This window comes from Nocardioides pelophilus, assembly GCF_014180685.1.
GTDB classification, from domain to species: Bacteria; Actinomycetota; Actinomycetes; order Propionibacteriales; family Nocardioidaceae; genus Nocardioides; species Nocardioides pelophilus.
In genome coordinates this window covers 1-41,960 of record NZ_JACEHF010000019.1, presented here as the reverse complement: position 1 = coordinate 41,960, position 41,960 = coordinate 1, and the positions used below count along the sequence as shown (strand labels likewise).

43 protein-coding genes and 1 pseudogene are annotated in these 41,960 nt (G+C 68.4%); 27 read left to right on the top strand and 17 right to left on the bottom strand.

What is annotated here, in order from left to right:
* The 9 genes from H0488_RS06225 to H0488_RS06185 form a co-directional block, all read right to left on the bottom strand.
* The coding region (locus tag H0488_RS06225) for a heavy metal translocating P-type ATPase (RefSeq protein ID WP_183098413.1) at nt 1–1,920 on the bottom strand (1,920 nt) is incomplete at its 3' end.
* A complete protein-coding gene (locus H0488_RS06220; protein ID WP_183098412.1) occupies nt 1,917–4,256 on the bottom strand; it encodes a heavy metal translocating P-type ATPase in 2,340 nt (779 codons plus the stop codon). The genes H0488_RS06225 and H0488_RS06220, both read right to left, overlap by 4 nt.
* A 47-nt stretch (nt 4,257–4,303) precedes the next feature.
* Nucleotides 4,304–4,519 (bottom strand): heavy-metal-associated domain-containing protein, encoded by a 216-nt coding sequence (locus tag H0488_RS06215; RefSeq protein ID WP_183098411.1) that lies wholly within the window; start codon nt 4,517–4,519, stop codon nt 4,304–4,306.
* Between the two features lie 191 nt (nt 4,520–4,710).
* Nucleotides 4,711–4,995: a metal-sensitive transcriptional regulator gene (locus tag H0488_RS06210; RefSeq protein WP_183098410.1), complete on the bottom strand. Its 285-nt coding sequence runs from the start codon at nt 4,993–4,995 to the stop codon at nt 4,711–4,713.
* Between the two features lie 131 nt (nt 4,996–5,126).
* The gene (locus H0488_RS06205) at nt 5,127–5,750 is read right to left on the bottom strand and encodes a peroxiredoxin family protein (protein ID WP_183098409.1); all 624 of its coding nucleotides are present in this window, start codon (nt 5,748–5,750) and stop codon (nt 5,127–5,129) included.
* Between the two features lie 22 nt (nt 5,751–5,772).
* Complete coding sequence (locus tag H0488_RS06200) at nt 5,773–6,717, bottom strand: cytochrome c biogenesis CcdA family protein (RefSeq protein WP_183098408.1); 945 nt, start codon at nt 6,715–6,717, stop codon at nt 5,773–5,775.
* Entirely contained in the window at nt 6,710–7,036 is a 327-nt protein-coding gene (locus H0488_RS06195; RefSeq protein WP_183098407.1) for a glutaredoxin, read from the bottom strand. Before H0488_RS06195 ends, H0488_RS06200 begins: the two co-directional genes overlap by 8 nt.
* Nucleotides 7,037–7,167: 131 nt before the next feature.
* On the bottom strand, nt 7,168–8,292 hold the full coding sequence (locus H0488_RS06190) for a sensor histidine kinase (protein ID WP_312856233.1): 1,125 nt from the start codon (nt 8,290–8,292) through the stop codon (nt 7,168–7,170).
* Nucleotides 8,289–9,056 (bottom strand): response regulator, encoded by a 768-nt coding sequence (locus H0488_RS06185; protein ID WP_446685604.1) that lies wholly within the window; start codon nt 9,054–9,056, stop codon nt 8,289–8,291. Before H0488_RS06185 ends, H0488_RS06190 begins: the two co-directional genes overlap by 4 nt.
* A 153-nt stretch (nt 9,057–9,209) precedes the next feature.
* Between H0488_RS06185 and H0488_RS06180 the strand changes: the two genes are divergently transcribed.
* The 8 genes from H0488_RS06180 to H0488_RS06145 all read left to right on the top strand — a co-directional run bounded on the left by H0488_RS06180 (nt 9,210) and on the right by H0488_RS06145 (nt 15,590).
* Nucleotides 9,210–9,455 (top strand): SHOCT domain-containing protein, encoded by a 246-nt coding sequence (locus H0488_RS06180; protein ID WP_220794251.1) that lies wholly within the window; start codon nt 9,210–9,212, stop codon nt 9,453–9,455.
* A 60-nt stretch (nt 9,456–9,515) separates the two neighbouring features.
* Complete coding sequence (locus H0488_RS06175) at nt 9,516–11,060, top strand: multicopper oxidase family protein (RefSeq protein ID WP_183098406.1); 1,545 nt, start codon at nt 9,516–9,518, stop codon at nt 11,058–11,060.
* 2 nt (nt 11,061–11,062) lie between these two features.
* Complete coding sequence (locus H0488_RS23605) at nt 11,063–11,521, top strand: hypothetical protein (RefSeq protein ID WP_220794250.1); 459 nt, start codon at nt 11,063–11,065, stop codon at nt 11,519–11,521.
* Nucleotides 11,522–11,754: 233 nt separating this feature from the next.
* Complete coding sequence (locus H0488_RS06165) at nt 11,755–12,000, top strand: YgaP family membrane protein (protein WP_183098405.1); 246 nt, start codon at nt 11,755–11,757, stop codon at nt 11,998–12,000.
* Complete coding sequence (locus H0488_RS06160; protein WP_183098422.1) at nt 11,997–12,314, top strand: hypothetical protein; 318 nt, start codon at nt 11,997–11,999, stop codon at nt 12,312–12,314. The genes H0488_RS06165 and H0488_RS06160 overlap by 4 nt, the downstream gene beginning before the upstream one ends.
* A 41-nt stretch (nt 12,315–12,355) precedes the next feature.
* Entirely contained in the window at nt 12,356–13,477 is a 1,122-nt protein-coding gene (locus H0488_RS06155) for an ABC transporter permease (RefSeq protein ID WP_183098404.1), read from the top strand.
* Nucleotides 13,478–13,548: 71 nt separating this feature from the next.
* Nucleotides 13,549–14,646 carry an ABC transporter permease gene (locus tag H0488_RS06150; RefSeq protein WP_312856232.1) on the top strand — a complete coding sequence of 366 codons (1,098 nt, stop codon included), beginning with the start codon at nt 13,549–13,551 and terminating at the stop codon, nt 14,644–14,646.
* The gene (locus tag H0488_RS06145) at nt 14,643–15,590 is read left to right on the top strand and encodes an ATP-binding cassette domain-containing protein (RefSeq protein ID WP_183098417.1); all 948 of its coding nucleotides are present in this window, start codon (nt 14,643–14,645) and stop codon (nt 15,588–15,590) included. The genes H0488_RS06150 and H0488_RS06145 overlap by 4 nt, the downstream gene beginning before the upstream one ends.
* 30 nt (nt 15,591–15,620) lie before the next feature.
* On the opposite strand, the gene H0488_RS06140 is transcribed toward H0488_RS06145, so the two are convergent.
* Nucleotides 15,621–16,178 carry a class I SAM-dependent methyltransferase gene (locus H0488_RS06140; protein ID WP_183098402.1) on the bottom strand — a complete coding sequence of 186 codons (558 nt, stop codon included), beginning with the start codon at nt 16,176–16,178 and terminating at the stop codon, nt 15,621–15,623.
* 271 nt (nt 16,179–16,449) lie between these two features.
* Between H0488_RS06140 and H0488_RS06135 the strand changes: the two genes are divergently transcribed.
* From H0488_RS06135 to H0488_RS06120, 4 genes are all read left to right on the top strand, one after another.
* Entirely contained in the window at nt 16,450–17,595 is a 1,146-nt protein-coding gene (locus H0488_RS06135; RefSeq protein WP_220794249.1) for a YVTN family beta-propeller repeat protein, read from the top strand.
* A 311-nt stretch (nt 17,596–17,906) separates the two neighbouring features.
* Nucleotides 17,907–19,172, top strand: a complete 1,266-nt coding sequence (locus tag H0488_RS06130) for an IS481 family transposase (RefSeq protein WP_246371521.1) — start codon at nt 17,907–17,909, stop codon at nt 19,170–19,172.
* A 214-nt stretch (nt 19,173–19,386) separates the two neighbouring features.
* Nucleotides 19,387–20,496, top strand: coding sequence for a tyrosine-type recombinase/integrase (locus H0488_RS06125; RefSeq protein ID WP_183098401.1), 1,110 nt, complete (start codon nt 19,387–19,389; stop codon nt 20,494–20,496).
* Nucleotides 20,497–20,743: 247 nt separating this feature from the next.
* Complete coding sequence (locus tag H0488_RS06120; RefSeq protein WP_183098400.1) at nt 20,744–20,899, top strand: hypothetical protein; 156 nt, start codon at nt 20,744–20,746, stop codon at nt 20,897–20,899.
* Nucleotides 20,900–22,079: 1,180 nt separating this feature from the next.
* Here H0488_RS06120 and H0488_RS06115 read toward each other — a convergent pair.
* On the bottom strand, nt 22,080–23,789 hold the full coding sequence (locus tag H0488_RS06115; protein ID WP_183098399.1) for a hypothetical protein: 1,710 nt from the start codon (nt 23,787–23,789) through the stop codon (nt 22,080–22,082).
* 473 nt (nt 23,790–24,262) lie between these two features.
* A complete protein-coding gene (locus H0488_RS06110; protein ID WP_183098398.1) occupies nt 24,263–24,760 on the bottom strand; it encodes a hypothetical protein in 498 nt (165 codons plus the stop codon).
* A gap of 1,035 nt (nt 24,761–25,795) precedes the next feature.
* Between H0488_RS06110 and H0488_RS06105 the strand changes: the two genes are divergently transcribed.
* A complete protein-coding gene (locus tag H0488_RS06105) occupies nt 25,796–26,329 on the top strand; it encodes a hypothetical protein (protein ID WP_183098397.1) in 534 nt (177 codons plus the stop codon).
* Nucleotides 26,330–26,663: 334 nt separating this feature from the next.
* Here H0488_RS06105 and H0488_RS06100 read toward each other — a convergent pair whose 3' ends face one another.
* Both H0488_RS06100 and H0488_RS25235 read right to left on the bottom strand, forming a co-directional pair.
* Nucleotides 26,664–26,807 carry a hypothetical protein gene (locus tag H0488_RS06100; RefSeq protein ID WP_183098421.1) on the bottom strand — a complete coding sequence of 48 codons (144 nt, stop codon included), beginning with the start codon at nt 26,805–26,807 and terminating at the stop codon, nt 26,664–26,666.
* Nucleotides 26,783–26,881, bottom strand: a complete 99-nt coding sequence (locus H0488_RS25235) for a transposase (RefSeq protein ID WP_376768457.1) — start codon at nt 26,879–26,881, stop codon at nt 26,783–26,785. Before H0488_RS25235 ends, H0488_RS06100 begins: the two co-directional genes overlap by 25 nt.
* A gap of 341 nt (nt 26,882–27,222) precedes the next feature.
* Here H0488_RS25235 and urtA point away from each other — a divergent pair, with 341 nt between their 5' ends.
* The 13 genes from urtA (at nt 27,223) to H0488_RS06030 (ending at nt 38,619) form a co-directional block, all read left to right on the top strand.
* Nucleotides 27,223–28,464 carry an urea ABC transporter substrate-binding protein gene (urtA, locus tag H0488_RS06090; RefSeq protein ID WP_183098395.1) on the top strand — a complete coding sequence of 414 codons (1,242 nt, stop codon included), beginning with the start codon at nt 27,223–27,225 and terminating at the stop codon, nt 28,462–28,464.
* 93 nt (nt 28,465–28,557) lie between these two features.
* On the top strand, nt 28,558–29,442 hold the full coding sequence (gene urtB, locus H0488_RS06085; protein ID WP_183098394.1) for an urea ABC transporter permease subunit UrtB: 885 nt from the start codon (nt 28,558–28,560) through the stop codon (nt 29,440–29,442).
* Nucleotides 29,439–30,497, top strand: a complete 1,059-nt coding sequence (urtC, locus tag H0488_RS06080) for an urea ABC transporter permease subunit UrtC (RefSeq protein WP_183098393.1) — start codon at nt 29,439–29,441, stop codon at nt 30,495–30,497. The genes urtB and urtC overlap by 4 nt, the downstream gene beginning before the upstream one ends.
* On the top strand, nt 30,494–31,276 hold the full coding sequence (gene urtD, locus H0488_RS06075) for an urea ABC transporter ATP-binding protein UrtD (protein WP_183098392.1): 783 nt from the start codon (nt 30,494–30,496) through the stop codon (nt 31,274–31,276). Before urtC ends, urtD begins: the two co-directional genes overlap by 4 nt.
* Nucleotides 31,269–31,949: an ATP-binding cassette domain-containing protein gene (locus tag H0488_RS06070; RefSeq protein WP_183098391.1), complete on the top strand. Its 681-nt coding sequence runs from the start codon at nt 31,269–31,271 to the stop codon at nt 31,947–31,949. The genes urtD and H0488_RS06070 overlap by 8 nt, the downstream gene beginning before the upstream one ends.
* A gap of 4 nt (nt 31,950–31,953) precedes the next feature.
* On the top strand, nt 31,954–32,256 hold the full coding sequence (locus H0488_RS06065) for an urease subunit gamma (RefSeq protein WP_183098390.1): 303 nt from the start codon (nt 31,954–31,956) through the stop codon (nt 32,254–32,256).
* Between the two features lie 8 nt (nt 32,257–32,264).
* On the top strand, nt 32,265–32,597 hold the full coding sequence (ureB, locus tag H0488_RS06060) for an urease subunit beta (RefSeq protein WP_183098389.1): 333 nt from the start codon (nt 32,265–32,267) through the stop codon (nt 32,595–32,597).
* Nucleotides 32,590–34,296, top strand: coding sequence for an urease subunit alpha (locus tag H0488_RS06055; RefSeq protein ID WP_183098388.1), 1,707 nt, complete (start codon nt 32,590–32,592; stop codon nt 34,294–34,296). The genes ureB and H0488_RS06055 overlap by 8 nt, the downstream gene beginning before the upstream one ends.
* On the top strand, nt 34,296–34,952 hold the full coding sequence (locus H0488_RS06050) for an urease accessory protein UreF (RefSeq protein ID WP_246371519.1): 657 nt from the start codon (nt 34,296–34,298) through the stop codon (nt 34,950–34,952). Before H0488_RS06055 ends, H0488_RS06050 begins: the two co-directional genes overlap by 1 nt.
* Nucleotides 34,945–35,682: an urease accessory protein UreG gene (ureG, locus tag H0488_RS06045; protein WP_183098387.1), complete on the top strand. Its 738-nt coding sequence runs from the start codon at nt 34,945–34,947 to the stop codon at nt 35,680–35,682. Before H0488_RS06050 ends, ureG begins: the two co-directional genes overlap by 8 nt.
* Entirely contained in the window at nt 35,666–36,412 is a 747-nt protein-coding gene (locus tag H0488_RS06040; RefSeq protein WP_183098386.1) for an urease accessory protein UreD, read from the top strand. The genes ureG and H0488_RS06040 overlap by 17 nt, the downstream gene beginning before the upstream one ends.
* A gap of 812 nt (nt 36,413–37,224) precedes the next feature.
* Nucleotides 37,225–38,322, top strand: a complete 1,098-nt coding sequence (locus H0488_RS06035) for a tyrosine-type recombinase/integrase (protein ID WP_246371518.1) — start codon at nt 37,225–37,227, stop codon at nt 38,320–38,322.
* 108 nt (nt 38,323–38,430) lie between these two features.
* Nucleotides 38,431–38,619: a hypothetical protein gene (locus H0488_RS06030; protein WP_183098384.1), complete on the top strand. Its 189-nt coding sequence runs from the start codon at nt 38,431–38,433 to the stop codon at nt 38,617–38,619.
* Between the two features lie 379 nt (nt 38,620–38,998).
* Here H0488_RS06030 and H0488_RS25230 read toward each other — a convergent pair.
* Nucleotides 38,999–39,193, bottom strand: a pseudogene (locus H0488_RS25230) (RidA family protein); the annotation flags it as partial.
* 70 nt (nt 39,194–39,263) lie between these two features.
* Entirely contained in the window at nt 39,264–39,542 is a 279-nt protein-coding gene (locus H0488_RS06020) for a hypothetical protein (protein ID WP_183098382.1), read from the bottom strand.
* 494 nt (nt 39,543–40,036) lie between these two features.
* Between H0488_RS06020 and H0488_RS06015 the strand changes: the two genes are divergently transcribed.
* Nucleotides 40,037–40,834, top strand: coding sequence for an SDR family NAD(P)-dependent oxidoreductase (locus tag H0488_RS06015; RefSeq protein WP_183098381.1), 798 nt, complete (start codon nt 40,037–40,039; stop codon nt 40,832–40,834).
* 36 nt (nt 40,835–40,870) lie between these two features.
* Here H0488_RS06015 and H0488_RS06010 read toward each other — a convergent pair whose 3' ends face one another.
* Nucleotides 40,871–41,851 carry a MaoC family dehydratase gene (locus tag H0488_RS06010; protein ID WP_220794248.1) on the bottom strand — a complete coding sequence of 327 codons (981 nt, stop codon included), beginning with the start codon at nt 41,849–41,851 and terminating at the stop codon, nt 40,871–40,873.
* Nucleotides 41,852–41,960 lie beyond the last annotated feature (109 nt).

Sequence of the window (41,960 nt, the reverse complement as noted above, 5' to 3'; positions counted from 1 at the left end):
GGCCCCCCGGATCCCGGCCTTGTGGAGAGCACGGATGGCGGCGGCGGAGGTTTCGCGGACCGCGTCGGCGATGCCGATCACCGCGACGGCTCGGCCGTCGACGGCGACGAAGACTGCCGTGCGGCCGCCGGAGGCGATCTCGTCGCGCCGCGCCCCGAGGTCGCCGATCGTGATGCGCTCCGATTCCATGAGGCGTCGGTTGCCGATGGCGACCTTGTGGCCGTCGACCTCGGCTAGGGCGCCGATGCCGGTGACGTTGCGGAAGCCGGTCGCACGTAGCCGCGGCACATCGGTGGCGTCGACGTACCGTACGACGGCTTGGGCGAGCGGATGTTCGGACTCGCGTTCGAGTGCGCCGGCGAGGGCCAGCGCCCGGTTTTGATCGAAGTCGCCGACTACTACCTCGGTGACCTCGGGCTCCCCCTTGGTCAGCGTGCCGGTCTTGTCGAACACGACGGTGTCGATGCGCGCAGAGGACTCGATCGCGGTGGCGTTCTTGAACAGGATCCCGCGCTTCGCCCCGAGACCGGAGCCCACCATGATCGCTGTCGGCGTGGCCAGACCGAGGGCGTCGGGGCAGGTGATGACGACAACGGTGATGGCGAACAGCAGCGCGGTCTGCACGCTCGCGCCGGCCGCGAGCCAGACCAGGAAGGTTCCGACTCCTCCGACCAGGGCGACCAGGACCAGCCAGAACGCGGCTTTGTCGGCAAGCCGCTGTCCGGGGGCCTTGGAGTTCTGGGCCTGCTGCACGAGGGCGACGATCTGGGCCAGGGCGGTGTCGGCACCCACCTTGGTCGCGCGTACCCGCAGAGTGCCGCTGGCGTTGACGGTGGCGCCGATGACCTGGTCGCCGGGTGCCTTGTGCACCGGGAGGCTCTCGCCGGTGACCATGGACTCGTCGACTTCGGACTCGCCCTCTTCGACGGTGCCGTCGGTGGCGATCTTCGCCCCGGGCCGTACGAGGAGCAGGTCGTCGACCTGGACCTCGGAGGTGGGCAGCTCGACGGGTTCGCCCTCGCGGAGCACGGTGGCCATCGGCGGGGCCAGGTCCAGCAAGGTGCGGATGGCGTCGTTGGCGCCGCCTCGGGCCCGCATCTCGAACCAGTGGCCGAGCAGCACGAATGCGGTGAGCATGACCGCGGCCTCGTAGAAGACCTCTCCGCCGCCGGTGAGGGTGACCCCGAGGGAGTAGAGCCAGCCGGCGCCGACTGCTACGGCTACCAGCACCATCATGTCCAGGGTCCTGGCGCGAAGTGCCCGCCAGGCACCGTCGAAGAAGATCCAGGCGGAGTAGAAGATGACCGGCAGCGACAGGATCAGGGTGAGGATGTCGTCGCGCATCCCGAACGGGGCGGCCGCGTCGAAGCCGAGCATGTCGCGCCCCATCGGGGAGTAGAGCGAGATGGGTACGGCGAGCAGCAGGGCGACCAGGAATCGGTTGCGCATGTCGCGGACCATGTCGGCCATCGACATTGAGCCGTGTCCGCCGTGGCCCATCGCGTCGTGGGGTGATGAGACCGGTGAAGCCTGACCGGTGTGGCCGCTGTGCGCGTCGTGGCCACCATGCGCGACCTGCTGAGCGTGGCCGGCGTGGTGGGCATGACCTGGTTCGAGCATCGGGTCGCACACGTGGCTGGGGACGGACTGCCCGGCGCAGTGGAAGCCGCACTCCCGGACCCAGTCCCGCAGCTCGCTGATGCTGGTGCGTTGCGGGTCGTAGGTGACGGTGGCGGTCTGGGCGACCGGGTTGGCGTCGACGGTGAGCACGCCGGGCTGGCGTGAGAGCACGGCCTCGGCGACGTTCTTGCTGGTCGCCCACTGAACCCCGGACACCTCGAGGACGGCGGTCGCGCCGTCGTCACGCCGCGCGTCGTGGCCGTGGTCGTGGTCGCCGGTGTGGTGTAGGTGCGTGGTCATCGTCGTGCCTCCACCTTGGGAAGGTTGGTCTTGGTCGGGTCGGAGTGCGGGGTCTCGGTTGATTGCGTGGAGACGGCCTGGAACCGGCGCAGCCGCAGGCTGTTGGACACCACGAACACCGAGGAGAACGCCATCGCGGCCCCGGCGATGAGAGGGTTGAGCAGGCCGAGAGCGGCCAAAGGCAGGGCTGCGACGTTGTAGGCGAAGGCCCAGAACAGGTTGCCCTTGATGGTGCCCAGGGTGCGGCGGGAGAGCCGGATCGCGTCGACGGCGGCGCGGAGGTCGCCGCGGACCAGCGTGAGGTCGGAGGCCTCGATCGCGACGTCGGTGCCGGTGCCCATGGCGATACCCAAGTCGGAGGTCGCCAGTGCGGCGGCGTCGTTGACGCCGTCCCCGACCATCGCCACCGTCCGGCCCTCACGCTGGAGACGTTCGACGACGGCGACCTTGTCGGCCGGGAGGACCTCGGCGATGACCTCGTCGATGCCTATCTGGGCGGCAACCGCCCGGGCGGCGCGTTCGTTGTCTCCGGTGAGCAGCACGGGCCTCAATCCGAGCTCCTTGAGCTCGGCGACGGCTTGGGCGCTGGTGGGCTTGATGGCGTCGGAGACCACGACGACACCACGGGCCACGCCGTCCCAGCCGGCAGCGATCACAGTCTGGCCTTGCCGCTCGGCGTCATCGACCACGTGTGCCAGGCGCGGGTCGAGGGGCTGGCTCCACTCCTGGGCGAGCCAGCCGGGCCTACCCGCCACGACCGCATGGCCCTCGACCACCCCCGCGACGCCGAGTCCCTGGGTCGAGGTGAAGTCCTGGACGTCGGGCAGCTGCGCGTCGAGTCGTTGGCTGGCGCCGGTGGCGATGGCCTGGCCGATGGGGTGTTCAGAGGCGTTCTCGAGGGCGCCGACCAGCCGGAGCAGGTCGTCGGTGTCGACACCGTCGGCGGGCTCGGCGGCGATCAGCTCCATGCGCCCGGTGGTCACGGTGCCGGTCTTGTCCAGGACGATGGTGTCGACGATCCGGGTGGACTCGAGCACCTCGGGGCCCTTGATGAGCACGCCGAGCTGGGCGCCGCGGCCGGTGCCGACGAGCAGGGCGGTGGGTGTGGCCAGCCCGAGGGCGCAGGGGCAGGCGATGATCAGGACCGCCACTGCGGCGGTGAACGCCGCGGTGACGCTGTGGCCGGTCAGCAGCCAACCGGCGAGTGTGGCCAGTGAGAGGGCGATCACGATGGGAACGAAGACCGCCGACACCCGGTCTGCGAGGCGCTGGACCTGAGCCTTCCCGTTCTGGGCATCCTCGACCAGCCGTGCCATCTGGGCCAGCTGGGTGTCGGCTCCGACGCGGGTGGCCCGGACCACCAGCCGGCCGCCGGCGTTCACGGTCGCGCCCACGACGACATCGCCAGGGCCCACCTCGACCGGGACTGGTTCTCCGGTGAGCATGGAGGCGTCGACGGCCGACGTGCCGTCCTCGACGACGCCGTCGGTGGCGATCTTCTCGCCGGGGCGCACGAGGAACCGGTCCCCGACCGCCAGCTGGGTCACCGGCACGCGCACTTCTGCGCCGTCGCGGAGTACGGCGACGTCCTTGGCGCCCATGTCGAGCAGGGCGCGCAGCGCGGCACCGGACTGGCGCTTGGCACGGGCCTCGAAGTAGCGACCGGCGATGATGAAGGTGGTGACCGCGGCCGCGACCTCGAGGTAGATGTGGACATCCGCCTCGCCGTCGGGGAAGAGGTCGAACGGCATCCGCATCCCGGTCATTCCGGCGTGGGTGAACAGCAGGGCCCACAGCGACCAGAGCCAGGCTGCGGTGACTCCGACGGAGATCAGGGTGTCCATGGTCGCAGCGCCGTGGCGGGCGTTGGTCACCGCGGCGCGGTGGAACGGCCAGGCGCCCCAGACCACGACGGGTGAGGCAAGGGTCAGGGAGATCCACTGCCAGTTGTCGAACTGCAGCGCAGGGATCATCGACATGGCCAGGACCGGAGCGGTGAGCACGGCGGAGACGATCAGGCGCTGCCGCCAGCTCGCGGCCTCGCGATCCCGGGCGTCCGATTCGGGCTCGGCCGTGGTGTGTTCATCGCCGGTCACCGGGGCGGGCACGGCGGCGGTGTAGCCGGTGGCTTCGACCACGGTGACGAGATCGGAGGGGGTGAGCGTCGTCGGGTAGCTGACCTTGGCCTTCTCGGTGGCGTAGTTGACCGTGGCGGTGACGCCGTCGAGCTTGTTCAGCTTCTTCTCGATACGGGCGGCGCAGGAGGCACAGGTCATCCCGCCGATGGCGAGCTCGACGTCGTTGAGGGCACCGGGCGTGCTGGCCTGGAGTGTCATGACTGTGCCTCCTGCAAGGGACGGTAGTTCGGTGTGGGAGTTGGGGCTCAGGCGAGCTGGTAGTCGCCGGCCTCGTCGAGGGCTGCGGACACCTGGGACTGGTCGAGGGGATGGGCGCTGGTGACCGTGACCGAGGAGGTGCCGCCGGCGACGAGGTCGACGGTGACGTCGGTGACCCCATCGAGGCTCGTGAGCTCGCTGCTGACGGCGCTGGCGCAGTGACCGCAGGTCATGCCGGTGACGGCGTAGGTGTTGGTAGTCATCTGGTTTCCCTTCGTTGCGGTGGTGGCGGTCGATTCAGTGTTGGTGCCCGTGGAACTTCTGGTCTCGGTGGTGGATCCGCAGCCGCATCCTCCGCAGCCGCACCCACCGCCGTCTGCGGAGGTGTCGAGCAGCTGGAGGTCGGGGCTGGTCTTGGTCGTGGGCATCGGTACTCCTTCGTTGGACGGGTCGATCACGAGCGGACAAGTCGTCGGATCGCTGCGGAGGCCTCGTTGAGCTTCTGCTGGGCCTCGGCAGGGTCAGCGGCGTGCGTCAAACAGTGCTCGAGGTGCTGGTCGAGGAGAACCAGCGCGACACCCTCGAGGGCCTTGGTCGCGGCCGAGACCTGGGTGAGGATGTCGATGCAGTACTGCTCCTCGTCGACCAGTCGCTGCAGGCCGCGGATCTGGCCCTCGATGCGGCGCAGCCTCGTCAGGACTGCCTGCTTCTCGGTGATGTAGCCCGGTTCGACAGACATCCCGACCTCCTCGCGCATGTACCCAATGGGGGTATTTCTGTCACTCCGGACTATACCCCGGAGGGGTACGTATGCAAGGTTGTCGGACAGACCTTCATGGAACCTTCATCAGGCAGGGCCTGCCTTCGAGGTCAGGCGCCGAGCTTGCTGCGGACCTGGTCGAGCAAGTCCTGAGGAGCCAGCCACATGGAGGGGTACTCGCCGTACCAGCGTTGCTGACCCTGCTTGTCGATGAGCACGAAGCTGTGGCCGGGCAGGCCGGCGTGCATCCCCTTGCCGAGGGTGCCGTAGGTCTCGGACACTGTGCCGTCGTCGAGCAGGAAGGGCGTGGTGACCCCGTTGGCCGCCATGTCGGCGGTGATCTGCTCACGGGTGTTCATGACGATAGGCAGCACGGTGACGTCCTCCTGTGCCAAGGCGTCGGCCTGCTTCTCGATCTCGCCCATCTGGACGATGCAGGACTGGCAGCCGGCGCCCTCGGAGAAGTACAGGAGCACGTTCTCGCCGCGGTGTTGGGCCAGGGTGTGTGGGTTTCCGGCGGTGTCGGTGAGGGTGAAGTCGGGGGCGGTGCGGATCGCGTCGGAGGACTCGGGGCGCGAGGTGAGCATCATGACCGTGACCACGGCGACCAGAGCCAGTGCTCCAACCGCACCGATGATGATGCGCAGACGGCGGCGACGACCGGATGCTCGCGCAGCCTGTTCGGCGCGCAGGCGGCGGTCATTGCGCGATTCCTCGGCGGCCTTGTGTGACATGACTATTCCTCCAGCATCCTGTTCAGCGGTGGTGTTCGGGGTGAGCGTCTGCCGCCGGGGCGTGGCAGGCGAGATGTTCGTCGGGCTCCGTGCCGGACGAGCGGTCCGGGCGGTGTCGGTCACGCAGAGTGGCAATGACGAACACTGCGGCGAGGGCCAGCACCGCGAGTCCGAGCACCGGCTCCGGGACCGGGTCGGCCCACGTCTCGATGCGGCCGAAGACCTCCGACAGTCCCTTGCCGATGGAGACCTGGAACCCCGGACCGCCGGTCATCTGGCCGGTGTTGGCCAGGTAGATGACGAAGCCGCCCATGACCGTGAACGCGACGGCGACCGCGAGGTTGATGGTGTTGGTGGCCAGCACCTTGCCGGCCACCCGCAGCCGGACCGGCTTGGCCCGCAGCATGCGCCGCTCCCCGAGCCGGAAGCGGTCCCAGAGAAGGGCCATCACGAACAGCGGGAACACCATGCCGAAGGTGTAGGCCAGTCCCAGCGTCACTCCGCCGGTGGCGGAGCCCGACAAGGCAGACAGGGTCATCACACCGGCGAGGACCGGCGCGCAGCAGGAGCTGGCGATCCCGGAGAAGACTCCGAGGGCGAAGAAGCTTGCGGAGTCCCCGCGGGCGGTGTCGGGGGCGCGCAGGAACGACGGCAGGCTGAGCATCCGGCCGGACAGGCTGAGTCCCGCCAACGCGAGCATCAGCGCTCCGCCGGCGTAGTACAGCGGTGCGTGGTAGTTCGCGATGGTGGAGGCGACCAGGCTCATACCGAGCGTGATCGGTACGAGCACGAGCGCGAGGCCGGCGGCGAACACGAAGGTGAGCGGGAGCAACCGCCAGCGGCGGTTCTTCACCGCTACCGCGAGGTAGGACGGGGCGAGGAAGACGATGCAGCACGGTGCGAACAGGGCGACGCCTCCGGCGAAGAAGGCGGCGAGCACCGAGCCCGTGGTCAGCAGGTCACCCATGGTGGGCCTCCGTCGCCGCACCGGCGGTGTTCGGTGCGTCGCCGTACCTGCTCTTGAGGAGCTTCTCGAGCTTGCGTCGTGGTAGGCGTCCGCTGCTGAAGAAGGTGTCGTCGAGGAGGACCAGTGGGCTCATCGGCGCGCGGTGGCGTGCCATCAACGCCTGTCCCACCTCGCTGCGCACATCCAGGGTGTCGAGCGCGAGAGGGTAGCTGGCTGCGAGTGCCGTGAGCGCCTGGTGCGCGTCCTCGCAGAAGTGGCAGGCCTCGCTGTGCACGACGGTGATCCGGACCGGCTCGGATGCCGGCGTGGGTGATGACATGGCTTCCCCTCAGGCGCGCTGGTTCGACATGGCCCAGCGTCGACGGGGTGCTCGGGGAAAAGCGGCGAGGTTGTGTGAAGGTTCGCTGAAGATGCCCATCGGTTGGTCCCGGATGTCCGGGCCCGAAGGCCCTACCGGAGAACGGGTAGCCGCACCGTGAACGTGGCACCGAGCCCGGGCCCGGCGCTGGTCACCGAGATCCCACCGCCATGTGCCTCGACGAGGGCGCGAGCGATGGCCAGCCCGATGCCCGAGCCGCCATGGCCACGGTCGCGGGCGGTGTCGACACGGTAGAACCGGTCGAACAGGTGCGGCAGGTGCTCCGCCGTCACCCCCTGGCCGGTGTCGACGACGCGGTACTCCACCCAGTGGTCGATCCGGCGGCAGCCCAAGGTCACCGTCCCGCCCGCGGGAGTGTGGCGCAGGGCGTTGTCGAGAAGGTTGCCGAGCACCTGTCCGAACCGGTCGACGTCGACGCGGACCTGGCCGACATCGGCGAGCTCCGTGCGCAGGTCTACCCCCTTGGCGGCGTACCGGTCCCGAGCGATCGCGGCCGCCGCAGCAGCCACGTCAGCGGCGACCACCGGCCGCAGCGTGACGTCGAGCCCCTCCTCCGCCCGGGAGACCGCTGTCATGTCCTCGGCGAGGCGGCGCAGACGGCCTGTCGAGCCGCGGATGACGCCCAGGGTGTCATCGTCCAAGGCTCGGACGCCGTCCTCGACGGCCTCGAGGTGGGCGTCGATCGTGGCCAGGGGCGTGCGCATCTCGTGGGCCAGGTCGGCCAGCATGCTGCGCCGGGTCGACTCGGTCGCCTCGAGCCTTTCCGCGAGGCGGTTGTAGGTCAGTGCAAGTGAGGCGAACTCGCCGCCCAGACCCGGGTCGGGCACCCGGGCGTCGTAGCGTCCGGCCGCGATCTGCTGTGCCGCGGCGGCCACGTCGCCGATCGACCGCTGCACCCGGCGGCTGAAGTACCACGAGACCGCCAGCGCCGCGAGGACCGAGGCGAGCAGCGCCAGAGAGACCGAAAGGACCAGCGCCGAGGCGAAGGCCTCCTCGACGTGACGGGTCTCCTCGGCGGTGTGGGTGTCGCCGGCCTGCTGGAGGTGGTCGCTGAAGATGCTGGGACCGACAACGGAGGCCACCAGCCAGGTCGTCAGCGCACCGGCCACCAGCACCAAGGCCTGAGCGACCAGGAGCCGAGCGGCGAACCGTGGCCGGGCACGGTTCGTGTCCGCCGCGAGCGCGGGGCTCGTCACTGCCCTGTGCCCATCCGGTAGCCGACGCCACGGACGGTCCGGATGTATCGGGCCCGGGTGGCGTCGTCGTCCAGTTTGCGGCGCAGGTGGCCGACGTGGACGTCGACCAGGTGCTCGTCACCGACCCACGTCGGCCCCCAGACGGCGTCGATGAGCTGGCGCCGACTGAAGGCCATCCGCGGCCGCTCGGACAGGGCGGCGAGGAGGTCGAACTCGGTGCGCGTCAGCGCCACTGGTTCCCCCTCGAGCCATACGTCGCGTCCCAACGGATCGATGACCAGGGCACCGAAGGTGCGGGCGCCTTCCAAGTCATCGGACGAGGTTCCCAGGGGACGGGGCCTGCGGAGCATGGCTTGGATCCGAGCCATCAGGATCCGGGGGCTGAACGGCTTGGTCAGGTAGTCATCAGCCCCCACCGAGAGCCCGATGAGCGTGTCGACCTCCTCGCTGCGTGCGGTCAGCATCACCACGTAGGCATCAGAGAAGGTGCGCAGCTGCCGACAGACCTCCACCCCGTCCAGGCTGGGCAGGCCCAGGTCCAGCACCACCACGTCCGGGTCGACGGCGCGGGCGGCCTCCACCGCCTCGAGCCCGTCATGAACCACCGCGACCTCGAAGCCGTCGCGTTCGAGGTAGCTGCCGATGAGTCCGGCCAGTTGCGTCTCGTCCTCGACCACCATCGCCCGGAGACCGGTTCGGGGGCGGCCACCCGCAGTCCTCGCTGCCGGTGAGCCGGCCTTCTCGTTCATGACGTCCTCGCCCATACCCGCCATGGTGGCAGTCCGCTGCCCGGCCAGCCGTAGGTCAGCACCGGCGAGGGCAGGTTCTTCAGCGAACCTTCACATGAACGCGACCGGGACACAGTGGTGCCCGGGCAATCGTGGAAGTCACCAAGCCAAGCGAAGGAGCTGAGGACGATGATGGGCTGGTATCACGACGGCATGGGTTGGGGCGGTTGGATCGTCATGACCGTGGCCATGGTCGCGTTCTGGGCGCTGGTGGTCTATGCCGTCCTCGCCCTGTTCCGCACGCAGCGCTCCGGTGAGTCCACCTCGGACCGCCGCGACCCGATGCAGATCCTCGACGAGCGGTTCGCCCGAGGCGAGATCGACGAAGACGAGTACCACGCCCGCAGCAGTGTGCTGCGCGCCTCGGTGCACTAGCCGCTCGCCCCTTCCGCTTCGCGCATCTCGGCCCCGCCGAACCTGAGTCAGGAGCCCAACTTGTCCGACATCACCCGTCGCGCCGTCCTTCGCGGGGCCGCCGGACTCGCAGGTGTGGCCGCCCTCGGAGGTCTTGCCTCCTGCAGCCGGACCACTAGCACCACGGTCGGCCCACTCGCCGACGCAGTGGCCGCGGCGGAGGCGGCACGCCGTAAGCCGGGAGGCCGGCTGGTCACCGCCCGACTCACCGCCCAGCCGGTCACCCTCGACCTTGGCGGCCGGAGCGTGAGCACGTGGGCCTACGGCGACACCTCACCAGGGCCGCTGCTCCGCGTCGACGCCGGCGACGTGCTCCGCGTCGATGTCGACAACCAGCTCCCAGTCGCCACCAGCGTGCACTGGCACGGCCTCGCACTGCGCAACGACATGGACGGCGTCCCCGGCCTGACACAGGACCCGATCCCCACCGGAGGGACCTTCCGCTACGAGTTCGCCGCCCCTCACCCGGGCACGTACTTCTACCACCCGCACTCGGGAGTCCAGCTGGACCGTGGCCTGTACGGCGTCTTGATCGTCGACGACCCGGACGAGTCGGGACGGTACGACGTCGAGTGGATCGTGGTCCTAGACGACTGGGTCGACGGGACCGGTCGTACTCCGGACCGGGTCCTCGCTGACCTCCAGCAAGCCGGCGGCGATGGCTCCATGAGCGACATGCATGACATGGAGGGTATGGAGGGGATGGACCACGGCTCGATGGGCGGGTCGATGGGTGGGATGCACGGCATCGAAGGCATGCAGTCCCCGCTCCTGGGCGGCGCCGGAGACATCGCCTACCCGCACTATTTGCTCAACGGCCGGACTCCTGCGGATCCGGCCACGCTGTCGGCGAAGCCGGGTCAACGCGTTCGGATCCGCTTCGTCAACGCCGGCTCGGACACGGCGTTCCGGGTCGCCGTCGGTGGGCATCGCATGACCGTCACGCACAGCGACGGCTTCCCCGTCGTGCCGATGCCCACCGACGCGCTGCTGATCGGGATGGGCGAGCGCTTCGATGCCACCGTCACCTTGGGCGAGGGTGTGTTCCCGCTGGTCGCCTCGGCCGAGGGCAAACAAGGACGAGCGCTGGCCGTGATCCGGTCCGGCGCCGGTCGCCCACCCACTGGCGATGTCCAGGTCAGCGAGTTGTCGGGCAAGGCACTGCTCGGGACCGGCCTGTCGACGGCCGAGTCGGTCCGTCTGGACCGGCGGTCGGCCGACCGCAGCCACAGCCTGGTTCTTGGCGGCTCCATGGCGCCCTACCGTTGGACCATCAACGGCAAAGCCTTCCCGGACGCCGACCCGTTGCCGTTGACCCGCGGTGAGCGGGTCCGGCTGCGCTTCGTCAACCAGTCGATGATGTTCCACCCCATGCATGTACACGGCCACACCTTCGCCCTGACGAGCGGCGGCGCGCGCAAGGACACCGTCATCGTGCGCCCCATGGCGACCCTCGACGTCGAGTTCGAATCCGATAACCCAGGTCAGTGGGCGACCCACTGCCACAACATCTACCACGCCGAGACCGGCATGATGACCACGCTTTCCTACCAGGCACAGGAGTGACGATGTCCGACCCTCACGCGGCCTCCGGGGAGGTAGCGAACGACCGCCTCGACGAGCCCAGCGCCGACGACACGGCCGACGAAACCCCCCAGCGTCGGGGCCTCCTGGCCACCGTCTGGAGTGCGGTGACCGCCGTGGTCGGCGGCATCATGGGCCTGCTTCCCCACCTGCTGCACCACGTCGGGCTCCTCGGCGGGGCGGTACTGGTGACCGGCGCGACCGGCAACATCCTGTTCGCCGTGCTGGGCCTGGTCCTTTCCCTGCCCCTTCTGCGGCGCCTCTATCGGCGCTTCGGCACCTGGAAGGCACCCACCCTCGCGTTGGCCGTGTTCACGCTGATGTTCTCGCTCTCGGCCTTCGTCATCGGCCCCGCCATCAGCAACGACGACCCGAGCCCAGACCGCGACCGTACCCCGGTGCGAACCCCAGGCCCCGACGAGCACGAGGGCCACCACGACTGACACTCAGCCGATACCGAGGGTACGGCGGAGGCGGCCATGGACACCGCAGTCGCCGTGGTGCAGACCTACCTGCATGTGAGCGGCTACTTGATCTCACAGCCCGGTGGCACATCCGAACACTGGCGCAGCGTTCTTCAGCGAACCTTCACAAGACGGCGCCGCTCACCTTCACTCGCGGGCGAGACCATCGAAGTGGACCTGGAATCAGCGGTCCACCGAAGTTGGAGGAAGTCATGAGTAACCGTTGGAGCATCAACATCACCCCCGCCGAACGCGTCGCTCGCGTCGCCATCGGTAGCCTCGCCGCGATCGCCGGCGTGTTCTTGCTGGGCAGTGCGGCTTCCACCTTGGTGGTCGTCCTCGAGCTGCTGCTGGTGCTGGCCGGCCTCGACCTGGTCGTCACTGGCGCGCTCGGACACTGCCCCCTCTACGGCAGGCTCGGGCACGTGCCCGCATCCCTGAAGGGAAGGACGTCATGAGCACCCCGAACGGCATGGACCGAGAACACCTCCGCGATTCTCAGCCATGGACGTACCCGCAGGAATCCTCGGCCCCCACTGAGGCCCAGCACGCCGAGCAGGAGCCCGGCGGCGGTGCTCACGGGGCGCACGGTGGTCACGGGCTGATGATGATCATCTGCTGCATCCCGATGCTGGCGATCGCAGGCCTGCTCGTCCTCACCGGCGTAGCAGGTTCCGGCATCATCGTCACCGCCCTGCTGTGCACCGCGATGATGGCGGCCATGATGTTCGCCATGCCCGGCGGCGGGCACGGCGGTCACGGCCACAAGTAGGACGAGCGTCGAGCCACGCTCAGTCAAGGATGTGAGCCGACATGAAGGGCCGCAGCGGAGCATCGGTTCCGGTCACGCGCCGGTTTCTCACGACGCGTCCGGTCCGCACCGCTGCCGGAGCCGCCGGGATCGGGCTCGCCCTGATGCTGATGCTGCTGCTGGCCGGACTCTGGGTCGGCGTCCAGGACCGCGTCACCACCTACGACGACCACCTCGGTGCCGACCTGGTCGTGGTGCCCGCCGGAACGCGCAACCTGTTCGCTGACCCCGGCGCTCTGCCCGCACCGGCCGTGGACGCCATCGCCCAGACCCCCGGCGTGACAGGAGCCGCGCCGCTGCGCACCATGTACCAGATCCTGGAGTTGTCCCACGGCAAGGCTGCCGTGGCCGCGGTCGCCTACGAACCCGGCAGCGGCCTCGGCGGTCCGTGGGCCTTCACCGACGGCCGTGCCCCTGAAGCCCCCGACGAGGTGGCCATCGATGCCTTGTGGGCCGAACAACACGACTTCGCCATCGGCGATCGGCTGCCCATCCTCGGACACCCGATGCGGGTGGTCGGCCTCACCGACGACACCGCCCTGTTCATGACCCCGCTGCTGTTCACCACCACGGCCGGGATGGACCAGATGCTGCGAGCTACCGGCACCACGGGAGCGGTGCTGGTCACTACCGCGGAACCCGATGCCGTCGCAGCGCAGTTGCGTGACGAGGGGTACACCGTGCGCACTCCTGCCGAACTGCGTGAGGCATCCCTGCGACTGGCCACCGACATCTACGGATCGCCGGTACGACTCATGGTGGGCGTGGCCTTCGCAGCCGGCACCCTGATCGTCGCGCTGGTGGCCTACACCCGGGTCACCGAACAACAGCGGGACCTGGGCGTCCTCAAGGCCCTCGGCGCCACCCCCGGCCGGCTTCGCCGAATCGCGGTGACCGAGACCGTGGCCTTGACGGTGCTCGGCACACTGGCCGCGATCGTCCTGCTGATCATCACCCGGGAACTCCTCGCCTGGTGGCGACCCGCGTTCCCGGTGCTGCTCACCCCCGGCACCATCGCTCAGACCGCCGCCGCAGCGGCCACGATGGCGCTAGTCGCCGCGTGGCTACCGGCACGCCGACTCAACCGGCTCGACGCAGCTTCCGCATTCCGGAGCGGACGATGACCACCACCACGCACCCGACTCCGCCGCGATCTGATCAGCCACGACGCGCCCTTGCGACGAGAGCCGTGCCCGTGGGGCGCCGCTTCCTGTTCGCCGACCGCCGCCGCGCCACGCTGACCGTCCTCGGCGTGGCCGCGTCCCTGCTCCTGGTCCTCGTCCTCGGCGGCATCTTCGCCGGAGCCGTCGACCGCGTCACCTACTACATCCGCACCTCCCCGGCCGACGTGTTCGTCTCCCAGGAAGGCGTACGCACCATGCACATGTCTGCCTCGTCCCTACCCGCGGACACCCCCGAGCGCGTAGCCGACATACCGGGAGTTGCCTGGGCCGCTCCCATCGCGTTCGCCTCCGGCTCGGTGGCCGGACCACATGGCCGGCAGCTGTCCTACCTCATCGGCTACGACACCCGCACCGGCCGGGGCGGCCCCACAGCCCTGGTGGCCGGCCGAGCACCCGCCGCCGGCGAAGCCATCTTGGACGAGCAGGCAGCCGACCAGCTCGGAGTCCAGCTCGGCGACCAGTTCACGGTCATGGGCACGTCCCTGCGCGCTGTCGGCTTCTCCACCGGCGGCAGCAGCATCACCAACACCACCGTCTTCGTCGAGCTCAGCGAGTTCGCCCGGATCCACGACGACCGCGTTTCGTACGTCCTCACCGGGCTGGACGCAGGCGCCGACCCAGAAGCGGTCACGGACCGGATCGAGGCCGAAGTCGGTGGCGTCACGGCGCAGACCCGCGAGCAGTTCGCCGACTCCGAAGCCCGCATCGTCACCGACATGAGCGCCGACCTGCTCCGGCTGATGTCCTCCATCGGCCTCGTCATCGCGCTCGCCGTCATCGCCCTGGGACTGATGACAGCCACCTTGAACAGGTTGCGGGAGTTCGCCGTCCTTAAGGCCCTCGGCGCCCGCACACCTCGGCTCGCGGCAGCGGTAGCGACGCAGGTGCTGCTCACCGTCGTACTCGCCTCCACAGTCGCCACCACAGCCGCGCTGGCGCTGGCCTGGTTGCTGCCACTCGCTGCGCCAGCGGTCCAGATCTCCATCACCACCGCCGCCGTCGCACAGACCACCACCACAGCGCTCCTGGTCGGCCTCATCGCCGCCCTGTGGCCGCTGCGCCGCATTGCCGCGCTCGACGCGGCAACCGCCTTCCGGGAGACACGATGAATACCAACAACGCCCCCACCACCCCCGGTACCGCCCCGGTCCCCGATCCGGTGCTTCCGTCGTCTGGCGACAACAGGCCCCACGGTGAATCGACCAGGCCCGGGGTGCTGACCGTTCGAGGGCTCACGAAGACGTACGGGTCAGGCGACACGGCCGTGGATGCCGTGCGAGCGGTCGACCTCGACCTCGCCGCCGGCGAGGTGCTCCTCGTGATGGGACCGTCCGGATCGGGCAAGACCACCCTGCTGCTGATGCTCGGCGCACTGCTGCGTCCGAGCGCAGGCTCCATCACCGTAACCAGCCGTGACGGCGTCGACGTGGACGTCGCCGCGGCGCGCGAGAAAAGGCTTCCCTCGCTGCGGTCGCGCACCTTCGGGTTCATCTTCCAGGACTACGCCCTGCTCGACGCACTCACCGCCACCGAGAACATCGCAGTTGCCGCCAATCTCGCCGGCACCACTGGTCCAGCTGCACACGAGCGCGCCCGCGAGCTGCTCGAGCGCGTCGGCCTTGCCCACCGGGCAGCGGCGCGGCCCTCCCAGATGTCCGGCGGCGAACAACAACGCGTCGCCGTCGCACGCGCGCTCGCCAACGACCCACCCGTTCTGCTCGCGGACGAACCCACCGCCAACCTCGACGCATCCCGAGGTCGAGACCTCGCCCGGCTGCTGCGCCAGCTCGCCGACGAGGACGGCCGCTCGATCGTCATCGTCAGCCACGACGATCGACTCCGGGAGATCGCCGACCGCGTGCTCTGGCTGGAGGACGGGCAATTCCAGCCCGTCGCCGCACTCGCCGTCGATCCCGTCTGCCGCATGCAGGTCGAGCCGAACGGACCCCACGCAAGCTGGCACGGCGAGCAGTGGTGGTTCTGCTCGGACGCCTGCCGACGGGAATTTGTCACCCAGCCCGAGCGATTCACCCCACGGCTGGCCTCCAACTAGGCAGTGCTGCCGCAGGGCCGGCAGTCGTCGTCAGTTGACTTGCGCCCGGAACCGGAACGCGTCCCGTCGGGTGTCGGTCTCGGCATGACCGAAGCCGCCAACTTCCAGCCGTGCCGGTAATGCTTCCGGGTCGACCAAGGTGCAGGTGTCGCCGATGTGCGCCAGCGCGAAGAGGGGACCCCAGCGGCTGTCCGAGCCCGCAAACAGGCCATTCGGGCGCAAGACCCGGGCAGCCTCGGCGTACAGGCGCTCCTGCGCCGCGAACGAGGCAAGATGATGCAACATCGTGAAGCAGACCACCGCGTCGAACGACCCGGACTCGAAGGGGAGCGCCGTCGCGTCACCACGTTGCACGACCACCCCGGGATGTCTTCGCGCGAGCGCCGAGGCATCAGCTTCGTCGTACTCCACGCACGTCAACGAGCCCACCCGCGGCACCAGCCAGTCTGTAGTCAGCCCGGGACCCGGCCCCAGCTCCAGAACGGCCGACCGCTCGAGGGAGATGCCGTCCAACGCCCATGGCAGCAGTGCCCTCACGTGGGCGCGCCAGATCCGGGATCGGCAGTAGACGCGATGGATCAGGTTCACCGTCGAGTCCTTCCTTCATGCACGCGGGCGGTCTCCCACCTCGATCTGACTATGCGGCTCGACCCCTGTCCAGTCACGTGATCGGCCTTCATCGGTCCTTCATCGAAACCACCGGCGATCCGTCCGGGTCAAGCGGCGAGGGTGATGGCGGGGTCCCCACCGGGCCGACTCCGTCTATACGAAAGGTTCGCCCATGAGCTCAACATCCTGCACCGGTCCCGATGCGGCTTCTGCGCAGTTCCCGAAGGATCGGCACGGGTGGAGCCGGCGCATGCGCGTCGTTGCTCTCTCCGCCGGTGCGTTGGCCGTGCTTGCCACCGCGGGTGGCCTGGCGGTGCTCAACGGCTATGACGACCGCGCCGACGAGGACTCGAGGGCGGCCGCTCTCGCCGGCCACCGCGGCATGGTGGAGGGCACCGTCTGGATCGCCAACGAGGGCGGCGACTCGCTCACGGCGATCGACGCCGCCACCAACCGGGTCGTGACCACCGTCGCCGGCGTCGAAGGGCCGCACAACGTCCAGGCGTCTCCCGACGGTGCTTCGGTGTGGACGGTCAGTGGCCACGACGGATACGCCGCCATGCTGTCCGCCGGGAGCCTGGATCTGCACGGCGTGGTTCCAACCGGCTCCGCGCCAGCCCATGTCGTGGTCTCCCCGGACGGGGCCACCGCGTACACCACAAACGGCGCAGACGACACCGTCTCCGTCATTGACGCGTCCACGATGAAGGCCACCGACACCATCAAGGTGGGCCAGGGCCCGCACGGCCTCCGACCCAGCCCGGACGGCCGCTGGCTTGTCGTGGCGAACGTCGCCGACACCACGCTCAGCGTCATCGACACCCGAACCAACCAGCTGGTCACAGACATCGAAGTCGGGAAGGCCCCCGCGCAAGTCGCCTTCTCCCCCGACGGCCGGTTCGTCTACGCCTCCCTGAACGGCGAGGCCACCGTCGCCAAGGTCGACATGACGACGCGCAAGCTGATCGGCACGGTCGCAGTCGGAGACGGCCCCATCCAGACGTACGTCAGCGGCGACAACCGCTACCTCCTCGTCGCCAACCAGGGCACCGAAGACTCTCCCGGGACCACGGTCTCAGTGATCGACACCAAGACGTTCACCGTGACCGCAACCGTCGAGACCGGGCAGGGCTCCCACGGCGTCGTCGTCGACCCCTCCAGCCGGCACGCCTACATCACCAACATCGACGGGGACGACGTCGCCGTCCTGGACCTCCAGGAGCTCGAGGTCGTGGCCCGGATCCCCGTGGGAGACAAGCCCAACGGCGTGAGCTTCTCCCCGCTCCCAAACGACGCCGAAGACGGCAGCGTCACGCTCGACCTTCCCAGGGATCCCGAAGTGCCCGCCGACGAGATCGAAAACGATCACGGAGACGGCCACCAGGACGGTCACTGATCCTCTGGAAGGCGACGCCGCCTCAGTGCGGCTGACTCAGACCCAGGCATCGGAGTGGACATAGCCAGCCATCACCGCGCCGTTCGCCACGCTGGGCCAGCATCCGCCGAGTTTTTGGGTCATCAATCCGCGACATAAGCAGAAACGGTTCAAAATGCGAGTGGCCTCTGACCTGCGTTTCCGCAGGCCAGAGGCCACTTCTCAGTAGCGGGGGCAGTGTTCTGGCTCAGGACATACCGGACAGATGTCTCAGGACATCCCGGACAGCATGTCTCAGGACATAGGAGACAGCGGGCCGCCAGCGTGCGGCCATGTCAAAGGCCCGTCTGGTCATCACCGCTGTCGTTGTCGAGCACCGGCCAGTCGCCGAGGTCGCCCTGGCCTACGGGGTCGCCCGGTCCTGGATCTATGAGCTCCTCGCCCGCTATCGCGACGACGGCGAGGCCGCATTCGAGCCCCGCTCCCGCCGTCCGCACACCACCCCGAACGCGACCTCGCCCGAGACCGTCGAGCTGGTGCTGCGGCTCCGCAAGGAGCTGACCGAGGCCGGCCACGACGCCGGCGCGGACACCGTGCGCTGGCACCTCGAACACCACCACCAGCTGGCGATCTCACGGGCCACGGTCCACCGGATCCTGGTCCGCAACAGCCAGGTCATCCCGGACCCCTCCAAGCGACCCAAGTCCTCCTACCTCCGCTTCGAAGCAGAGCAACCGAACGAGACCTGGCAATCCGACTTCACCCACTACCGGCTCTCACGTCCCGACGGCACGCCCGGGATCGACGTAGAGATCATCACCTGGCTCGACGACCACTCCCGCATGGCGCTCCACATCAGCGCCCACGTCCGCATCACCGCCCCGATCGTGCTGACCACCTTCACCGAAACCGCAGCCCAGCACGGCTATCCCGCCTCCACGCTGACCGACAACGGCATGGTCTACACCGTCCGGTTCGCCGGCGGCCGCGGCGGCAAGACCAAGCTCGAGGTCGAACTCCGACGCCTCGGGATCACCCAGAAGAACTCCCGCCCCAACCACCCCACCACCTGCGGCAAGGTCGAACGCTTCCAGCAGACCCTGAAGAAGTGGCTGCGCGCCCAACCCGACCAGCCCACCACCATCGCCGAGATCCAGACACTGCTGGACCGCTTCGCCATCGAGTACAACACCCAGCGCCCGCACCGCTCCCTGCCCCACCGCTCGACACCAACAGCCGCCTACGCCGCCCGCCCGAAAGCCACCCCCGGCGACCGCAGCACCGACACCCACGACCGCGTCCGCGACGACCGGGTCAGCAAGACCGGGTCCGTGACCCTGCGCCACAACGGCCGGCTGCACCACATCGGCATAGGACGGACCTACGCCGGAACCTACGTCCGGCTCCTGGTCCAAGACCTCAACATCCGCATCGTCGACACCGCCACCGGCGAACTCCTCCGCGAACTCGTCCTCGACCCAAACCGCGACTACCAACCCATCGGACGACCACCCGGACCAACCCGACCAGACCCGACCAGACCCGAAAAACAGCAACGGACCTACGTTTCCGTAGGTCCGTTGTCCGCGATGTCTTGAGACATCACATCAGTAGCGGGGGCAGGATTTGAACCTGCGACCTCTGGGTTATGAGAGACCTTGCGGCCAACAACGGACGGGTGCGTTGAGCGTTGAATCAAGGTAAAGTCCCAGGTCAGAGGCCAGTTTCGGTTCCAGGCTCGTCCGAGATCGTCCATCCAGATCCGGGCACGGTCTGCTCACAAATGGCTCACAGGCGACTCGGGAGGCTTACATGGCATGGGTGGTTGAACGACACGGCGCGAAGGGCACCCGATATCGCGGCGGCTACCGCGACCCCGACGGACGGCTCCGATCCGCGGGCACTTTCTCCACCCGCCGCGACGCGCTTCGTGCGGCGAACCGTGAGGAACAAAAAGTGCTGGCCGGGGCCTGGCACGACACCACTCTGGGTGAGGTCACCTTCCGCGACTACGTAGAGGGCGAGTGGCTGCCGAACAAGCATGTCGAGGCCTCCACCCGGGCCGCGTACATCTCGTATTTGAACAAGCACTTCTACCCCTACTTTGGCCACCGCAAGTTGAACCGCATCTCCCCCAGCCTGGTCCAGGACTGGGTCACCGAGGCCAAGGACGCCGGGCTCTCACCGAGATCGATCCGCAAGTACCACGTGATGCTGTCCTCGATCTTCGCCCGCGCCGTCAAAGACCGGGTCCTGGTGCACAACCCGTGCGACCACACCGAGCTGCCCAAGGTGATCACCCGCAAGGCCCGCACCCTCACCCCCGACGAATACACCCGCCTCCTGGGCGCGATCCCCGACCAGCACCGGCTGATGGTCGAGACCCTCATCGAGGCCGGGCTGCGGTGGGGCGAGCTCGTCGCGTTAAAGCCCCGGCACATCGACTTCCTCCGCCGATCCCTCACCGTGGAGGAGACCATCGTGGAGGTCTCCAAGACCCACTCCCCCACCGGCCAGCGCTACCTGATCAAGCCCTACCCCAAGGACAACGAGCCCCGCACGTTCGGAGTGCGTCAAGCCTGGCTCGACGCCATCGCCCAGCACATCCAGACCAACGACATCAGCCACGACGACCTGCTCTTCGCCACCCGAGCAGGTACCCCGATCTCTCGGAACACCTTCCGCACCCGCATCTGGCTCCCCGCCGTCAAAGCATCCGGGATCGACTTCGCCGTTCGGGTCCACGACCTCCGCCACGCCCACGCCTCCTGGCTGCTCGCCGGTGGCGCCGACCTGAAGTCCGTGATGGAACGCATGGGGCACTCCCAGATCCAAACCACCCAGAAGTACCTCCACACCCTCCCCGACACCGACCAACGCAACCTCGACGCCCTTACCCTCATCCAAAATCGCCAACCCTGACGACCCGCCGGACCGTCGCGCAACCTAGAAGGACCAGCCTGTCTAGGCGCATCTAGATCGGCACCTCGGTAACCCACGATCACCAGAAGTTCCGGCGTCGGAGCGCCGCCAGCCCGCCCTCTATTGCCGAGGTGAGCGTTGTCAGACGCCGACCGCCGCCCCGCGTGCACTAGTCAAGGTGTCTCACCTCGGATGTGGGTCTTCCGGTGGGGGTTGACCGTTCATCCGCCTCGCTTACAGTGCGCCGATGAGCCCTAAACAGGACCCAGCACAGCGAGCCGAGGCCATCTTCGAGGCACTCGATGCAAGTGAAGCTGCGGAGGAATCAGAAGAAGCCGTCGCGATCGAGGAGACGGCGCAGAAGATTGAGCGCGCCCGAGACAAGGTTGCGCGACAGGATTAGACGCAACCTCGAAGGGTCCGGTCGGCAGTCGCTCCGCGCCGCAGGCACTCACTGCCGCGGATTGAGCGTTGTCGGAAAGTTTACGCGAGGTAGTCCCACAGGTTGGTCGAGCAGAGCAGGCTTGTGCAGACCGCGATTCGAGTGTGAGTCAGCGCGGGGTCTTGACCACTGGGGTCCAGAGGAACGGTGAGTTCCTGGGTTGGCGCCCCGCAGACCTCGCACCCCGGGTTCGACGACTCCTTCACGTGAAACGACGCTAGGTCTCGAAGGTGAACAGCCCAAATCAGGATGACGGTCCGGACTGGGCTCGTGGTTTCGAGGGTTCCTCCCGGGGCCACATGGGCGTGGCCGAGGGGAACGCCGCCTGCCAGCCCGCAGAGCGCCGATCCGGTGGAGCTCAGCCAACTGCGCTCCTATCGTGGCTGGGTGGGATTGGACGACGACACCGACTGCATCGAGCACGTCTGGGTGTTGACCGAGTTGCACCTGTCGATCAGACGCGGAGCCGATACGGCCGAGCGCTGCCTGCGGTGCGACGCGGTGCGCTACGTTCCCGATCCAGTTCGGTCGAACCGCCGCCGGCGGCCGCTGCCACCGACTCGACGTCTACTCGACGAGTAAAGCTCTCGCAGCGGCAATAGCGGTCGCTATGACGACGAATCGGAATCCGCTGAGACATCCGCGGCCGCATACCTCCGAAGACGTTGCGCGTGCAGGAGCGTCGAGACAGACCAGTAGCCGAGGAACATGGGAATCAGGGACGAGAGCGGTTCGCGCGATTGAGTAGTAGTGACCCGCGCCGTACAGCGCGAGGCACAGCATCAGCAGCGGAATCTCCCACCACCCGGGCTTCCCGTAGCCATTCGAGGGGAATCGAATCGGGCGTACTAGGGCTGCGACCGCGCTGACAGAGAAGATCACCACCAGGCCCCCTGCGGCGGGCCACCCGATGAAGGGTCCGACCATCAGCAGCACCGCCGCGCATACGGCAGGAAAGAGGATCGCGGCGATGCCCGGTCGTCCGCGGGATCGCTGTTCCACCTGATCAACCTCTTGGTTTGAACGAACGCGGTTCGGCAGATAGCCGCACTCTCGTGCCGAACTGCGGCGGCGCGCGCACAGTTGTCGCTCGTGGTCGGGCCGACCCTCGTTCGGGCTGAAGGAAAGAGTTCCTGCGCGATTACCGCAAGTACCAGCCGCTCCGTGTCAACCGAACATGCGCTCGGCCGGCGGGGACTCTCACCTCTAGCCGCGCGTTTGCAGGCACGATGAGGAATCCGCGAGCCTTTCCGCTCTCAGACAGTTCGAACCGGGTGCCGCCGATGGTGATAGTTGCGCGCTCGCTTGCCCGGGTGATCTTCACCCGCACTAGACCGGACATGACGTTTCCCGGGTCCCGCCCCAGCCGGACGCTCTGCCGGCCCGACACTGTGCGGTCTAGGAGAACCTTGGGGTTGTTGGTCAGGCAAGAGGCCGGCGCCTCTGGGAACCGACGCAGGTTCAATGCCGTCGCGGAGTACACCGGCACAAATCCGGGAGCGCGGATGCACGAAGGGCGGCCGGTCAGTTCCCTGGCAGCCTGGATGAGTGTCCTGCGGCCGCTAGCCTCCACCTCGGCACCGTCGATGTCGATCCGCTTGGCCTTCAGCATGCCGGTCTCGTTGAGATCCACAGTGCCGTGAAGCTGCGCCGCGTCGACCAACGCCAGGCGCGTGAACGTGAGCAGCGAGCCCGGGACGCCAACTAGAAGTCCGTCATCGGCGCGGCAGCTGTGGGGGTTGACCCGGCCGCGAACGTCGAACGTTGAGCCCGACGGGACTCGGATTGTGGGCCGCTGCCGTTCGGAGGTGTCGTCGTGGATGCATAGGCGGGTTCCGGCGAACACCTTCGCGGTGGTGCCGATCGTGAGCTGGCCCACACCTTGGAAGCCCACATTTGGGGCGTGGTCGGTATCGCCAATCAAGCCGCCGTTTGACAAGAACGTGATCGCGGGATCAAGGACGGAGGTCGCTAACCATCCGCCTTCGGCCAGCTCGATGACGCCGGTGCCGTGCACATCTCCAGCGCCGACCATGATGCCTGAGTTCAAACCGCCGTCGCCGAGCCTGAGACGAGTCCCGTCGGTGATGTTGATGTCGTCGGCGAGCGACATCGTGCCCAGAAGGGTGAAGGTTCCTCGACCGCTGAAGGTGCCGGTCGCGGTCGATGACTGGCGGACAATCAGGTTGGCTTCCGGCGTGACAGAGACTTCCCCGTTCCACGCTCCGTCGGTCACGATCTGCGAGGTTCCTTCTGACGCTGAGAGACGTCCGTCAATCGTGAGCAGCGGATCGAAACAATCACAGACGCGGTAGACGTGGGCTGCGTTGAGATCGAGGTGTCCGCTGGTGCCGACGTCGACGTGGGCGCGAAGCTTGAGCGCGCCGGTGAGCTCGACCGAGCCGTCGATCGACAACGGGACGGACTCTTCGTCCGGAAAATAGAGAGGGTCGCCGTCAATGCTGCCCACGGCGCCGCTGGCGACCGTAAGGCCGGTCCTGACCTCGGCGCCGTTCCAGGACAACTCATCGAGAACCGTTAGCGTGTAAGCGGTCCGGGTCGCGTGGTCCGTTCCATAGAGAGACGTCTCCGGCCCTAAATGGAGCCCACCTACCTCGATGTCGCCGCCGATATCGACCTCGACTGAGCCATCGATAATCGCCTCATCTGTCGGACCGGGAACTCCGGTGGGCAACCAGTTTCCCGGCGACGCCCACGATGACGCGTCGCCTGCCCCGGCCCAGGTGTAGGTCACTCCCGCTTGGGCACCGATCGCTGTGCTCACAGGCATCGCGGGCGAGATCGCGAGAGCAAGAAGAACCCCGACGACCGTCACGACCTTCGTGTGCATCGCAATCTCCTGGTGCCTCTGGACCTCGGTCGCCTGCAGCGCGCGTCCCATGGATGTTCGCTCATGACGCTGGCTGGCGAATCGTTCGGGAGTCTAGGGCGCAGACTGCCTGCACGGGCGCGAATCGATCAACGGGAGGCACGCTCCCATCGTGAAGATTCGAGCACTACCTCGACTCATTTGCCGCGGGCTACGAGGCGAGGTCACCCCGGGACTCAACCGCGCACTGGACAAAGCCCTACTTGCTCTCCTTTTCGAGCGATCGGTCGAGCCGAAGGTTTCGACATCCGGACGGTAGTTGATCCGTGCGCCCTGGACCCTTACGGATCGGGGCGCTGAACGCACGGCGTCGCAATGCACGCGTTCGCTGCAGCGCGGCAGTAGCGTGCAGCTCCGCGAGCACGCCGGGCGGCAGTAGCAGGCGGCTTGAGCATTCGACTAGAGAAGTCGTGAGGTGAGACGAGGTAGCTCGTCTACTTGCTCCGGGAGAACGTGAGCACGACCTCGGGACCCATGAGAACAAGGTTCTCTGACGTTAGCTCGGCGCGGTCGACGAGGTTGAGGGCGTCGAAGTATTCGCTTGGCGAGAGCGGGGACTTCTTCGGCCGACACGTAATGTTCACCGACGGCTCAGTCACGGTCATCAGCGACACCGTTTCCTCACTAACGTGAAGAGGACCGAACGTTCCGGCAGCGCAGGCAGTCTGGGCGAGAGTCTCCTTGAAACGGACCTTCAAGGTCGCGCGCAAAGTGCCTGGCACGAGGATGTTGTGTCCATTCACCTCGGCCATGCGGAGGTGCCAACGCCCTCGCGCATCAACGTTTTGAACCGGAGGCGGCCCGGCGGTTCCGGAAGCCGCCGCGCTGGTCGGCTCAGCATGGCCGTCCGATGGATCAACCTCGCTGGAGCATCCCGATAGAACCATCGCGCTGGCCAGCACGATGACGCACGCGAGACTCAGATCGCTCACTGAATCACCGTCGCGGGTGACGTCCCGGTTGTCAGCAAACCTTCCGCGAACTCGGCACGTCGCGTGAGCATCAACGTGCTGCGAATGTTTGTCCGACCTCGACCGCCATCCGGCAGGAGTGCCCACTCCGGGCGGCCTATCGCGCGGTGCGCCGCCAGGATCGCGCCGTGATTCCGCGAATCGGGTTGTAGTCCGCAGGGGTCTGCTGCACGGATAGGTGACATCTAATCTGCGTCGATGTGTGCCGGCGCTGGAAGGATGTGCATCGTGCCGAAGCCGTTTTCCAAGGAGTTCCGCCAGGACGTGATTCGGGTCTACCGCGAGTCTGATTCCTCGATCGCGCAGGTCGCCAAGGACTTCGGAGTCTCCGCTTCCAGCTGGCCTTCCCACAAGCACCTCCATCATCGAGGTGTTGCGACGACCGCTTGAATCCGCCCTGTTCGTGGGCGTCGTGGCGCGCGCGTAGTTTGTCGTCGGTACGCGCGGCGGCTGCCAGTACGAGCGAGATGGCCGAGGCGCGCTGAGGCGAGGGGAGAGTTGCCTCCCCAGATGCTTGCCGCGATTTCATGCCACTGTTCACCTCCGCAGCGCCCATGCACCGGGTCAACGTGGCGAGGGCTCCGGGGGTGTCGGGCAATCGGGTGCGGATCCTGAGGAACATCCGACCAGGGTTCCCCGTCCATGTTCCACAACAGCGTCACGCTCGTAAAACGGCTGCTCTCAGGTCTCGTGATCTGCCATCCAGCGGCCTTCGCACAATGACCCTGGGCGCGGCATGTGTCACTCCGCTCCCTCGGTGATGGCAGGAACGAGGACCCGGACGACCGCGGGGTCGGTGTGACGCGGACGCGAAGGACTGGCCGCGATCCGGAGCTATGACGTGGGACACGGCCAAATCGTCGTGTCATGAACACTTATGTGACGTTCCTAGATCCAACGACCGGTGGGTGTAAATCCTTGGTTGCATCGGCTCGTCCGCCTCACGGATCGATGGGCGCGCCGCCTACTTTGAAGTGCCACCCGACCCTGTGCGCAATGGAGAAGCCGATGCGAGAATCTCACTACCGCCAGCGGTACCGCGTGCTCCAGGCCTCGATCGAGGAGATGGACCGTCGTTGTGACGGCGCGATTCCCTCCCGAGTTCCCGGGCTCTGGGAAGCCTTCGAGGATGATGTCGACCTGGTTGGTGCGCTGCAGATGCGCTGGTACACCCGACTAAGTGGCCGGATCGAGGTTCAACAACTGCGTCTGCCTGACCACGATCAGGCCGTCGTCTCGGCGTGGCGACTCACCCAAGCCGAACTGCCCGGTGTCCGTATGGTGATCGATCGATTGATCGAGAGCCCAACCTCTCCCCGGATGGGACTGATGCTGGCCAAGGCTCGACGCAACGAGCACATCATGGTCGCGCTGATGGCCGGTCTGACCTGGTTCCACGACGACCGTGCCGCAGCGCTCGGCTTCGACCTCGAGCGCGCAGCCCGCCGAGACCCGGTCGCCCAACGCCGCGACTCGGAATCGAGGCGCCGCTCCCTCGCGGCGCGACTGAGGGAGATGCTGGCAGCGTAAACCGCTGCCTGTCTCCACGCCGCTCGGCCGCCACCCTGGGCACACCACTTCTCGAGTGGCGCAGATTGCGCTATTCCCGGTTCTCTGGTCCAGCACCTGTTTGAGGTCGGCCAGCCCTCCGCGTCCAGCATCCCGCTGACCATCCTGTAGCCCCACTTCGGATGCTGATCGGCCAGCTCGATCATCCGCGCGACCAGTTTCTCCACGAAGTCCGAGGGCGTCGGGGCGTACCGGTTCGTCGACCTGTGCTGCCCGACCAGCCAGCAGGCACGGCGCTCGCTGACCTTGTGCTTACGCACCAGCATCGCCACCGCGTCCCGCCGCCGGGCCGGGCTCAGGAGTTTCCCTTCGCCAGTCCTTGAGCATCGAGATGTAGCGCCTGCTCGGCAACGATCCGCTTCAACCGGGCGTTCTCCTGCTCCAGCGTCTTCAGCGGATCGCCTCGTCCTGCTCTCACGCCCCGTACTTCGAACGCCACCGGTAGAACGTCTGCTCACTGACCCCGAGCTTCTTACACACGTGCGGGATCGATCGTGGAACCCTGCCCTGCATCTTCTCCGCATCACGCAGCCGAGCCACGATCTGCTCCAGGGTCAACTTCTTCGCTGCAGCCATCAGGACCTCACACCGGTCCTCTCACTTGTGGATGGATTCTCACAAGTTCTGGACCGAAAATCGGGGGGCCGCACAACGGCGAAAGCTTAGAGCAGCAACCGGTGCACGCACTTGCGGCAGCGACACGCGGTCCGCTCGTAATCACGAGTTAATACCACTTGGCAATAGTTTGAAACGCGCCCTCCCTACGGTCCTCGACAACCGGGGGCACGCCGCTGTGCCCAGTCATCGCCCGGCGGGCAACTCGCCGCGCAGACGATCGAGAGGGCTGCCCAGTCGTGTTCTCACCACGCACCCGCCACGTAATCGGCACCGTCGTCGCCCTGACGGCGACGATCAGCTTGTCCGCCTGTGGCAACAAGGACGGAGAAGGATCGGCAGCCGAGAGCTGCGTCGACACCTCCGGTGACACCATCAAGCTCGGGTTCCTCAACTCCACCTCCGGGGCCATGGCGATCAGCGAGCAGACCGTGCGCGACTCGCTGACACTCGCCGCCGAGGAGATCAACGCCGACGGCGGCATCCTCGGCAAGGAGATCGAGTTCGTCGAGGAGGACGGCGCGAGCGACCCGGCGATCTTCGCCGAGAAGATCGACAAGCTGCTCACCAGCGACTGCGTCGCCGCGGTCTTCGGTGGCTGGACCTCGGCCTCGCGCAAGGCCATGCTCCCGGTGGTCGAGGCCAACAACGGCCTGCTCTTCTACCCAGTGCAGTACGAAGGGCTCGAGGCGTCGGAGAACATCTACTACACCGGCGCCACCACGAACCAGCAGATCATCCCGGCGATGGACTTCCTGGCCTCCGAGGGCGTCGAGACCCTGTTCCTGGCAGGGTCGGACTACGTGTTCCCGCGCACGGCCAACAAGATCATCAAGCAGTACGCCGCGGACCTCGGGATCGAGATCGTCGGCGAGGAGTACGTGCCGCTGGACGACGACGACTGGACCACCCAGGTGGCCAAGATCGTCGAGGCCGATCCCGACTTCGTGTTCAACACCATCAACGGCTCGTCGAACGTCGGCTTCATCAAGGCCTACTACGAGCAGGGGCTGAGCCCGGAGACGTCCCCGATCATCTCGGTCTCCATCGCCGAGGAGGAAGCGCCGGCGATGGGCAAGGACGTCACCGGCCAGTACGCCGCCTGGAACTACTTCCAGTCGGTGGAGAGCCCGGCGAACGAGGTGTTCATCAACGCCTTCAAGGAGCGGTTCGGGTCTGACCGGCCCACGTCCGACCCGATGGAGGCGGCCTACACCTCGCTCTACCTCTACAAGAACCTCGTGGAGGCCGCCGACTCCTTCGCCGTCGATGACATCAACGAATCGGCCGACGGGGTCTCCTTCGACGCCCCCGAGGGCACGGTCACGATTGACGGGGAGAACCATCACATCGCCAAGACCGGGCTGATCGGCCGGATCAACTCCGACAACCAGTTCGACATCGTGTGGTCGTCGGAGGAGCCGATCGAGCCCGACCCGTTCCTGGAGGGCTACGACTGGTGGGACCCGAGCGCGGAGTGACGTCCAGCTGACCGTCGTACGCCCCGCTTTCCCGGGGGTCCCGCGCCGCACGGCGCGGGATCCCCGGCACCAGCGCCTCAGGAGAGACGTTCCTTGGACTCGTTCACGACCCCCCTGCTCGCCGGCACCGCGACCGGCGCGCTCCTCCTCATCGCCGCACTCGGCCTCGCTCTCACCTTCGGCCAGATGGGCGTCATCAACATGGCGCACGGCGAGTTCCTGATGGCGGGCGCGTACGCGACGTACCTAACCCAGCAGGTCGTCACCAACACCGACGTCTCGGTCCTGGTCGCGCTCCCCGTCGCGTTCCTGGTGGCAGGGCTGCTCGGCCTGCTCCTCGAGGTCACGGTCATCTCCTGGATGTACCGCCGTCCGCTCGACACCTTGCTCGTCACGGTCGGGGTCGGGCTGGTCCTCCAACAGTTGGCCAAGGACGTCTTCGGGGCCCAGGGCGACCCGGTGCGCACCCCGGGCTGGCTCGAGGGCAACATCGACGTCTTCGGCTACCACTGGCCCTACCGGCAGATGTTCACGATCGTCCTCGCGCTGATGGCGCTCACGGCGCTCGCCGCACTGCTGAAGTACTCCTCCTTCGGCCGGCAGATCCGCGCGACGGTGCAGAACCGGGACCTCGCCGAGACCGTCGGAATCCGCACCCGGACCGTGGACCGGATCACCTTCTTCGTCGGATCGGGGCTCGCGGGGATCGGGGGCGTGGCGGTGTCGCTCATCTCCGGCACCAACCCACGCCTCGGTACGGCGTACATCATCTCGGCGTTCCTCGTCGTCGTCGCCGGAGGGCTCGGTCAGCTGAAGGGCACGGTGATCGCGGCGTTCGCCGTCGGCATCGCGACGTCCTTCTTCGCCGACTGGACCAGCGCGAGCATGGCGCAGGTGGCGACGTTCGCGCTCGTCGTCGTCTTCCTCCAGGTGCGCCCGCAGGGGCTGTTCGTCGTCCGCAGCCGGGGGCTGGCATGAAGTCGTTCGCCCGCAGCTACGGTCCGTTGGTCGCCATCGCGGTGCTCGCCGTCCTCCTTCTCGTGGTGGCGCCGGCCGTGCTCAGCCCGTTCCGCCTCAACAACCTCGGCAAGTACTGCTGCTGGGCCATCGCGGCCGTCGGCATCGGCCTCGCGTGGGGACGCGGCGGCATGCTCGTGATGGGGCAGGGGGTGTTCTTCGGCATCGGCGGCTACGCGATGGCCATGCACCTGAAGCTCGAGGCGGCCGGCCCCGAGGGCATCCCGGACTTCATGCTGCTGTACGGCGACGGCACGATGCCCGGTTGGTGGGAGCCCTTCCGCAGTGGCGCCTTCACCTTGTTCGCGATCGTCGCGCTGCCTGCCATCGCCGCCGCGATCCTCGGCTACGCCGTCTTCAAGCGACGGGTGAAGGGCGCGTACTTCGCGATCCTCACCCAGGCGCTCGCCGTGGTGTTCGCCACGCTGCTCATCGCGACGATCCAGGAGACCGGGGGGTTCAACGGCCTCAATCAGTTCACCTTCTTCTTCGGCTACAACCTCTACGACCCGGTCAACAAGAAGATGGTCTACTCGATCGCCGCGGGCCTGCTGGTCGCCTGCCTGGTCGTGGTGTGGCAGCTCTACCGCAGCCGGTTCGGCGAGCTGCTGGTCGCCACCCGCGACGCCGAGGAGCGGGTGCGGTTCCTCGGGCACGACCCGGCCAACGTCAAGCTGGCGGCGTTCGTCATCGCCGCGGTGATGGCCAGCATCGGCGGGGCGATGTTCGCCCCCATCGCCGGCATCATCTCGCCCTCCGACGTCGACGCGACCGCATCGATCTTCCTCATCGCCGGCGTGGCGCTCGGCGGGCGGGCGCTGCTCCTCGGCCCCGCTCTGGGCGCGATCGCGGTCGGCTACGGACGGTCGACGTTGTCGGAGTCCTTCCCGGACCAGTGGACCTACTTCCTCGGCGCCCTCTTCATCGCCGTGATCCTGCTCTTCCCCGCTGGCCTGGCCTCCCTGTTCGGCAAGGCATGGAGCCGGTTGCCCCGTCGGAAGGCGGCCCCGGCATGAGGCTCCCCCACCCGAACCCGGACGACCTGGGCCTCGACTACCTCGAGGTCCGCGGGCTGACCGTCGACTTCGACGGCTTCAAGGCGGTCGATGGTGTCGACCTGACTCTCCTGCAGGGTCGGGTCCACTTCCTCATCGGGCCGAACGGCGCGGGCAAGACCACGCTGGTCGACGCCGTCACCGGCCTGGTCCCCGCGACCGGGCTCGCGCGCTACCGCAACCAGGACCTGCTGAGCGTGAGGTCGCACAAGATCGTCAGGGCGGGCATCGGCCGGACCTTCCAGACAGCGACCGTCTTCGAGGAGCTCAGCGTCCTGCAGAACCTCGACATCGCCGGCGGCGTCCACCGGTCACCGTTCGCGCTGCTCCGGGCACGGCGCGGCGTCCCGTCGTACGTCGCCGACGCGCTCGAGACCGTCGGCTTGGCGGACCTCAGGGACCGACCGGCAGGAGTGCTCGCGCACGGCCAGAAGCAGTGGCTGGAGATCGGGATGCTGCTCGTCCAGGACGCGAAGGTGATGCTGCTCGACGAGCCGGTTGCCGGCATGAGCGCCGAGGAGCGGGAGGAGACCGGAGCGCTCCTCCAGCGGATCGGCGAGGAGCGCACGATCGTCGTCATCGAGCACGACATGGACTTCGTCAGGAGCTTTGCCGACGTCGTCACCGTGATGCACGCCGGCAAGGTGCTCATCGAGGGGTCGGTCGCCGAGATCCAGGCCAGTCCCGAGGTCCAGGAGGTCTACCTCGGCCGGACCGTGGAAGGGACGACCCATGCTTGAGCTGCGAGGAGTGACCGCCGGCTATGGCAGGACGATGGTGCTCGACGACGTCAGCATCGAGGTGCCGGCCGCCGGCGCGGTCGCGGTCATGGGCCACAACGGGGCCGGCAAGACCACGCTGCTCCGGGTCGCGGTCGGGCTGATCCCGGTCAGGACGGGCACCGTCGTCCTGGACGGTGAGGACGTGACGTCGCTCCGGCCCAGCGCCCGGGTCAGGAGGGGACTCGGCTACGTGCCGCAGGGACAGCAGTCGTTCCCCCACATGACGACGCTGGAGAACCTCCAGCTCATCACCACCGCCCGGCCGGCGATCGACGAGGTGCTCGACACCTTCCCCGCCCTCCGCGGCCTGCTCGCCCGGCGGGCAGGGCTGCTGTCGGGAGGCCAGCGCCAGCAGCTCGCGATCGCGCGCACGCTCCTGACCAGGCCGCGCCTGCTCATCCTGGACGAGCCGACGGAGGGGATCCAACCCAACGTGGTCACCGACATCGAGCGCGTGATCACCGACCTCACCGGCCGGGGCGACCTCTCGGTGCTGCTCGTCGAGCAGCACGTCGGGTTCGCGCTGGCGGCCACCGGCAGCTACTACGTGCTCGAGTCCGGTCGCGTCACGTCCGGTGGCGACGGCGGGCCCGCGGCGATCGACGCTGTCCGTGCCGCGATGGCAGTCTGACGCCATGCACCTGACCCCTGCGGACACCGAGAAGCTGCTGCTCGCCGTGGCCGGGATGGTCGCCCGCGACCGCCGCGCCCGCGGCATCCGGCTCAACTACCCCGAGACCGTCGCGCTCCTCAGCTGCTGGGTCATCGAGGAGGCCCGGGCCGGAGCCTCGGTCGCCGACCTGATGGAGCGGGGACGCGACGTGCTGTCGCGCGACGAGGTGATGGCGGGCGTCGCCGAGATGATCACCGACGTCCAGGTCGAGGCCACCTTCCCCGACGGCAGGAAGCTCGTCACCCTCCACCACCCGATCGCCTAGGAGACACCGTGGCATCCACCACGTCCGGGCCCGGCGCGATCCGGGTCGCCGACGGAACCATCGTCCTCAACGGCGACCGCACCGCCGCTGAGCGGCTGCGGGTCGTCATCACCAACACCGGCGACCGTCCCGTCCAGATCGGCTCTCACATCCACATCGCCGAGGTCAACACGGCCCTGGCCTTCGACCGGGACGCGGCGACCGGGTTCCGCCTCGACATCGCCTCGGGCACCTCGAGACGGTTCGAGCCCGGAGCATCGCAGGAGGTCGACCTCGTCGCCCTGCGCGGTCGGCGGCACGTCCCGGGGATCCAGGTCAAGGGGGCCGGGCGACATGGTTGAGATCAGCCGGGCGTCGTACGCCGCGCTCTACGGACCCACAGTCGGAGACCAGGTCCGGCTCGGGGACACCGACCTCTGGATCGAGGTCACCGAGGACCGCACCGTCGGGGGCGAGGAGGCCGTCTTCGGCGGCGGCAAGTCGATCCGCGAGTCGATGGCGCAGTCGACCATGACGAACGCCGACGGCGCGCTCGACACCGTGATCACCAACGCCGTCGTCCTGGACCACTGGGGCGTGGTGCGCGCGGACGTCGGGATCAAGAACGGCCGGATCGCCGGCCTGGGCCGCTCGGGCAACCCCGACATCGCCGACGGGGTGCATCCCGACCTCGTGATCGGGCCCGGCACCGACGTCGTGTCGGGCGAGGGCAAGATCCTGACGGCGGGGGCGATCGACATCCACGTCCACCTGCTGTCCCGCTCGCAGGTCCACGAGGCCCTGGCCACCGGCATCACCACGATCGGCGGCGGCGGCACCGGTCCCTCCGAGGGCTCGAAGGCCACGACCGTCACGCCGGGACCGTGGCACCTCGCGGCGGTCCACCGCGCGCTCGACGACCTCCCGGTCAACGTGCTCCTGATGGGCAAGGGCAACACGGTGAGCGCGCCGGGACTCGCGGAGCAGGCGCTCGCCGGCGCGGCGGCATACAAGGTCCATGAGGACTGGGGCTCTACCCCGGCCGCGATCGACGCCGCGCTGCGCGCCGCGGCCGAGTTCGGGCTGCAGGTCGCGCTGCACTCCGACAGCCTCAACGAGGCCGGGTACGTCGAGTCGACGATCGGGGCGATCGCCGGCCGCTCCATCCACGCCTTCCACGCCGAGGGGGCCGGCGGTGGGCACGCACCGGACATCCTGACCGTCGCCTCCCTCCCCCACGTGATCCCCGGGTCCACCAACCCGACCCTCCCGCACACGGTGAACACGGTGGCCGAGCACCTCGACATGCTCATGGTCTGCCACCACCTCAACCCGCAGGTGCCCGAGGACCTGGCGTTCGCCGAGTCCCGGATCCGCGCCACGACCATCGCCGCCGAGGACGTCCTGCACGACAGGGGCGCGCTGTCGATCACGTCCTCGGACGCCCAGGCGATGGGCCGCATCGGGGAGGTCGTCTGCCGCACCTGGCAGGTGGCGCACGTGATGAAGGCCAGGTACGGCGACCACGCCGACCTCGGGGGCGGTCCCGCCGACAACCTCCGGGCCAGGCGCTACATCGCCAAGTACACGATCAACCCGGCGATCGCGCACGGCATCGCCCACGAGGTCGGCTCCGTCGAGGCCGGCAAGCTGGCCGACCTGGTGCTGTGGGACCCGCGCTTCTTCGGGATCCGGCCGTCGGTCGTGATGAAGGGCGGCGCGCTCGTCTGGGGTGCCCTCGGCGACCCCAACGCCTCCATCCCCACCCCCCAGCCGGTGCTCATGCGACCGACGCTGATGGCGGACGCGAGCGCGTACTCGGTTAGCTTCGTCGCGCCGGCCGCCATCGCGGACGGGCTGGCCGACCGGCTCGGGCTCCGGCGGCGCCTCGCCGGCGTCACCCCGACCCGCGACGTCACCAAGGCAGCGATGGTCAACAACACCGCCCTCCCCCGGATCGACATCGATCCCGAGACGTTCGAGATCGACGTCGACGGAGAGCGGGTCGTGCCGGCGCCCGTGGAGACGCTGCCCCTCGCCCAGCTGTACGCGATGTTCTGATGCACCACGAACTGGTGCTGATGCTGCTCGCCGACGCGCGGCTCCCGGTGGGCGGGCACACGCAGTCCGGCACGGTCGAGGCCGCGCTCGCCCACGGACTGACCGCGCACGACGTCCCGGCGTACCTCCGGACCCGGTTGCGCAGCGTCACGCTGGTCGAGGCGGGCTCCGCCGTCGTCGCGCGCCACCGGGCCGCCTGCGGCGGCGACCTCGCCGATGTCGATGTCGCCTGGGCCGCCCGCACGCCGAGCAGCGCGCTCCGGCAGGCGTCGCGGGGCCAGGGACGGACGTTGAGGCGACTCGCCGGGCTGCTCTGGCCGGAGGCCCTGGCGCCGCTGCACGACCTCCTCGCACCCTCCCGGGCGACCGTCCTCGGCGCCGTCGCCGCCCACCTCGGCCTTCCCGCCGGCTCGCTCGCGCGTCTGGTCGGGTACGACGACGTGCAGACCGTGTGCGCGGCCGCGCTCAAGCTGGCGCCCCTGGACCCGGCCGTCGCGACCGGGTGGGTGGCCGCCGCGCTGCCCGAGATCGCTGCTCTGGCCGCGGAGGTCGCCGACCTCACCTCTCCAGGCGAGATCCCGGCCGTCGGATGTCCGCAGATCGAGGTCTGGGCGCAGGCCCACGCCGTCACCAACAGGAGGCTCTTCCGTGCCTGAGCACGCCCCCCACCACGAGGACAGCCACCACCCCGGACAGCACGGACAGCACGGACACCCCGACCGCCCCCTGCGACTCGGCGTCTGCGGCCCGGTCGGCACCGGCAAGAGCTCGCTGATCGCCTTGCTCTGCCGGGAGCTCGCAGCGACGCTCGAGCTGGCGGTCATCACCAACGACATCTACACCGACGAGGACGCGCGGTTCCTCCGATCGGCCGGCGTGCTCGAGGCCGAGCGGATCCGGGCGGTCGAGACCGGCGCTTGTCCCCACACCGCGATCCGGGACGACATCAGCGCCAACCTGCTCGCGATCGAGGAGCTCGAGGAGGACTACGACGACCTCGACGTCGTCCTGGTCGAGTCGGGCGGCGACAACCTGACCGCCACCTTCTCCCCCGCGCTCGTCGACGCGCAGATCTTCGTGCTGGACGTCGCCGGCGGCGGTGACGTCGCTCGCAAGGGCGGGCCGGGGATCGAACGCGCCGACCTGCTGGTGGTCAACAAGACCGACCTGGCGCCGTACGTCGGGGTCGACGTGCCCCGGATGATCGGCGACGCGAGGGCCGTGCGCGCGGCCCGACCGGTGCTCGGCCTGTCCCGCACCGATCGCGCCAGCGTCGAGGAGCTGATCACGTGGGTCACCGGGATCCTCGCCTCCCACCGCACCGGCGCACTGATCCCCCGCGACCCGGGACCGATGGCGCGGCACAGCCATGCTCACCAGCACTGAGCGGGTCGGCCGCACCCGCATCCGCGTCAGCGCGGACCCCGACGGGGGCCGCTGCCGGGTCCGGAGCGCGATGACCGGCTCCGACCCCTCCACCGCGCTCGTGCGACCGATGGTGCTCCACCACGACGCACGGGCCGCACGGATCAGCCTGGTGCCCGAGGGAGCCCTCCTCCTGGCCGGCGACGCGATCGAGGTCGACATCACCGTCGACGCCGGCGCCCGGCTCGACCTCGTGGAGCCCGGCGGCACCGTGGCCTTCGACATGCGCGGCGACCGGGCCCGCTGGGACGTCCGGGCCCGGCTCGGCCGCGACGCCGTCCTGACCTGGGCGGGCGAGCCGTTCGTCGTCGCGGCCGGGGCCGACGTCAGCCGTCGCCTCGACCTCGAGCTGGCAGCCGGCGCCGGGGTCGCGATCCGGGACACCCTCGTCCTCGGCCGGTACGGCGAACGGCCGGGCGGCATGCGTCAGCACACGACCGTCGCGGTCGAGCGCAGCCCCGTGCTGGTCGAAGAGCTGCCGCTCGACGCCGCGACAGCCCCGGGACTCCTCGGCGGACATCGGGTCCTTTGCTCGGTGCTCCTGCTGGGCAGACAGCTCGCCCCCGACCCGGCAGTGCCCGACCGCTACGACCTCGATGCGGGCGGGCACCTGTGGCGCCGCCTCGGCGCCCAGGCGCACCAGGCCGCGCTGCCCGACGCCTGGCGGGACGCCCTGAAGGCGATTGGCTGAGGCAGCTCAATGAGCGCGCGCGATCTGCTGCTCCACGCGAAACCCGATGCCGTCCGTTTCGGCGACCTAGACGTCCTGGTCGACCAGGTTGCCGTCCAGCCGCATCAGCCCCCGAAAACTGGAGTAGAAGTGCCCGCCCCGCATCCGCCGCACCGCAGCGACGTCGACCGACCCGCACACCTCGCCAGCCGAGCGAGGAAGAGTAGCGCCTTGTAGCAGGACTCCCCCACCGCGTTGAGCGTCGGCGCCAGCGGCCCCAGCGCGCGTAGCAGGCGCGCGCGAGCTCGTTGGGCGGGACGGTCGCGCGCGGCCTACTGACCTTGTCCCTCGGGCCCGCACACGGTGCGGGCCGTGACCTCTGGGCCAATGCCCCGATCATCTGCCCACCGAGCGCCTGAATCGGCGTCCGGTCACGCCTGATGAGATCCCGGTCCGTCCAGCTCGGTCCACGCTCGTGTAAGTCGTCTCGCAGCCCCGAACGGGCTGAACGCCGCCATCATTGCTGCCAAGTGCTTATAGGTCGCTGTCGAGAACGCCAGAGGCGGCTTCCGGATCTCTCCGAAAACCGCCTCTGACCTGGTGTTTCTCTTTGTAGCGGGGGCAGGATTTGAACCTGCGACCTCTGGGTTATGAGTTAAACCTACGGGCGAATTCGGCCCTCGCTCCACGCTCAGCTTTCGGGTAAACTCGCAGGCCAGAGGCACATTTCGGTTCCACGGACATCCATAGACGTCGCAGCGCATCCACGCCGACTTTGCCTACAACTGGCCCACAAGACAGTTCTCGGGAGGTCTCAGGCGATGGCGTGGATCATGGAACGCACCGGAGCACGCGGCACCACCTACATGGGCGTCTACCGCGACCCCGACGGCCACAAACGCTCGGCCGGGTCCTTCTCCACCCGCCGCGAAGCCCAACGTGCCGCCAACCGCGAAGAACAGAAGGTCCTCGCCGGCTCATGGCACGACTCCTCCCTGGGCGACATCACCTTCCGCGAGTATGTCGAGACGGAGTGGCTGCCCAACAAGCACGTGGAGGCCTCCACCCTTGCCGCCTACTCCTCTAACCTGAACAAACACTTCTACCCGTTCTTCGGCAAGCGCAAGTTCAACCGGATCTCCCCCTCACTGGTGCAGGACTGGGTCACCCAAGCCCACGCCGAGGGGCTCTCGCCGAGGTCGATCCGCAAGTACCACGTCTTCTTGTCCTCGATCTTCGGCCGGGCCGTTAAGGACAGGGTCCTGGTCTACAACCCGTGCGACCACACCGAGCTACCCAAGGTGATCACCCGCAAGTCCCGCACCCTGACCCCACAGGAGTTCGACCGCCTCCTGACCGCGCTCCCCACCCAGCACCGATTGATGATCGAGACCCTGATCGAGGCCGGCCTCCGCTGGGGCGAGCTCATCGCGCTCAAACCCCGGCACATCGACTTCCTGCGCCGCACCCTGGCCGTGGAGGAGACGATCGTCGAGGTCTCCAAGAAGCACTCCCCCACCGGGCAACGCTACCTGGCTAAGCCCTACCCCAAGGACAACGAACCCCGCATCTTCGGCGTGCGTCAAGCCTGGCTCGACACGATCGCCGAGCACATCAAGACCAACAGCATCGGTCGCGACGACCTGCTGTTCGCCACCACCGCCGGCACCCCGATCTCCCGCAACACCTTCCGCACCCGGGTCTGGCTCCCCGCCGTAAAGGCCAGCGGAGTCGACTTCCCCGTCCGCGTCCACGACCTGCGGCACGCCCACGCGTCCTGGCTGCTCGCCGGCGGCTCGGACCTCAAGTCCGTCATGGAACGGATGGGCCACTCCCAGATCCAAACTACCCAGAAATATCTCCACACCCTCCCCGACACCGACCAACGCAACCTCGACGCGCTCACGCGCGTCCAGGGCCGCCCGTCCTGATTGCGAAATGCGGCACCCCCGAAGCTTTCGAGGTGGCGCCAGCTCGCAGCGTGCGGTGGGTCGTGGGAAACGGAGCGGCCCAGCCCGCCACACCAGACGGCACCGTCGATGCCAAGGACCTGGCTGACAGCATGGATCTCCGCCGCGCTACCCGTGACGCCCGCGCCGCCGACCGAGTCCGAGCGCGGCATCGACACCGTGAAGATCGAGTCCCGCGGCGACCTGGCTGACGTCCCGCCGGTCACCCTCGACCGCGCCGACGTCCACGGCCTCGACGCCCGCCAAGCGATGTTCTGAACGTCCTGTCTGACTCAGTGCGCACAGTCGGTGTCCGGCCTCTGAAGGTCTCGCTCGAGGCCGGTTACCCAAAGTGGTGGGTCCACGACGGCTCCAACCCATTCTGGGTCGAGATGCACGACCTGGCAATTCCCTCTTCGCCCTCCGCAGCTCGTCCCTGCTGTTCTCATCGCCCCGCGGACCTCGCAGTTGATGGATCGCGATTCGGCTATGCCCCAGGACCATGGAGCGGAGGAGCGATGTCCAAAGGGGGTTTTCTGCGGGTACCTGGGCGCACCTGTTGCGCCGCGTCGAGGATGCCGGGGTACGAAGACAGCGGTCCATCAGACGCAAGGCCACTGCGGAACGAGCTAGTCCCAGACGGCGGCACGCTCAGCTCTCAGGCCGGTGGAGGGATGAGTGCAGCGACGGCGGTGAGCTCGAGCCTGACCCCACGGGTGCGTAACCCGGCCGGCTGGACGCATGCGCGTACCGGATAAGGCGCTGCGAAGTGCTCGCGCCATGCCTCATCGAAGGCGTGGGTGTCGGCAAGGTCGGTGAGGAATGCGTGGACTGACAGCACGTCGTACCTGACCGCGCCGGCCGCTCGGCGGCCAGACTGAGGGTTCGGTCGAGGTTCGCGAGGGTGGTGCGTGCCTGACTGGTCATGTCGCCGGGATCGCGACTGCCGTCAGCGTGGATGGGCAGCGCCGCGGCGTAGGCCGTGTCGCCGTGGATGACCGGCCGCCACCGGGACGTGCGCCCGGTCCGTCCTCATCGGGGACCGGCTCGACGTTGAGGTTGCGCTGACCGTTCAAGATGATCGCTAGCTCGGCGGCGGCGCCCTTGAGCAGCGGAACCGCAACGTCGACGTCCAGGTTGCCTCGGCGGCCGACCAGGCTAGTGGCGGCGAGGGCGATGCCGTGCTCGGACAGGACGGGCACCGGGATGGCTACCAAGTCCTCGGAGCTGTCCGGGAGGCGGGCCAGCGCGTACCCATCGTTGCGGAATGGCGGCCAGCCGCTCTTCTTCGGGGCGCACGTGGAGGGGGATGCCAAGGCTAGCCAGCTCCTCGATGGTGGAGAACGCGACAAGCCCCCCCCCCCCCCCCCCCCCCCCCGCGACCCGCGCGCTGATCCGCGAACTTCGACACAACCCAGGCACAGTCGGTCGACCCGACGATCGCTGTCCGGTCCCAGCCGGACAAGTTGAGCATCGTCCCGTCACGCACACTGACGGATGACCGTCGGCGCGGGCATCCCGCCGCATCGAGGATGCATACCTCCAGCGGTGCCAACGCCGCGCCGTCGTGGCGATCAGGCGCCGCCTCCAACCTGAAAACAATTCGAACTTAGATTAAGGTTGAGTGCTACACGAGGATCCGAGTCGCCTGTCCGCACATCACGCGCCCCTGGTACCGGACATCGAGGAGAGCTGAATGGATCTGGGACTCAGGGACGCACGCGTGCTGGTCACGGGCGGCGCTTCGAACATCGGACGCGGAATCGTTCACGGGTTCGCCGCGGAAGGTTGCCGCATCGTGCTCAGTGACATCGACGGCGACCAAGCAGAGCGAGTTAGGAGCGAGGCCCTCAATTCCGGTGCCGCAGCGGTCGAGCTTGCGATCGGCGACCTGACTACCGAGGACGAGGCGGAGCGCGCCGTCCGACGCTCGGTCGACCTGTGGGGCGGGCTCGACGTGCTTGTCAACAACGCCGGTTGGAGCGTGCCGGGATTCATCGCCAAGAACACGGACCGGGCCAACTGGCAACGCACCGTCGAGGTCAACTTCTACACCGCGATCAGCGCCACCCAGGCCGCTTTGACTCCGATGCGCGAGCAGGGCCACGGCTCCATCGTCTACATCGCCAGCGAGTCGGCTTTCGGCCAGATCCGCCAGGGCGTCTACGGCGCGACGAAGGCGGCGGTCGTCGCCCTCGCCCGGACCACGGCGCGCGAGCACGGCCGCCACGGCATCCGCTCGAACGTCGTGTGCCCCGGGCTGGTCGTGCCCGACGGGCCCGAGGCCGTGGGCGGGAGCAGCCTGTGGGCCGTCGGCAAGGACAACGTGTTCAACGACGACCAGGCGGCCTACCTGCTCAAGGACACCCCGCTCGGACGGCTCACCACGGCGGAGGACATCGCCAACGCCACCCTGTGGCTGTCGTCCGACAAGGCTGCCCGACAGGTCACCGGTCAGCTGTTCAGCGTCAGCGGCGGCTACACGATGCCGTGACCCCGCCAGCGCCGCTGCCGGCGACCGGCCTGGGAGTCACGGCGCCAGCGCCGTGAACCGCCAATCCAGAACTGCCCGGTCACGGTCCGCCACGACCTCGGCCCGGAGGTCGACGGTGCGCCACCCGCCGGGCGTCGTGAGCACGCGGTCCACGGTGACCCGGGTGGTCAGCGTGTCACCCTCGTGGACCGGTCCGACGTGGTCACAGGACTCCCAAGCGAGCACGGTCGCAAGGTCGGGCAGCGCTCGGAGGACCTGGGAGGCGGCGATCGCGATCGTGTGCCCTCCGTAGACCAGTCTTCGACCGCCGGCGACGTGCGCGTCGTGGTGCACGGCTGCCACGTTGAGTGTCAGACGGGCCAGCTCGGGGGCGCTCGACACGACGTCCCCGGTCGCGACCTCGAGCACCGTCCCCGAACCCGGGGCGCCCTCGGAGCCACGGCCTCCGAGTGCCGCTACGTAGGCGTCGCGGTCCCACTCGGGCACCAGCTCCGCCGGGTCGATGGGCGAACCCTCGGTGCCGACCGCATCGAGGTCGTCGTCGTGTCCGGTCTCCGCTCCGTCGCGGAGCGGGAGCATGGCGCAGCGGTAGAAGTTGAGGACCGGGCGGCCCTCGTGGTCATTCGTCGTCATCCGCAGCGCCGCCAGGCCAGTCGGGGGCCTGCCGGGGCGTCGCGAGTTCTCGCGGAGGCCCACCACCGTGGTCGTGGTGGACAGCGTGTCGCCGAGCAGCGGCTGCCGGAGCAGGGCGAGCCGACGGTAGAAGAGGTTGGCGCGGACTCGCTGAGTGACCAGCGTCGACTGCCCGATCGCCACGTTCCAGACCAATGCCGGGCTCGCCGGTCGGCCACCGGCGACCCGCCTCGCCAGCTCGTCGTCCAAGGACAGCCGCCAGCGGTCGCCGACGATCGCTTGGTGGGCGGCCGCCCTGCCCTCCGTGAGGGTGCAGCCAGGTGCGGTGTCGAAGACCTGGCCGACGCGGAGGTCGTCGAACCAGGGACCGGCCACCGCTGTCACGCGCTCACCGTGCCCGATGCCTTGCCCAGCACCTTGCGCGCCGCAAGGGCCATCGCCTCGTCGACGAGGGCGCCGTCGACGACGGTCGCGCCACGGCCGGCGGCTGCTG

What these genes read in the sequence shown, in the direction of transcription:
- H0488_RS06040 (WP_183098386.1), top strand. Translation starts at nt 35,666, where the DNA reads ATGCTCACCAGCACTGAGCGGGTCGGCCGCACCCGCATCCGCGTCAGC.
- H0488_RS06055 (WP_183098388.1), top strand. Translation starts at nt 32,590, where the DNA reads ATGGTTGAGATCAGCCGGGCGTCGTACGCCGCGCTCTACGGACCCACA.
- H0488_RS06130 (WP_246371521.1), top strand. Translation starts at nt 17,907, where the DNA reads ATGTCAAAGGCCCGTCTGGTCATCACCGCTGTCGTTGTCGAGCACCGG.
- H0488_RS06015 (WP_183098381.1), top strand. Translation starts at nt 40,037, where the DNA reads ATGGATCTGGGACTCAGGGACGCACGCGTGCTGGTCACGGGCGGCGCT.
- H0488_RS06125 (WP_183098401.1), top strand. Translation starts at nt 19,387, where the DNA reads ATGGCATGGGTGGTTGAACGACACGGCGCGAAGGGCACCCGATATCGC.
- H0488_RS06105 (WP_183098397.1), top strand. Translation starts at nt 25,796, where the DNA reads ATGGAGAAGCCGATGCGAGAATCTCACTACCGCCAGCGGTACCGCGTG.
- H0488_RS06215 (WP_183098411.1), bottom strand. Translation starts at nt 4,519, where the DNA reads ATGACTACCAACACCTACGCCGTCACCGGCATGACCTGCGGTCACTGC.
- H0488_RS06120 (WP_183098400.1), top strand. Translation starts at nt 20,744, where the DNA reads ATGAGCCCTAAACAGGACCCAGCACAGCGAGCCGAGGCCATCTTCGAG.
- H0488_RS06195 (WP_183098407.1), bottom strand. Translation starts at nt 7,036, where the DNA reads ATGTCATCACCCACGCCGGCATCCGAGCCGGTCCGGATCACCGTCGTG.
- H0488_RS23605 (WP_220794250.1), top strand. Translation starts at nt 11,063, where the DNA reads ATGTCCGACCCTCACGCGGCCTCCGGGGAGGTAGCGAACGACCGCCTC.
- H0488_RS06115 (WP_183098399.1), bottom strand. Translation starts at nt 23,789, where the DNA reads ATGCACACGAAGGTCGTGACGGTCGTCGGGGTTCTTCTTGCTCTCGCG.
- H0488_RS06160 (WP_183098422.1), top strand. Translation starts at nt 11,997, where the DNA reads ATGAGCACCCCGAACGGCATGGACCGAGAACACCTCCGCGATTCTCAG.
- H0488_RS06145 (WP_183098417.1), top strand. Translation starts at nt 14,643, where the DNA reads ATGAATACCAACAACGCCCCCACCACCCCCGGTACCGCCCCGGTCCCC.
- H0488_RS06030 (WP_183098384.1), top strand. Translation starts at nt 38,431, where the DNA reads ATGCCAAGGACCTGGCTGACAGCATGGATCTCCGCCGCGCTACCCGTG.
- H0488_RS06070 (WP_183098391.1), top strand. Translation starts at nt 31,269, where the DNA reads ATGCTTGAGCTGCGAGGAGTGACCGCCGGCTATGGCAGGACGATGGTG.
- H0488_RS06155 (WP_183098404.1), top strand. Translation starts at nt 12,356, where the DNA reads ATGAAGGGCCGCAGCGGAGCATCGGTTCCGGTCACGCGCCGGTTTCTC.
- urtC (WP_183098393.1), top strand. Translation starts at nt 29,439, where the DNA reads ATGAAGTCGTTCGCCCGCAGCTACGGTCCGTTGGTCGCCATCGCGGTG.
- H0488_RS06205 (WP_183098409.1), bottom strand. Translation starts at nt 5,750, where the DNA reads ATGTCACACAAGGCCGCCGAGGAATCGCGCAATGACCGCCGCCTGCGC.
- H0488_RS06185 (WP_446685604.1), bottom strand. Translation starts at nt 9,056, where the DNA reads ATGGGCGAGGACGTCATGAACGAGAAGGCCGGCTCACCGGCAGCGAGG.
- H0488_RS06050 (WP_246371519.1), top strand. Translation starts at nt 34,296, where the DNA reads ATGCACCACGAACTGGTGCTGATGCTGCTCGCCGACGCGCGGCTCCCG.
- H0488_RS06165 (WP_183098405.1), top strand. Translation starts at nt 11,755, where the DNA reads ATGAGTAACCGTTGGAGCATCAACATCACCCCCGCCGAACGCGTCGCT.
- urtD (WP_183098392.1), top strand. Translation starts at nt 30,494, where the DNA reads ATGAGGCTCCCCCACCCGAACCCGGACGACCTGGGCCTCGACTACCTC.
- H0488_RS06180 (WP_220794251.1), top strand. Translation starts at nt 9,210, where the DNA reads ATGATGGGCTGGTATCACGACGGCATGGGTTGGGGCGGTTGGATCGTC.
- H0488_RS06210 (WP_183098410.1), bottom strand. Translation starts at nt 4,995, where the DNA reads ATGTCTGTCGAACCGGGCTACATCACCGAGAAGCAGGCAGTCCTGACG.
- H0488_RS25235 (WP_376768457.1), bottom strand. Translation starts at nt 26,881, where the DNA reads ATGCAGGGCAGGGTTCCACGATCGATCCCGCACGTGTGTAAGAAGCTC.
- H0488_RS06200 (WP_183098408.1), bottom strand. Translation starts at nt 6,717, where the DNA reads ATGGGTGACCTGCTGACCACGGGCTCGGTGCTCGCCGCCTTCTTCGCC.
- H0488_RS06035 (WP_246371518.1), top strand. Translation starts at nt 37,225, where the DNA reads ATGGAACGCACCGGAGCACGCGGCACCACCTACATGGGCGTCTACCGC.
- H0488_RS06065 (WP_183098390.1), top strand. Translation starts at nt 31,954, where the DNA reads ATGCACCTGACCCCTGCGGACACCGAGAAGCTGCTGCTCGCCGTGGCC.
- H0488_RS06220 (WP_183098412.1), bottom strand. Translation starts at nt 4,256, where the DNA reads ATGACACTCCAGGCCAGCACGCCCGGTGCCCTCAACGACGTCGAGCTC.
- H0488_RS06135 (WP_220794249.1), top strand. Translation starts at nt 16,450, where the DNA reads ATGCGCGTCGTTGCTCTCTCCGCCGGTGCGTTGGCCGTGCTTGCCACC.